Raw genomic sequence first — 57671 nt, 5'->3', positions numbered from 1 at the left:
ATTGGTGAAGTCCTGAGCCGCAGAACCTGACAGCGCCCACGGTCCTTGTAGCAGCTGCCGAGCCTGCGAGCCTGCGAGGCTGCGTTCGAGGACGAAGTCCTCGCAAACCCGGTGCACACGGTTTGTCTGACATACCGAGTTGGCTGGTTTCACGACGGCTCCGCCGCCGAACGCAGCCTCGCAGGCTCGGCAGCTGCTACGGATCGCGTTATGGCAAAGAATTGATCAGGCTGCTGACAATTGCCGTACCGGCACTGCCAGGCTCACCGCGCGCACCGATGCCCCTGCACTCAAGCCCAGCGTTTTGGCAGTCTGCGCATCGACAATCAACGTCCCTGCAGCCACCCGCGCCGGAGCCGCGGTAATCCGGCATTCGGCAAACTGGCGGTTATGAATCAGGTAAGTCGCCGCCTGCTCCCCCGGTGTGCCAATGCTCAGTTGCAGCACCTGACTGTCGCGCACTGCGCGGATGTCGCCGGTGGCGCATTCGATCAGCGGGCCGCCGTCGAAGATGTCGATGTAATCGCGGTGCTCGAACCCTTCAGCCTTGAGCATCCCCAGCGCTGGTTCGGTGTTGGGGTGGACGCGACCGATGACCGTTCGCGCCGCTTCCGGCAACAGGCAGGTCGGCAGCGGAAACTTGGGCATCAGCTCGGCGATGAACGTCTTGTTACCCAGCCCGGTCAGGTAGTCGGCATCGGCAAAATCCATTTTAAAGAAGTGCCGCCCCAGACCTTCCCAGAACGGTGAAACGCCCTCTGCGTCCGAGTATCCGCGCATCTCGGCGATGACCTTCTCCCCGAAATGCTGACGAAATTCCGCCAGAAACAGGAACCGTGCCTTGGACAGCAAACGCCCGTTCAGACCGCTGCGGTGATCGGCATGCAGAAACAGCGAACACAATTCCGAATGGCCGGTCATGTCGTTACCGAGGAACAATGTCGGCAGCTGCTGATTGATCCCGAGGTTTTTCGAGGCCGCGACAAACAGGCCCAGTCGATAGTTGTACCAGGGCTCGCGCAGGCCGACAGCACCGGCCAGTGCGCAAATGCCGATGGCTTCGTGCTGGTCATTCTCGAGCACAAACAGGTAATCGGCATCGGCGCGTTCGGCCTCGCCGGCGAAGGTTTTCGCCGCCCATTCCAGACGCTGACGCAGACGCCCCGCGTCGGCGGGCAAGGTGGTCAAACCGGTTCCGGCGCTATGGGCCAGGGCTAACAGTGCCGGCAGGTCTGCCGGTGTGGCTGGACGAACGATCATTGCAGTTGCTCCCGGGTAACCCGATGTTTGGACAGAAAGACCTCGGCCAACATGCAGCGCGCGCTGCCGCCGCCGATGCGCTCGATGGTGTCGATATTGACGGGGAGTGGCGTGGTGTGGGCTTCGATCAAACGACGTTGCGCGGCATCCAGCGATTGCCAGGCCGTGCGCGACATCACCAGCAAAGGTTCGCCCGCAGCGTTGTGGACCTCCAGCATGTTGCCGGCGAAGGATTCCAGCTGCTCCCAACTCAGGGCGATGACCTTTTTACCGCTGTCTTCCAGTCGCGTGCGCAGGGCCAGGCGTTCGGTCGGTTGCGTGACCGACGCCAGGCAAGCCACAGCCAGGCGCGTGCCGACACTCATCATTACGTTAGTGTGGTAAATCGCGACGCCTTGGCGGTCCACTGCATTGAATGCGCACAGCTCGTAGCCCAAATGGCTGACCACCTGATCCAGGGCACGGGCATGGGTACGGGTGGAGTAACCGGCGTAGCAAATCCGCTGCTGACGATCCAGCACCATGCTGCCGGTGCCTTCGAGGAACACTTCCTGCTGTTCGAGGCTGGAAAGGTCCAGCAACTGTTCCACCCGGAACTCGTCCCGCAACCAGTCGAGTACGCCTTTGTCCCGCTCCAGACGCCGGTTGTGGCCCTGCATCGGGTACAGCACCAAGGTGCCGTCGGGATGGCTGCTCCACCAATTGTTAGGGAAGATCGAATCCGGGGTATGCGGCGCTTCGCGGTCGTTGTGCACCATGACTTCGACGCCATGGTTGCGCAGCGCGGCAACGTAGCCATCGAACTCTTGTAGGGCCTTTTGCTGAACGTCTTCGCTGACGTCGGCCGGCTGCTGGAATCGGTTGTTCGCCGCCGTGTCCTGATTGAAGGAGAAGCGTGTCGGGCGAATCATCAAAACAGTATTGGTGGTTTGCATGGGCACAGATTCAATGAGGGTTAAGAGGTACTCATTGTCTGTGTCACAGGCTAAAAAACCCGGTTGATAAGTGGCTGCGGCGTGATGGAAACGGCTGAAAAACGTGTGTGGCCCAGCCGATTCGGCGGCGACCAGACAAAAAAAATCGCAGCCCGAAGCTGCGATTTTTTTGCTCTGCCAAACCTATTCCATCGTGGTCTTGACCATCGCCAGTTCCGGATGGCTGACCAACTTGTCGATGTGCAAATCCGGATCATCGAACCATACTTCGGTCAGCACCCGATAATGCTCCATGTCCCGGCAACGCATGCGCAAGCTGTAGTCGAACGCACCGCTGATCAACCGACATTCCAGCACCTGCGGACAGGCGCGGACCTTGGCTTCGAACGCCTTTTGCGCCGCCCGCCCACTCTGGTTGGACAACGCAACCAACACCAGTAACGACAAGCCTGGTGTCAGTTTCTTTTCATCGAGAATCGCGCCATACCCACGAATGACCCCGAGCTGTTCGAGCTTGCGCACCCGTTCCAGGCACGGCCTGGGCGTGAGGTGCACGCGCTCGGAAAGCTTTTGATAAGTGATGCGCCCTTCGTGGCGCAGCACTTCGATGATTGCCTGATCGATACGATCAAGCACGATCGACAGATCGCGGATATCCGCCATGTACGTCTTGCCTCACTTCAAACGACCCGATAGAAATTGCTGCAAACGTTCACTTTTTGGCTGGTCGAGGATCGTAGCGTCACCCTGCTCCTCGACCTTGCCCTGATGCAAGAACAACACCTGGCTGGAAACCTGCCGGGCAAACCCCATTTCGTGGGTCACCATCAACATGGTACGGCCTTCTTCGGCCAGTGCCTGAATTACCTTCAGCACCTCACCCACCAGTTCCGGATCGAGTGCCGAGGTCGGCTCGTCGAACAACAGAATCTCCGGTTCCACTGCCAGGGCACGCGCGATTGCCACCCGCTGTTGCTGTCCGCCGGACAGAAACGCCGGGTATTGATCGGCCACTCGTTGCGGCAGACCGACCTTGTCCAGATAGGCCCGCGCACTTTCTTCGGCGGCCTTGCGGCTGATTCCCAGCACCCGACACGGCGCCAGCACGATGTTCTCCAGCACCGTCAGGTGGCTCCACAAATTGAAATGCTGGAACACCATCGCCAGGCGCGTGCGCAAACGCTGCAATTGCGCCGGATGAGCGACGCGCATGCCACCGGCACCCGGGCGCGTAATGACGCGCTCGCCGTCCAGTTCAATGGCGCCTTCGTCCGCGCGCTCCAGAAAATTGATGCAGCGCAGCATCGTGCTTTTACCCGAACCGCTGGCGCCGATCATGCTCACCACATCGCCTGCCCGTGCATTCAACGAGACGCCCTTGAGCACTTCGTTGTCACCAAAACGTTTATACAGATTTTCAACCGTGAGTTTGTACATGTCAGCACTCCTGGAGCGGCGCGCCTGGCGGCACCGCTCTGGATAGAAAATGGGATTCAGTGAGTCGGACCGAGAAAACTCAGCCAGCGCTTCTCTGCCAACCGGAAGGCTCCGACCAGGCCGAACGACAGCGCGAGGTACAGCAGGCCGGCAATGCCGAAGGCCTGGAAAGTCATGAAGGTCGCGGCGTTGGCGTCCCGGGCGATTTTGAGGATGTCCGGAATGGTGGCGGTGAACGCCACTGAAGTCGCGTGCAACATCAGGATCACTTCGTTGCTGTAATACGGCAGTGCCCGGCGCAACGCCGAAGGCAGAATCAGCCGCAGGTACAGGCGCCAGCCACTCAAGCCATACGCATGGGCGGCCTCGATTTCACCGTAGGGAATGCTGCGAATCGCCCCGGCAAAGATTTCCACGGTGTACGCGCAAGTGTTGAGCGTGAACGCGAGCAAGGTGCAATTCATCGCATCGCGAAAAAATGCTTCGAGCAGCGGTTGCGAGCGCACCACCGCGATGCCGTAGATCCCGCTGTAGCAAATCAGCAACTGGATATACAGCGGCGTACCGCGAAATACATAGGTGAACAGCTGAACCGGCCAGCGCAACAGGCCCCAGCGCGAGGTGCGCATGATCGCCAATGGCAACGACAGGAAGAACCCCATCACAATGCTCGCCACCAGCAGCCACAACGTCATGGCCAACCCGGTGAGGCTGTAGCCGTCGCTGAACAGAAAGGGTTTCCAGTATTCGGCAATCAACTCGATCATCGTGCCATCCCCCGCACACCGTGGTTATAGCGCCGTTCCAGCACGCGCAAAACGTAGTTCGAAGCGCTGGTGATCAGCAAATACAGCGCCGCAGCCAGCAGCAGAAAATCGAGCATGTTGAAGGTGCTTTTACCCGCTTCCTGCGCAACCTTGACCAAGTCCGACAAACCGATGATCGACACCAGCGCCGTGGCCTTGAGCAGCACCAGCCAGTTATTGCCGAGGCTCGGCAAGGCGAAACGCATCATTTGCGGGAACACGACAAAGCGAAATCGCTGCCAGCGGTTCAGACCAAAGCACGCGGCGGCTTCCTGTTGGCCGCGCGGCACACTCAGAATCGCCCCGCGAAAGGTCTCGGTGAAATACGCGCCGTAGATAAAACCGAGGGTGATGACGCCGGCCACGAACGGGTCGATTTCCATGTAGGGCCAGTCCATGGCCTCGGTCAGGCTGCTCAGCCAGCCTTGCAGGCTGTAGAAAATCAGCAGCATCAGTACCAGGTCCGGCACACCGCGAATCAGCGTTGTGTAGAAGGTCGCCGGCAGGTTCAACAGCTTCAGCGGCGACAGTTTCGCCGCCGCGCCGAGCAGGCCCAGCGCCATGCTCACCAGCAGCGAGAGCGCTGACAATTTCAGCGTGACCCAGGTGCCGTGCAGCAACAAAGGGCCATAGCCTTGCAGGGCCGAGAGATCGACCCCGATCAGATTCAGGAAGGAGTTCACGTCAGTCACCTGTCTTGAGGCGCCCGCGCTCAAGCGCTGCGCCTGTTACCAGGACGCAGCCTTCGGGGCGCGAGGATCAGTAGTTGTAGAGGTCCAGATCGCCGAAGTGTTTCTGCTGGATCTGCGCGTAGATACCCTTGTCATGCAGGGTTTTGATGGCGGCATTGAGCATGCCTTTGAGTTCTTCGTTGTCCTTGCGCACGCCGATGGCGATGTCGGATGGGACCAACGGGTCACTGATGCCTTCACTGTTCTTGAAGTCAGCGCCTTGGGGGGAAGTCAAAAAGCTCATTTGCGCCTGCATCTTGTCCTGGATGGAGGCGTCGAGACGGCCAAATACCAGGTCAGCGTAGACCTGATCCTGATTCTGATAAGCCCGCAGTTTCACGCCGCCGGGTGCCAGTTTGGCCTTGGCGTAGGTTTCCTGAATCGTGCCCTGCATGTAACCGATGGTCTTGCCCTGCAGCGACTCGGCGGTGGGCAACAGCCCGGAATCCTTGCGAGTGACGATGGCGGTCGGCCCTGCATACAGGCGATCGGTGAAGTCGATCTGTTTTTTACGTGCATCGGTCACCGTCATCGACGATTCGATGGCATCGAATTTACCTGCCTTGAGCGCCGGGATCAGCCCGTCGAAGTCATTGCTGACCCACACGCATTTCACCTTCAATTCGGCGCAGATCGCGTTGCCCAAATCCACGCCAAAGCCCTGCACGCCGCCATCGGCGGTGGTGGACTCAAAAGGCGGGTAACTCGGGTTGACGCCGAATCGCAGCTCTTTCCATTCCTTGGCACTGGCGCCAGTGGTGCAGCACAGCAACGCGATTGCCGGCAAAGTCAGCCATTTGATGTTGATCATCTTCTTGAGTCCCGGATTATTTGGATTTATCGCGGTCTGGCGCCTGCGCCTGACCACACTTTTTGACAGGGGCAGAGAGTCGATGCGGTATTCACCGCAGCCGTATTTGTTGTTGTTTTCGACCGGCCCGAGCCAGTCGTCGGAGTGCAGTCCGCTTCAGGCGCATCGTCGCAAGCGCTTGAAATGGACCGTCAGAATGCCAATTGCCAGGCTGATGCAGGTGTCGAAAGCCCCTGTTCTGACAGCCCAACTGCGCTGAACGAGTGGCATGCACAGCCGATTCTGTCGTTGGTCGCCCAAGATCAAGAGATCGCAGCCTTCGGCAGCTCCTACAGAGCCGTGTCTCACCGCGATATTGCGGATGAACATCGATTGCGTAGGAGCTGCCGCAGGCTGCGATCTTTTGATCTTGCCTTAAGGCAAAAACGCAAACTGACCCTGCACATATGCCGGTTGTACATCACAAATTTGCACTGGTACGATCCAGCATCGCTCGCGCGCGAGCTTCTCTATAAAGAACAATAAAAGCAGGGAGTTAGTGATGACTGCTCAGGTTTCATCGAAGGGGACTTCGTCCTTGGATGCCATGCAGAACGAAGTGCTGGCCGAGGTTCGCAACCACATCGGCCACCTGACCCTCAATCGCCCCGCCGGACTCAACGCCATTACCCTGGACATGGTGCGCAATCTGCAGCGTCAGCTCGACGCCTGGGCACTGGATCCGCACGTACACGCAGTGGTATTGCGCGGTGCTGGCGAGAAGGCTTTCTGTGCCGGCGGCGATATTCGCTCGCTGTATGACAGCTTCAAAAACGGCGACACGCTGCACGAAGATTTCTTCGTCGAGGAATACGCCCTCGACCTCGCGATTCACCATTACCGCAAACCTGTGCTCGCCTTGATGGACGGCTTTGTCCTGGGCGGCGGCATGGGTCTGGTGCAGGGTGCTGACTTGCGGGTGGTCACCGAGAAAAGCCGTCTGGCGATGCCGGAAGTGGCGATCGGTTATTTCCCGGATGTCGGTGGCAGCCATTTCCTGCCGCGCGTTCCCGGTGAACTGGGGATTTACCTCGGCGTCAGCGGCGTGCAAATCCGTGCGGCCGATGCGCTCTATTGCGGCCTGGCCGACTGGTACCTGGAAAGCGACAGGCTGGGCACCCTGGACGAGCAACTCGATCAACTCGAATGGCACGAAACACCGTTGAAGGACCTTCAAGGTCTGCTGGCGAAACTGGCCGTGCAACAGTTGCCCGACGCGCCATTGAGCGCATTGCGCCCGGCCATCGATCACTTCTTCGCCCTGCCCGATGTGCCGAGTATTGTTGAGCAACTGCGTGAAGTAACGGTCGCCGACAGCCACGAGTGGGCCAGGACCACCGCCGACCTGCTGGAAAGCCGTTCACCGCTGGCCATGGGCGTGACCCTGGAAATGCTTCGTCGTGGTCGGCACTTGAGTCTGGAAGACTGCTTCGCCCTTGAGCTGCACCTGGACCGTCAGTGGTTCGAGCGCGGCGACCTGATCGAAGGCGTACGCGCCTTGCTGATCGACAAAGACAAGAAACCGCGCTGGAATCCGCCGACCTTGCAGGCGCTGGACGCCGAGCACGTCGCGAGTTTCTTCACGGGTTTTGACCAAAGCGGGAGCTGAGCCATGCACGATATCGAATTGAGCGAAGAGCAAGTCATGATCCGCGACATGGCCCGGGACTTTGCCCGCGGCGAAATCGCGCCCCACGCCCAGGCCTGGGAAAAGGCCGGCTGGATCGACGACGGTCTGGTGGCGAAGATGGGCGAACTGGGTCTGCTGGGCATGGTGGTGCCCGAGGAATGGGGCGGCACCTATGTCGACTACGTCGCTTACGCATTGGCCGTGGAAGAGATTTCGGCTGGCGACGGCGCCACTGGCGCGCTGATGAGCATTCACAACTCCGTGGGCTGCGGTCCGGTCCTCAACTACGGCACTGAAGAACAGAAACAGACGTGGCTACCGGATCTCGCCAGCGGTCAGGCCATCGGCTGCTTCTGCCTGACCGAACCCCAGGCCGGGTCCGAAGCCCACAACCTGCGCACCCGCGCCGAACTGCGCGACGGCCAGTGGGTAATCAACGGCGCCAAGCAATTCGTCAGCAACGGCAAACGGGCGAAACTGGCCATCGTATTCGCGGTGACCGATCCGGACCTGGGCAAGCGTGGCATCTCGGCGTTCCTGGTGCCGACCGATACCGCAGGTTTCATCGTTGATCGCAGCGAACACAAAATGGGTATTCGCGCGTCCGATACCTGCGCGGTGACCCTGAGCAACTGCACGATTCCCGAAGCCAACCTGTTGGGTGAGCGCGGCAAAGGACTGGCGATTGCCCTGTCGAACCTTGAAGGCGGCCGCATCGGCATCGCGGCGCAGGCGCTGGGCATTGCCCGCGCGGCATTTGAAGCGGCGCTGGCCTACTCGCGGGATCGGGTGCAGTTCAATAAGCCGATCATCGAGCACCAGAGCATCGCCAACATGCTGGCCGACATGCACACCCGGTTGAACGCGGCACGACTGCTGATCCTGCATGCCGCGCGGTTGCGCAGCGCTGGTAAGCCGTGTCTGTCGGAGGCTTCACAGGCGAAGTTGTTTGCGTCGGAGATGGCCGAGAAAGTGTGTTCGTCGGCGATGCAGATTCATGGCGGGTATGGGTATCTGGAGGATTACCCGGTGGAGCGTTACTACCGGGATGCGCGGATTACGCAGATATATGAAGGGTCGAGCGAGATACAGCGGATGGTGATTGCCCGGGAGCTTAAGAACTATTTGGTGTGATGTTTGGGAATGGGGTGGCCTTTAGATCCACCCCTCACCCTAACCCTCTCCCCAGAGGGGCGAGGGGACTGACCGAGTTGTTTTGTAGAAATTCTGCGACCTCAAATACCGAGTCGAACTCAGGATTTGAAAAGCATGGAGATGTGCTCCCTTTCCCCCCTCTCCCCTATGGGGAGAGGGCTGGGGTGAGGGGTGGATCTAAAGGCCACCCCGCAATATCACTTCCCCTTAAACTCCGCCTCACGCTTGGCAATAAACGCCGCCATCCCCTCTTTCTGATCCTGCGTCGCAAACGCCGCATGGAACACCCGACGCTCAAAGCGCACACCTTCCGACAGGCTCACTTCAAACGCGCGGTTGACGCTTTCCTTGATCATCATTGCAATCGGCAGCGACTTCCTGGCAATCAGCGCCGCGACTTTCAACGCTTCTTCCAGCAACTCATCTGCCGGAACAATCCGCGCGACAATCCCGCAACGCTCCGCTTCCACCGCATCGATCAAGCGACCGCTGAGGCACATTTCCATGGCCTTGGCCTTGCCCACCGCGCGGGTCAGGCGCTGGGTGCCGCCCATGCCCGGCAGTACGCCGAGGTTGATTTCCGGCTGACCGAATTTGGCATTGTCGCCGGCCAGGATGAAGTCGCACATCAGCGCCAGTTCACAACCACCGCCCAAGGCGAAACCATTGACGGCGGCAATGATCGGCTTGCGGCGGTTAGCCACGCGATCGCTGTCGCTGAACAGGTCGTCAAGGTAGATCTGCGGATAGGTCAGCTCGGCCATTTCCTTGATGTCGGCGCCGGCCGCGAAGGCTTTTTTCGAGCCGGTCAGCACGATGCAACCGATGTTCGAATCGGCTTCCAGGCCATCGAGTGCGCTGTTCAGCTCGCTGACAATTTGCGCGTTCAACGCGTTCAGCGCTTGCGGACGGTTGAGAGTAATCAGGCCAACGCGACCGTGGGTTTCCAACAAAATCGTTTCGTAGCTCACAAGTGTTTTCCTTCTCAAAGATTGCGCGAAATGACCATGCGCTGAATATCGCTGGTGCCTTCGTAGATCTGGCAAACCCGCACGTCGCGGTAGATCCGCTCCAGCGGGAAATCGTTCAAGTAACCGTAACCGCCGAGGGTTTGCAACGCCGAGGAACAGACTTTCTCGGCCATTTCCGAGGCGAACAGTTTGGCCATGGACGCTTCGACCAAGGCCGGTTTGCCGCTGTCACGCAGCGCCGCCGCGTAATGCACCATTTGCCGGGCGACGGCGATTTGGGTCGCCATGTCCGCCAGGCGGAACGCGACCGCTTGATGCTCGATGATCGGTTTGCCGAAGCTTTCACGCTCGCGGGCGTAGTCGCGGGCCGCTTCGAACGCGGCGCGGGCCATGCCCACCGATTGCGAAGCGATGCCGACACGGCCGCCCTCGAGGTTAGCCAGGGCGATTCGGTAGCCTTCGCCCTCCTCGCCCAATCGGTTGGCGACTGGCACCTTCACGTCCTCAAACAGAATTTGGCAGGTGTCGGACGCGTGCTGACCGAGCTTGTCTTCGACCCGCGCGACTTTGTAGCCCGGCGAATCGGTGGGCACGATCAGCGCCGTGATGCCACGCTTGCCGGCACTTGGGTCGGTCACGGCAAACACGATCACCACTCCGGCATTCTGCCCGGACGTGATGAACTGCTTGCAGCCATTCAACACGTAATGATCGCCTTCAAGACGCGCGCGGGTTTTCAGGCCGCTGGCGTCGGAGCCGGCCTGCGGTTCGGTCAAGGCAAAAGCCCCGAGCATCGAGCCGCTGGCCAAAGGTTTGAGGAATCGCTCTTTCTGGTCGTCGTTGCCGTACTTGAGAATCGGCACGCAACCCACCGAGTTGTGCACGCTCATGATGGTCGAGCAGGCGCCGTCGCCGGCCGCGATTTCTTCCAGGGCCATGGCGTAGGCCAGGTAACCGGTGTCGCAACCGCCCCACTCTTCCGGCACCAACATGCCGAAGAAGCCCAGTTCCGCCATCTCGCCGATGGCTTCCTTGGGGAAGCGATGCTCGCGGTCCCACTCGGCGGCGAACGGTTTCAGCCGTTCCTGGGCAAACTGCCGGGCCGCTTCGCTGATCTGAAGTTGTTCGTCATTGGGAATCATGACTAGTCCTTAATTGGGTTGAACGCAAAACCTGTGGGAGCTTTGTGGCGAGGGGGCTTGCCCCCGTTGGGCCGCGCAGCGGCCCCAAGAATCTGCGAGCGCTGCGCACTCGAACGGGGGCAAGCCCCCTCGCCACAAAACCCGCTCCCACAGGGATTGGTGGCAGCCTTAGTAGAGGCATTCAACGGCCATGGCCGTGGCTTCACCGCCGCCGATGCAGATCGCTGCAACGCCGCGTTTCAGGCCTTTCTGGCGCAGGGCCGAGAGCAAGGTCACGAGGATCCGCGCGCCGGACGCACCAATCGGGTGGCCGAGGGCGCAAGCGCCGCCGTGAACGTTGATCTTCTCATGGGGGATTTCCAGTTTGGTCATGGTCACCAGACTGACCACGGCGAACGCTTCGTTGACTTCGACCAGATCGACTTCGTCCAGCGACCAGCCGGTTTTCTTCATCAGCTTCTCGATCGCACCCACCGGTGCTACCGGGAACAGGCCCGGGGTGTCGGCAAACGCCGCGTGGCCGTGAATCACTGCCAGCGGTTTCAGGCCGCGCTTTTCAGCTTCGGAACGGCGCATCAACACCAGAGCCGCAGCGCCATCGGAGATCGAGCTGGAGTTCGCCGCCGTGACCGTGCCGCCTTCGCGGAACGCCGGTTTCAAGGAAGCGATCTTGTCCAGTTTGGCTTTCGGTGGCTGTTCGTCGTTGCTGATCAGCACCTGCTCTTTACCCACGGTCACGGTGAGCGGCACGATCTCGTCTTTGAAGCTGCCGTCCTTGATCGCCTGCTGCGCGCGGGTGGTCGAGGCAATGGCAAACGCGTCCTGGGCTTCACGGGTGAAACCGTTGGTTTCAGCGCAATCCTCGGCGTAGGTGCCCATCAAGCGGCCCTTGTCGTAGGCGTCTTCCAGGCCGTCGAGGAACATATGGTCAAGTACCCGACCGTGGCCCATGCGGTAGCCGCTACGGGCGCGGTCCTGCAGATACGGCGCGTTGGACATGCTTTCCATGCCGCCAGCGACAACCACATCGGCGCTGCCGGCCACCAGCATGTCGTGGGCCAGAATGGCCGCTTCCATGCCCGAACCGCACATCTTGTTCAGGGTGGTGCAGCGGGTTGATTTATCCAGCCCGGCGCCCAATGCGGCCTGGCGCGCCGGGGCCTGGCCGAGGCCGGCGGAAAGGACGCAACCGAACAGCACTTCTTCAACCGAGTCTGACGCCACACCGGCACGCTCAACGGCAGCGCGAATCGCCGCAGCACCGAGTTGCGGCGCGGTCAGGCTTTTCAGTTCGCCCTGGAAACCACCCATCGGGGTGCGGACGGCGCTGACGATAACAATGGGATCGTTGGAAATAGTCATGACAAATCCTCCTTACTTGGCGGCCATGCGCAAGGCACCGTCGAGACGGATCACCTCGCCATTGAGCATGCTGTTTTCAATGATATGCCTGACCAGCCCGGCATACTCGCCTGGTTTGCCCAGACGCGGCGGAAACGGCACGCCAGCCGCCAGGGACGCGCGGACTTCCGGGGTCATGCCGGCCATCATCGGGGTTTCGAAAATGCCCGGGGCGATGGTCATCACGCGGATGCCGAAGCGCGCCAGTTCACGGGCGGCGGGCAAGGTCAGGCTGACGATCGCGCCTTTGGAGGCGGCATACGCGGCCTGGCCGATCTGGCCGTCATAGGCTGCAGCCGAGGCGGTGTTGATGATCACACCGCGCTCGCCGTCAGCATCTGCTTCGGTTTCGGCAATCGCCGCAGCGGCCAGGCGCAGCATGTTGAAACTGCCGATCAGGTTGACGTTGATCACCTGGCTGAAATTGGCCAACACGTGTGGGCCGTTCTTGCCGAGGATCTTCTCACCGCGCACGATACCGGCGCAGTTGACCAGACCATTCAGGCCACCGAAGGCTTTGACCGTCGCCTGCACAGCGGCTTCCGCCGCCGCTTCGTTGCTGATGTCCGCCACCACGCTTTGCGCGCCGAGACGTTCAGCCTGGGCCGCAACGGCTTCGGCGTTCATATCCACCAACATAACTTTGGCGCCCGCCGCGACCAGCATTTCAGCCGTGGCCGCACCGAGGCCCGACGCACCGCCGGTGACGAGAAAAACCTTGTTTTCGATCTGCATCATTGTTTCCTTGGATTCAAGCTGAAACGTTCTTCGCGGCGGCCTCTTGAGCCTTGGCGATTTCCTGATTGCGCAAGATAAAGCGCTGCAATTTGCCGCTAGGGGTTTTCGGCAATTCGCTGACAAATTCGATTTCGCGGGGGTACGAGTGCGCGGCCAGTCGTTTGCGCACGTGTTGGCGCAATTCTTCGGCCAGTTCCGGTGCAGCGCGGTATTGCGCGCTGAGCACGACAAAGGCTTTGACCAGTTCAGTGCGTTCCGGATCGGGCTTGCCGACCACGGCCGCTTCGACCACGGCAGGGTGTTCGATCAACGCGCTTTCCACGTCGAACGGACCGACGCGATAACCGGAGGTGGTGATCACGTCGTCGCTGCGGCCGACGAAGCTGATGCTGCCGTCCGGGTTCCACTCGACGGTGTCGCCGCTCAGGTAATAGTTGCCGACGAAGGCCTTGGTCGGTGCGCCTTCGTAACCGGCGAACCAGCACATCGGCGACTGGGTACGATCGATGGCCAGAATGCCCGGCTGGCCGACGCCGAGTTCTTTGTACTCGTCATCCAGCACCACGATGCGGTGGCCCGGCGAGGCGAAACCGGCGGCGCCCATGTGGATCGGATGCTCGAGGCCATGGTGATTGCACAGGACCATGCCCAGTTCGGTCTGGCCGTAATGGTCGTGAATGACAACGCCGAGGTTGTCGGCGAACCAGCGAATCACTTCCGGATTCAGCGGCTCGCCGGCGCTGCTGACGATGCGCAGTTTGCCCTTGATCGACTTGGCGAATTCGTCGCCACCCGCGATCAACAGACGATAGGCCGTCGGCGAACCGGTGAGGTTGGTGATCCCGTATTTGTTGATCACCCGGCAGGTGCTTTCGAGGGTGAACGGGCCATCGTAAAAGGTGATCGGATGCCCCATGGCCATGGGACCTGTGACACCGAAATAGATGCCATAGGCCCAACCCGGATCGGCGACGTTCCAGAAGGCGTCTTCGGGGCGCAAGTCCACGGCGTCACGGGTGTAACTCTGGAAGGCGACGATGGCCTTGAGCGGTACGGACAGCGCTTTCGACGGACCGGTGGTGCCCGAGGTGAACATCAGCAGGAACGGGTCTTCACCGGTCAGCAGGACCGGTTCGCACACAGGAGAATAATTGGCCAGTTCGGCCCAGAAGCTGTAATCGCCGCGGACGATGCCTTGGCCTTTGGGGCCGGTGACGGTGACGATGGTCGGGCAGTCGGCGACTTCAGAGAGTTTAGAGCGATTGCCGGCGTCGGTGACCACCACTTTGGCGCCAGAGGAGCTGAGGCGGTGTTCGATGGCTTTCGGGCCGAATGCCGTGAACAGCGGCTGGTAGACCGCGCCGATGCGCCAGGTGGCGAAGACGGTAATCAGCAATTCGATGTTACGTGGCAGGAGACCGGCAACCTTGTCGCCTTTTTTCACGCCCTGGGCCAGGAGGAAATTGGCGAAACGCGCGGCTTTGTCCTGCAAGTCGCTGAAGGTGTAGGTCGCGCTGGCGCCGTCGCGGCCTTCCCAGAACAGCGCGATGCGCCCCGGCAAGGCATGCCGGTCGCAACACTCGACACAGGCGTTGAGGGCAGTCAAATCGCCCGCGAGTGCGGCGTCGACGGTGTGCTGATAATTGAACTGTGATGTAGCAGACAAATAATCGCGCATTGCCAGAATCCCTTTGTATTTTTATTAGGCTGGGGGAACCTTGAATAACAGGGAAATACTCGCTCTGCGCGGGGCGCGGGACAATGGTCAAAGCTATCAAGTTGCGTGACTGGTTTGGCCAAGATCCGAGAGGTGTGTCGTCAGGAATGGCCTCTTCGCGAGCAAGTCGAATCGTCGCACCGCCGCTCCCACAGGGGAATGCATTCCAAATGTGGGAGCGGGCTTGCTCGCGAAGGCGTCAAACCAATCAATACAAGGTCTGGATCAGCTCGCCTCATTCAGAATCAGGCTGCGGTAGTGCCCGGGATTTGACCCCGACCACTTGCGAAACGCCTTGTAGAACGAACTGGCGTCGGCAAAACCCAAACGCGTGGCGATCTCGGCAAAGCTGATAGAGGGTTCTGCCAGCCAGACAATCGCCAATTCCTTGCGCACGCTGTCCTTGAGCCCCTGGTAAGTCTGGCCCTCTTCGGCCAGGCGCCGACGCAGGGTGGAAGCCGACATGCACAGCTGTTGTGCCAGGGGTTCGGTTTCCGGCCAGTGTTCGGCGGGCAGTTTCCGCAAATCGTGTTTGATCCGGCTGGCCAGGCTCTCTGGATCACGGTACTTGACCAGAATATTGGCCGGCGCATGGGCGAGGAAACGCTTGAGTTCTTCCGGGCTGCGCTTGATCGGCAAATCCAGGCACTCGGCGGAGAAAATCATCCGCGTACGCGGCCGGTCGAAACGCAGGTTCTCGGAGAACATCACCTGATAGTCATCGCAGAAGTCCGGTGTCGGGCAGCGCAACTCGATGGCCAGGATTGGAATACGCCGCCCCGCCAGCCAGCAGGCGACGCCGTGAACGATCATCCAGTAAGTGAAATACGTGAAGGCGCGGCGCGGGTCCTGGTCGTCTTCGAGCAGGACGATTTCCGCCAGGCTTTGCTGACGAACCAACTGTGCAGGCAGGTGTTCGAGCATCAACGACAGAAAGCTCAAACCCGAGGTCAGGCCGGCAGCCAAACTCGGCTGGACCATGGAGCAGCGACAGAGAAACTCCAGGCTGCCTGATTTGAGTTTGCGCGGGTCCATGCCAAAAAACTCATCGTCCCGGCGCCGGGCCAACAAGCGCCACAGCCTTGCGTAAGCAGTGGCTGGTACGCGGGCGGTGGTGGTTTCCAGCAGCGCCGGATCGATGCCGACCTTGTTCAACACCTCATCGGTGGTCGCTCCGGGGGCGCAACTTTGCAACAGCGCTTCACGCACCAGTTGAATGGAGATGGTGTCTTTTTCCGACATTGACCGAGGCAAGCCTTGTTCTTGTTTGAGTGCCGGCATCTTAGCGCAGAACCCTGTGGGAGCGGGCTTGCTCGCGAATGCTGTGTGTCATTCAACATCAATGCTGACTGACACGGCCCCTTCGCGAGCAAGCCCGCTCCCACAGGGGATGGTGTGATGTGCAAAGTTGTTCAGGTTAGGTTCAGGTAAATGCCAATGATTGCCATTTGGTAATGAGTGTCATTATGTTACAAATTAGCACCCTATCGAATGACGCCACGGTGCTGAATGCTCGTTCCTTTTCTGATCATGTTGCGCGAAGGCATTGAAGCCGCGCTGATCGTTGGCATCATCGCCAGCTACCTCAAGCAGACCGGCCGCGGCCAATGGATGCCGGCGGTGTGGATTGGCGTTTTCCTCGCCGCGGCCCTGGCCCTGCTGGTGGGCGGTGGCCTGGAACTGGTCAGTGCCGAGTTCCCGCAAAAACAACAGGAACTGTTTGAAGGCGTGGTCGGCCTGGTCGCCGTGGGCATTCTCAGCTCCATGGTGTTCTGGATGCGCAAAGTCGCGCGTTCGATCAAACATTCACTGCACGCTTCTCTCGATCACGCACTGACCGGTTCCAGGCACCAGGTCACGGCGCTGATCGCCATGGTGTTTTTCGCCGTGGCCCGAGAAGGTCTGGAAACGGTGTTCTTCCTGCTCGCGGTGTTCCAGCAGAGCGAGGGCCCGGCAGCACCGATTGGTGCCCTGCTCGGCCTGATCCTGGCGATCATTGTCGGCTTCCTGATCTACACCGGCAGCATGCGCCTGAACCTGGGGGCGTTCTTCCGCTGGACCGGGTTGTTCATTCTGGTGGTCGCCGCCGGGATCCTCGCCAACTCGGTGCAAGCGCTGCATGAAGCCGGAGTCTGGAATCACCTGCAAACCGTGCTATTCGACTTCAGCGCAACGCTGCCGATGGATGGCCCGCTGGGCGCAGTGCTGGCCGGCATGTTCGGTTACCAGGACGCGCCGACCGTCAGCACCCTCGGGGCGTATCTGATTTATCTGGTGGTGGCGCTGGTTGTGTTTTTTCTCCCGGCACCGGCACCGGCACCGGCACCGGCACCGGCACCGGCTAAACAACCTTCTTCCGTATCCAGTCAGTAAGGGCACCCATGCCAAATCAAGCCTCTCCTCAGGCATCCCCTCCCCGTGCCTTGCGCTGGGCGGTGGCCGGTTCGGTGATCGTGATGATCGCCGCCGGTGGCCTGTTCTACTACGCCTCGAAAGTGGCCGCCGCCAAGCGTCAGGCCAACCAAAACGAAGTGCTGGTGACTATCCACCCGCACAGCTGCGAGCCGAATGCACTGAGCGTCCCGGCCGGCCGCGCCAGCTTCCGCATCGTCAATCGCTCGGACCGAGCCGTCGAATGGGAGATTCTCGACGGTGTGCTAGTGGTCGAAGAACGGGAAAACATCGCCCCCGGCCTGAGCCAGGTGATCAATGCCAACCTGTTGCCCGGTGACTATGCGATCACGTGCGGGCTGCTGAGCAATCCGCGCGGCACCCTGCACGTCAGCCCGACGGCCGCTTCAGACGCTGCGGCCAAAGCCAAACCGTCGATGGTGGCCTTTGTTGGCCCACTGTCTGAATTCCGCGTTTACCTGAGCACTCAGAGCAGCGCGCTGATCAAAGCCGTCACCGCCCTTGAACACGCTATCGAAGCCGGCGACCTCACTCAGGCGCAAGCCTTGTATGTGCCAGCCCGCGCCGCGTATCAACGGATCGCCCCGGCCGCCCAGCGTCTGGCCGATCTGGACAACACGATCAATGCCCGTGCCGATTACTTCGAGAAACGCGAGCAGGATCCGGGCTTCACCGGTTTCCACCGGATCGAATACGCACTGTTCCAGCAACGCAATCTCGACGGTCTGACGCCCGTTGCCCAGCGTCTGATCACCGACGTCACCACGCTCAAACAACAATTGCTGGCCCATTCGCTACCGCCTGAACAACTGGTGAGCATTCTCAACAGCATGGCCGACGTACGCGCCAGCAGTGGTGAAGAAGAACGCTACAGCCACACCGACCTGAACGGGTTTGCCGCCAACCTCGACGCCACCCGCAAAGTCGTCGACCTGTTGCGTCCGTTGCTGAACAAATCCGCCGCCGAACTGCTGCCGAAGATCGACAGCGCCGTCACTGCCCTCGACGCCGAGTTCAATGGCTTCAAGGTCAATGACGGCTATGCGAGCTACGACAGCGTCAGTGCCGAGCAGCGCCAACAGATCGCCGACAAGGCCAAGGCTCTGGCCGATGCACTCGATGGAATCGATCCCGCCCTTGGCCTTTCCGGCCTGTAAGCAGAAGAACAAACCGATGAACGATTCAGAGCAATTCAACCTTCAGCGTCGCCGGGTATTGATGGGCATGGGCGCCGCTGGCGTGGCATTGGCCGGCACCGCACTCAGTTGCCCGGCCATGGCCGCCAGCCCGGCACAAGTGACCGAAGCGCCGAGCAGCGACAAGACCGAAGACCGCCACGCGTTCCACGGCAAGCACCAGACCGGCATCGTCACCTTGCGCCCGGCCTGCGGCATGTTGGTGTCGTTTGATGTATTGGCCAGCGACCGCGAAGACCTGGAGCGGTTGTTTCGCACCCTCAACGAGCGCATCGCCTTCCTGATGAAGGGCGGCCCGGTCACGCAGGTCAATCCGAAACTGCCGCCGGTGGATTCGGGAATTCTTGGCCCGGTAGTCACACCGGACAACTTGACCATCACCGTGTCGGTGGGCGAGTCGTTGTTCGATGAGCGCTTCGGCCTGGCCGCCGCCAAACCCAAGCGGCTGATCCGCATGGTCGGTTTCCCCAACGATGCCCTGGAAGCCGATTGCTGCCACGGCGACCTCAGTTTGCAGTTCTGCTCCAACACCACCGACACCAACATCCACGCCCTGCGCGACATCGTGAAAAACCTGCCGGACTTGCTCCTGGTGCGCTGGAAACAGGAAGGCAGCGTGCCGCCGCAAGCCCCGGCCAAACCCGGTGTGCCAGCGCAAAGTGCACGCAACTTTCTCGGTTTTCGTGACGGCTCAGCCAACCCGAATTCCAACGATGCCAAGGCCATGGACAGCATCGTCTGGGTCCAGTCCGGCACTGACGAACCGGCCTGGGCGGCCAATGGCAGCTATCAAGCGGTGCGGATCATCCGCAACTTCGTCGAGCGTTGGGACCGCACGCCGCTGCAAGAACAGGAAAGCATTCTCGGCCGGGTCAAGAGCACCGGCGCGCCGATGGGCGGCGAGCACGAAACCCAGGTCCCGGACTATGCCAAGGACCCTGAAGGCAAGCTGACCAAGCTTGACGCGCATATCCGCCTGGCCAACCCGCGCACCGCCGCGACCCAGGCCAACCTGATCCTGCGCCGGCCGTTCAACTACTCCAACGGCGTGAACAAGAACGGTCAGCTGGACATGGGTCTGCTGTTCATCTGCTATCAGGCGGATCTGCAAAAAGGCTTCATCACCGTGCAAACCCGACTCAACGGCGAGCCGCTGGAGGAATACCTCAAACCGGTCGGCGGCGGGTATTTCTTCACCCTGCCCGGCGTGACGGGCGACAAGGATTTTATCGGCCGTTCCCTGCTTGACGCCACGCAACCAACTCTTCCGCCAAAAGCAACCGCATAACCCATCCCCACCACGGAACCGCCCTATGAAAAAGTCGCCCCTCGCGTTACTGCTGACCCTTGGTTTGCTCAACACCCCGCTTTCGGCTTTCGCGGCGCCGGCGCCGGCGCCGCTGGAGTTGGTGGGGCCGATCTCGGACTACAAGATTTATGTGACGGAACAGCTCGATGAGCTGGCCAGCCACACCCAACAGTTCACCGACGCCGTGAAAAAAGGCGACCTGGCGACCGCCAAAAAGCTCTACGCCCCGACCCGCGTCTATTACGAGTCGATCGAGCCGATTGCCGAGTTGTTCAGTGACCTGGATGCGTCCATCGACTCTCGCGTCGATGACCACGAAAAAGGCGTGGGCGCCTCCGACTTCACCGGTTTCCACCGTATCGAATACTCACTGTTTTCGGAAAACAGCACCCAGGGCCTTGGCGAACTGGCCGATGGCTTGAACAAAGACGTGAAAGACCTGCAAACCCGCGTCGCCGGCCTGACCTTCCCGCCAGAAAAAGTGGTGGGCGGCGCTGCGGCGCTGCTTGAAGAAGTTGCTGCGACCAAGATCTCCGGTGAAGAAGATCGCTACAGCCACACCGACCTTTATGACTTCCAGGGCAACATCGACGGCGCGAAGAAAATCGTCGATTTGTTCCGTCCGCAGATCGAAAAGCAGGACGCGGCCTTCATTGCCAAAGTCGACAAGAACTTCGCTACGGTGAACAAGACGCTGGCCAAGTACAAAACCAAGGACGGTGGTTTCGAGACGTATGACAAGGTGAGGGAAAACGACCGCAAGGCACTGGTCGGGCCGGTGAATACACTGGCAGAGGATTTGTCGACGTTGCGTGGGAAGTTGGGGTTGAACTGAGATTTGTAGTGTTTGAGCTGGCCCTTTCGCGAGCAAGCCCGCTCCCACAGTTGACCGCGTTGTTCAGACGAATGCGGGGCTTGCTCGCGAAGGCGTTTTGAAAGGCAACACATTTGCCCTGGCGTGCTACAGAATCCGGTACAACAACCGCTCGATCCGCACACGACTCACGCGCTTGAGAAACTTGGCCACCCCCGCCGGGTATTCCAGCAGCGTTTCCAGTTCCTGATAACGCTCGATCCGTCGGGTATTCTCGAAAATCTCTGCCAGCTCTTTACGACGCGGCTCCAGCAGTTCGCCTTTCGGATCATCAATCAGCAAGGCGTTTTCCAGGTCGAGTCGGAATGCCCGCGGGTTGAGGTTGTTGCCGGTCAGCAAGGTGTAGCGCTGATCGATCCACATCCCCTTGAGGTGATAGGTGTTGTCGCCGTCACGCCACAGATGCAGGTTCAACTGGCCGCTGTCGACGCTGCGATGATGACGCTTGGCGAAACGCCGCAGGCTGATCTCGTAAAGATAAGGCAGCGCCGAAATCACCTTGAACGGTTCGCTCGGCGGGATGTAGAAGTCGTTGGCCGTCTTGTCGCCGACGATGATGTCGATCTTCACGCCTCGCGCCAGTGCCCGGTTGATTTCCCGGGTCACAGGCAGCGGCAGGTTGAAGTACGGCGTGCAGATGGTCAGTTGATGCTGAGCGCTGGCGATTAACTCGCAGATCACCCGGCTCAACGGGTTGTTCTTGCCGACACCGAGCAATGGGCTGACCGACAAACCACCCTTTTGCGTGGTGCCTGTCGTGGTGTCGTACGCCGCGTGCTTGAGGCGGCTGCGCAGGTCGCCGATGTCGTTGCGCAGGCTGCGGGTGGTCGGCAGGTTCGGCAAATCGAGACGATGCACCGCTTTTGAGGCGATCAGGCCGTGCTGGACCAGGTGTTGCATCGAATCGGCCAGGGCGCTGTTCTGCAGCACGTGATAACGGTCGTAGCGGTATTTGTCGAACTTGTGCAAATAGACGTTGTTCAGACTCGCGCCGCTGTAGATCACACAATCATCGATCACGAAGCCTTTCAAATGCAGCACACCGAACAGCTCACGGGTCTGCACGGGAACGCCATACACCGGCACTTCACTGGCATGAGTCCGCGTGGTTTCCTGATACCAGGCCGAGTTGCCCGGCTGCTTGCCGGCGCCGATCAAGCCGCGCTGAGCGCGCAGCCAGTCAACGACCACCACCACGTCCAGTTCCGGACGCGCCAGTTTGGCCGCGTGCAAGGCATCGAGAATTTCCTGGCCGGCTTCATCCTGTTGCAGATAGAGCGCGACGATATAGATGCGCCGGGTGGCGCTGGCGATCTTTTCCAGCAGGCACCGGCGAAACTCGGCAGCGCCGGAAAGAATGGTGACGGCATCGGCGGTCAGCGGAAAACTGCGCAGTTTGGGCAGCAGAGAGCGTTTGAAAAGCGACGGCATAGGGCTCGCAAAAAGGTCGAATCCGAAGAACCCGAGAGCTTACACCATGGATCGGTTCGGGTCTTGTTACTGACTGTAATAGCCCTATCGCGAGCAAGCCCACTCCCACATTTGAAATGCATTCCCCTGTGGGAGCGGGCTTGCTCGCGAAGGCGATTTTTCAGACGACAAAAATATTCGCTTGACCAAGGAGAACGATCGTTCTACTGTTTGCCACATGAACGAAATAACCAGCAACGACACACGCGACATCATTCTGGATGTCACCGAAAAGTTGATCTACAAAAGTGGCATCGCTGCCACCGGGATGGATCTTCTGGTGAAAACCGCCGGCGTCTCCAGAAAGAGTATTTACCGCTACTTCGCCAACAAGGAGGAGCTCACCGTCGCGGCCCTGCAACGCCGCGATGTGCGCTGGATGCATTGGTACAGAAGCGAAGTCGACCAGGCTGAAACGCCGGCCGACCGCCTGCTTAACCTGTTTACCGTACTCAAGGCCTGGTTCGCCTCCGAAGGCTTCCGTGGCTGCGCATTCATCAATACCAGCGGCGAAACCGGCGACCCGCAAGACCCGGTTCGGCTTGTTGCCAAAGACCACAAACAGAAGCTGCTCGACTACGTGCGCGAGCTCTGCACCGAACATGGCGCCACAGACCCGGAGACGCTGGCCAAACAGCTGCTGATCCTGATCGACGGCGCCATTACCGTGGCGCTTGTCATGGGTGATCACAGTGCCGCCGATAATGCGCAATGCATGGCGCGAAAGTTATTGGACCTGTAACACTTTAACCAAGCCCGACAACTTGCTAGAACTTTACTTTGATAGGGAGACTATTAATGTCTAATGCCGAAGTTCGTCCGCCATTGCCGCCATTCACCCGTGAATCGGCCATTGAAAAAGTACGCCTGGCCGAAGACGGCTGGAACTCCCGCGACCCGGAACGCGTGTCGCTGGCCTACACCCTGGACACCAAATGGCGTAACCGCGCCGAGTTTGCCTACAACCGCGAAGAAGCCAAAGGTTTCCTGACGCGCAAATGGGCCAAGGAACTGGATTACCGCCTGATCAAAGAACTTTGGGCCTTTACCGGCAACCGCATCGCCGTGCGTTATGCCTACGAATGGCACGACGACTCGGGCAACTGGTTTCGCTCGTACGGCAACGAAAACTGGGAGTTCGACGAGAACGGTTTGATGGCCAATCGGTTTGCCTGCATCAACGACATGCCGATCAAGGAAAGCGACCGCAAGTTCCACTGGCCGCTGGGCCGCCGTCCTGACGACCATCCAAGTCTGTCCGACCTGGGCCTGTAACTTCACATAGACCAAATGTGGGAGCGGGCTTGCTCGCGAAAGCGGTGTGTCAGTCAACATAGATGTTGAATCTGATGGACCCTTCGCGAGCAAGCCCGCTCCCACATTGTTTTTGTGGTGATCAGGCGACCGCAGCTTGCGGCTTCACACCTGTCTTGGCTTCCAGCTCACGCACCAACGGCAATACCCGCTTGCCGAAATATTCCACTTCTTCCTGAAAGTGCAGAAACCCCGCCAACACCAGATCCACGCCCACCGCTTTCAGCGCAACGATCCGCTCGGCAATCTGCTGCGGCGTACCGATCAGGTTGGTCTTGAAACCGTCGTTGTACTGCACCAGATCCTCGAACGTCGACTTGGCCCAGTTGCCCTCGCCCTCAGGTGACGCCCTGCCCGCCTGCTTCGCCGCATCGCCAAACGCATTCACCGCCTCCGGGTCCGCCTGATCGATAATCTGCGCCAGCACGGCTCGCGCTTCTTCTTCAGTGTCGCGAGCAATGACAAACGCGTTCACGCCCACTTTCACCGAATGATTGTTGGCCGCCGCCTTGGCGCGGATGTCATCGACCTGGGCCTTGATGCCTTCCGGGGTGTTGCCGTTGGTGAAGTACCAGTCCGAAACCCGTGCCGCCATGTCCCGAGCCGCGCGGGAACTGCCACCCTGGAAGATTTCCGGCTGACCCAGCGGTTTGGGTTTGAGGCTGTAGTTGTCGAAGCGGTAGAAGTCACCGCGAAAAGTAAAGTTGTCCTGGCTCCAGATACCCTTCAGCGAGCGGATGAATTCTTCGGAGCGGCGATAACGCTCGTCGTGTTCCAGCCAGTGTTCGCCAATCGCCTGGAATTCACCCTTGAACCAGCCACTGACAATGTTCACCGCCACCCGGCCGTTAGTCAGTTGGTCGATGGTTGCCAATTGCTTGGCCGCCAGCGCCGGTTGCCAAGGGCCGGGCAGGATCGCGGCGATCACTTTCAGTTGGGTGGTGGCGGCCAGCAACGCGTGGCTGAAGGCGACGGATTCGTGTTGATACTCAGCGCCGTAACCGGCCGTGAAGCGGATCTGCGTCAGGGCGTATTCAAACCCCGCCTCTTCGGCCAGTTGCGCCAGTTTGCGGTTGTAGTCGATGCCCCAGTGGGTGCGTTGCTCGATCTTGCTGACCACCAGCCCGCCGCTGACGTTCGGCACCCAGTAGGCAAATTTGACGGCTTGCTGACTCATTGGCATGTCCTCGGGACTTTAGGGAAGTCCTGAGGCAAGAGCAGCAACCGTGCCAGCGCTGAAATCTTGGAGTGGGCGAACACTGTGGCGAGGGGGTTTACCCCCGTTGGGTCGCGAAGCGGCCCCAAAAAATGGGACTGCTGCGCAGTCCAACGGGGGGTAAACCCCCTCGCCACAAAGTGTGGTGTGCCTGAGACAGATTGCTGATGCACTGTTGGTACAGCAACAATTCACTGCGTGCCGACATCCCATTCCTCCCGTAAATCCTGCCCCGCGAGCTTCGGCATGGACCATGCAATTGCCCCTGGCAGACGCAACACTTTCTACTGCCGATCCAAGGAGCCGTCCCATGACCGAACACCAGGTAATCAATCCGCTGTCCACTGGCACCGACTACGAAGCGCTGGCCGCCAGGTTCCGGCCAATTTTCCAACGCATCGCCGCCGGTGCCGTTGAGCGTGAACAGTCCCGCAGCCTGCCGCACGAACCGATTCAGTGGCTCAAGGACGCCGGTTTCGGCGCCGTACGGATTCCGGTTGAATACGGCGGTGGCGGCGCCTCTGTGCCACAACTGTTTGAGCTGCTGATCGAATTGGCCGAAGCCGATTCCAACGTGCCTCAAGCCCTGCGTGGGCATTTCGCCTTTGCCGAGGATCGTTTGAACTCGGCGCCCGGGCCGGCGCGGGATCTGTGGTTCAAACGCTTCGTCGACGGTGACATCGCCGGCAATGCCTGGACCGAAATCGGCAGCGTGGCAATTGGCGATGTCATCACTAAAGTCTCACCTCACGGTGATCAGTGGCGGCTCAACGGTGAGAAGTTCTACAGCACCGGCAGCCTGTTTTCCGACTGGATCGATGTGTATGCGCAACGCAGCGACACCGGCGGCGACGTGATTGCCGCCGTCCGAACCCGCCAACCCGGCATCGTGCAGAGCGACGACTGGGACGGTTTCGGCCAGCGCACCACAGGCAGCGGTACTTCACGGTTTATCGATGCTGACGTGGAGGCCGAGAACATCATCGACTTCGCCACCCGCTTCAAATACCAGACCGCTTTTTATCAGCTGGTGCTGCTGGCGACCCTGGCGGGGATTGGTCGTGCGGCGTTGCGCGATGTGGCTCATCAGGTGCGTAAACGCAAACGCATCTACAGCCATGGCAATGCGCAGCATGTCAGCCAGGATTCGCAGGTGCAGCAAGTGGTCGGTGAGATTGCAGCACTGGTGTATGCGGCTGAGGCCAGCGCCTTGAGGGCTGCACAACCGGCGCAGCGGGCTTATCTGGCGCGATTCTCGGGTGATGACGCCTTGGAACAAGAGGCAAATGTCGCGGCGGAAATCGAATCGGCCAAGGCTCAGGTGGTGGTGTCGGAGCTGATACAGCGAGCGACCACAGAGCTGTTCAATGCACTGGGGGCTTCGGATACTCGGGTGGGTAAATCGCTGGACCGGCACTGGCGCAATGCGCGGACGGTGTCGTCGCACAATCCGGTGATCTACAAGGCCCGGATAGTCGGGGATTGGGCGATCAACGGGACCGAGCCGCCGTTTGTGTGGCAGATCGGCAATGGGCCAAAGGCAGACTGATGTAGCGCCTGGGAGGACACCTTCGCGAGCAAGCCCGCTCCCACATTTAACCGTGTTCCCATAGAAGAATGAGGTTAAATGTGGGAGCGGGCTTGCTCGCGAAGGGGCCGGACGGGTCGCCGCAAAGGGTGGATATGCGTAAGATATCGGCCCTTCCCCGCAGCCCTGTCCTGCACCCCGCCGAATAAGCCGATTCCATGCCTTTCGAACTCAGTGTTGACCTCACCACCCTGGCCATTCTGGCCCTTGTCGCTTTCATTGCCGGTTTCATCGACGCCATTGCCGGCGGCGGTGGTTTGTTGACCACCCCGGCGCTGCTGACCGCAGGCCTGCCGCCGCATCTGGTGCTGGGCACCAACAAACTCAGTTCGACGTTCGGCTCGGCCACCGCCAGTTTCACCTTCTACCGACGCAAGCTGTTCCATCCAAGGCAGTGGATGCACGCCATTGTCGGCACGCTGGTGGGCGCGTTGACCGGTGCCGTGGTCGCTCACTACCTGCCCGCCGAATGGTTGAACAAGATGCTCCCGGTGATCGTTTTCGGCTGCGGCGTCTATCTGTTGTTTGGCGGAACGCCGAAAGCACCGCTGGACAGCGACGCACCGATCAAGAAAAAGTGGCAATCGACCCAAGGATTCGGGCTGGGCTTTTACGACGGCGTGGCCGGTCCCGGAACGGGCGCGTTCTGGACCGTCAGCACGATGCTGATGTACCCCATCGACCTGGTGAAGGCCAGCGGCGTGGCGCGCAGCATGAACTTCGTCAGCAACATTGCGGCACTGTCGGTGTTCGTGTTTTCCGGGCAGGTGGACTGGATCATCGGCCTGAGCATGGGCCTGTCGGTGATGGTCGGGGCGTTCTTCGGGGCTCGCACCGCCATCAGCGGCGGTGCGAAGTTCATTCGCCCGGTGTTCATCACCGTGGTGCTCGGCTTGACCGTGCGGTTAGCCTGGCAACACTGGTTCAGCGTGGCCTAAGCGCCGCGCCACATAGACGTCGATCAAGTAACGGGCAATCGAGCGTGACGCCGGCAACGGCGGCAGCTCATGAACGTTGAACCACTGGGCGTCTTCGATCTCGTCTTCCTGACACACAATCTCGCCGCCGGCGTATTCGGCATGGAAACCCAGCATCATCGAATGCGGGAACGGCCAGCACTGGCTGCCCATGTACTGGATGTTCTTGACCTCGATCTGCACTTCTTCGCGGACTTCGCGAATCAGGCAGTCTTCGGCCGATTCACCCGGTTCGGCAAACCCCGCCAACGTGCTGTAGACCCCGGTGACAAAGCGCGGCGAACGCGCCAGCAGGACCTCATCGCCCCGGGTCACCAGCACGATCATGCTCGGCGAAATGCGCGGGTAGCTGCGTATATCACACGGTTCGCAATACATCGCCCGTTCCCGGGTCACTTGGGTCATCGCCTGTCCGCAGTTACCGCAAAAGCGGTGTTCGCGGGCCCAGGTGCCGATTTGTGCGGCATAACCGAGCACCTTGTAAACCGTATGGTCGCCTTCGAGCATGAACGCCCGCAGGCCTTTCCAGTTGCAGCCCGGCACGTCGCTGTGACTGCGCAGCTCCAGTAAATAGACCGGGTCGCCGTCCAGATGACCGATGCCATGTTCAGCAAGGATCGACAGGTCCTGGCGCTTGAGCCATTCGCGGGGGAACAGCGCGCCATTGTCATCGAACAGAAAGCCTTCGGGGCTGCGCGCCACGGCCCAACCGCCGGGTTGATCGGTGTCCAGTACTGCAGTGGTCCAGCGTGAAGTCATTTTTAATCAGTCCAGAAATTCGGGTTTCTGTTTGCTCATATGGGCGGCCATGGCCACGCGCAAATCGTTGGATTGCAGCATGGCGGCGTTCCAGGTGGCGACGTATTCGAGGCCGTCGTCGATACGATGGTCGCGCATGTAGCTGATCATTTCTTTGGTGCCGGTAATCGCAATCGGCGACTTGCCGGCGATCTCACGGGCAATGCCCATGACACCGTCGAGCAGGCTGGCGGTGTCGCTGTAAACGCGATTGACCAGGCCCATGCCACGCGCTTCTTCGGCACCGAACGTGCGACCAGTGTAAGCCAGTTCACGCAGCATGCCGTCACCAATGATCCGCGGCAAGCGTTGCAAAGTGCCAACGTCGGCCGCCATGCCGATGTCGATTTCCTTGATCGAGAATTGCGCGTCTTCGGCGGCGTAACGCATGTCGCAAGCCGCAATCAAATCTATGGCGCCGCCCAGGCAATAACCCTGAACCGCCGCCAGTACCGGCTTGCGGCAATTGTCGACGGCATTGAAAGACGCTTGCAGGGCGAGGATCTTGCGGCGCAGCAGGCGCGCGTTGCGCCCCACGTCCTTGCCCAGTTCATTGGCCACGCCAGCCAGCATCATCAGGTCGATGCCAGAAGAAAAATGCTTGCCCGCACCACTGAGCACCACCACCCGGACTTCGTCGGTGTCGTCGACCCACTGGAAAATCTCGATGATCTCGCTCCAGAACGCGGCATTCATCGAATTGATCTTTTCTGGCCGGTTGATCTGCACATGGGCGATTTTATCGGCCAGTTCGACGGTGAATGCAGTGTACTGAGACATGGCAGTGATCCTTTTACCGGGCAGAAAATGAGGCCCGGACTATAACAAGGCATCAAGGCGGACCGTAAGGCAGCGGTTCGGCCAAAGACGGGACTTAGCCTGCGCACCACAACGGTGCGTGAGCCTTGCCGCGCTTCGCACATTCATGTGACATCTCGACTTTTTTTTGAGGCAAAAAGGTAAAAAAACATGCCCTTCGTCGGTGCGTTTCTCCCTCAAGGCGGTACGTCCGTACCTCTTTGAACCGATTGTCGAACAATTTTGCCATCTGGCCTCGCCCGCTCTAAGTTCTGGCCTAGACTCAGTTCCGCGGGGCGAAACCGGTCGGTCACAAAGCGGAAAGAAAGTCGAAACTTTTGCCGGTCGTGACGGGTCAGCTGAAAAGGAGGTGCGTTGCGACTGGTGCAATCCTTGCAACGATCTCTACAGCCATTCTGCTTCATCGTATTGGCAGCGCTTGCTCACCGATGCGTAGCGCGTTTGCGCCCGGCCACAGGAATTGGCCACGAAACACCGTTTGTGCCAGACCTAAGAATTAGATCAACAACACGGGAGATTCATATGATCAGTGCGGCTTTAGATATTCAGGGAGAACGTGCTCATCAGCAGGTCGGCGAAACGAGCGCCGTGAGCGCCGCCAGTCACCAATCGATCAGCGTCCCCGGCACCAAGACGCTGGCACCGGTGGCCAGTCAGAATCCCAACAAGAAGAAAGTCCTGTTCGTCACCTCGGAGATCGCCGATCTGGTGAAAACCGGTGGTCTGGGCGACGTTTCCGCAGCGCTGCCGCGAGCCATGGCTCACTTGCACGATGTGCGCGTGTTGATCCCCGGTTACCCGCAAGTGCTGCACAGCGAAAACCCGATTCATATCATTGGTGAGCTCGGTGGTCACGCCGCGTTGCCCCCCTGCAAGATCGGGCGCATGGACATGCCCGACGGTCTGGTCATTTACGTGTTGATCTGCCCCGAGCTCTACGAGCGCGAGGGTTCGCCTTACGGTGCCAACAACGGTCGCGACTGGCCGGACAACCACATTCGTTTCGCCCGTCTGGGCCTGGCCGCTGCCGATATCGCCGCCAACCTCGCACAAATCCACTGGTGCCCGGACCTGGTGCACGCCCATGACTGGCCTGCCGGTCTGGCGCCCGCTTACATGCACTGGCGTGGACAGCGCACCCCGACGCTGTTCACCATTCATAACCTCGCCTATCAGGGCGTGACCAGCCTTGGCTCGTGCCCGGAACTGGGTATTCCCATGCATGCCTTGCAACAGGAAGGCATGGAGTTCTACGGCAAGATGTCGTTCCTCAAGGCCGGCATGGCTTATTCGAGCCACATCACCACCGTCAGCGCCACCTATGCCCAGGAAATCACCACTCCGGCCTTCGGCTGCGGTCTCGACGGTTTTCTTGCCGCCAAGACCCAGCAAGGTCTGCTCAGTGGTATTCCCAATGGCATCGATGAAAGCTGGGACGCCGCCACCGACCCGCACCTGTTCCGCCCCTTCAAAATTGGCGACTGGGAAGGCAAAGCGGTCAACGCCGACCACGTGCGCAAGCTGTTTGGCCTGGACGATAGCGAAGGTCCGCTGTTCGCCGTGGTTTCGCGACTGGTCTATCAGAAAGGCCTGGACCTGACTGAGGCCGTCTCCGAGTACATCGTCAAATCTGGCGGGCAAATCGCGATCATCGGTCGTGGCGAACCGGAAGAAGAACAAGCCATGCGCGAGTTGGCTGTGCGTTTTCCAGGTCAGATCGGCGTGCGCATCGGTTTCAACGAGACCGACGCCCGTCGCATGTTCGCCGGCAGTGATTTCCTGCTGATGCCTTCGCGTTACGAGCCTTGCGGCCTGAGCCAGATGTACGCCCAGCGCTTCGGTTCGTTGCCGGTGGCACGCAACACCGGTGGTTTGGCCGACACCATTGAAAACGGCGTGACCGGTTTCCTGTTCGACGAATCCACGGTAGAGAGTTACGAGGAAGCCCTGAGCCGGGCCTTCAAGGTTTTTGCCTTCCCCGACCTGCTCCATGCCATGCGCTGCCGGGCCATGGCGGCGCCTTTCAACTGGTGCAAGGCGGTTGAACCGTACGCCGAACTCTACGAACAGCTTGTCGCCAAGGCATTGGGTAAATCGGGCAAACATTAAGAGGTTTTCATAGATGCCGTTACGGACCCTTGAGACCTGGCCCCACGGCGCAATCATGCTGGACGCAGAGCACACGCGTTTTGCCTTGTGGGCGCCAGATGCGTTTTACGTCAGTGTCGAACTGGAAGATGGACAGTCCTTGCCACTCCTGCCCCAGGCAGATGGCTGGTTCGTGATCAACACCCGCTGCCCCGCCGGCACACGTTACCGCTACAACATCGACGGTGAGCTGGAGGTGCCCGACCCGGCCTCCCGCGCGCAGGCCGGTGATATCGACCGCCACAGCGTGGTGGTCGATCCACTTGCGTATCAATGGCAACACAGCGCCTGGCTCGGGCGGCCGTGGAATGAGGCGGTAATCTACGAATTGCACGTCGGTGCGCTCGGCGGCTTCAGCGAAGTCGAGCAGCACCTGGCGCGCCTCGTGGAGCTGGGCATCAGTGCAATCGAATTGATGCCGCTGGCGCAGTTCCCCGGCGATCGCAATTGGGGCTACGACGGGGTGTTGCCCTACGCGCCCCAAGCCTCCTACGGCACTCCCGAACAACTCAAACACCTGATCGACACCGCCCACGGACATGGCCTGGCGGTGATTCTCGACGTGGTCTACAACCACTTCGGCCCGGACGGCAATTATCTGCATCGCTACGCCAAGGGCTTCTTCCGCGAAGACAAGCACACCCCGTGGGGTGCAGCCATCGACTTCCGGCGGCGCGAGGTGCGGGACTTCTTCATCGACAATGCGCTGATGTGGTTGCTTGAGTACCGCTTCGATGGCTTGCGCCTGGACGCGGTACACGCCATCGAAGACCCTGACTTTCTTCAGGAACTGGCGCAAAAGGTTCGCCAGCAAACCGATCCGGCCAGGCATGTCTGGCTGACCGTTGAAAACGAACACAACCAGGCCAGCCTGCTGGAAGAAGGCTTCGACGCGCAGTGGAACGACGACGGCCACAATGCCTTGCACGTGCTGCTGACCGGCGAAACCGACGCCTATTACGCCGACTATGCGCAAAACCCCACTGAACAACTGGCCCGCTGCCTGAGCCAGGGCTTCGTGTTTCAAGGCCACGTGACCCGTCACGGTACAACCCGTGGCGAGCCCAGCGGTCACTTGCCGCCCAGTGCTTTCGTGCTGTTTCTGCAAAACCACGACCAGATCGGTAATCGCGCCTTGGGCGAACGGCTGCATCAACTGGCCAACCCCGATGCGCTCAAGGCAGCCACGGCATTACTGCTGTTGTCACCGATGATCCCGCTGATGTTCATGGGCGACGAGTTCGCCGCCGAGCAACCGTTCCTGTTCTTCACCAGCCATCACGGTGAGCTGGCGGAGCGGGTCCGCGAGGGACGACGTAACGAGTTTGCAGCGTTCAGCGCGTTTGCTGATCCGCACAAACGCGAGCAGATTTCCGACCCCAATGCGCGCCAGACCTTTGAGGCTTCACGCCCCGAGCTGACATCAACCCGACAATCCGCCATGCACGATCTGTATCGCCAACTGCTGCAGATCCGCCATCAGCAGATCATTCCTCGCCTGCCCGGCGCTCAAGCACTGGGCGCCGAGGTGCTGGGAACAGGCGCAGTAACGGCGCGCTGGCGACTGGGCGATGGCAGTCAGCTGCGCATTGACCTGAACCTCAGCGACACGCCTGTGGTCCACACCCCACAGGCCGACGCTTCGTTGTTGTTGTTCGAATACCCGCCACAGTCAGCCGGTCTGTTGGATCAGGGCACCCTCGCCCCGTATTGCGCGCTAGTCAGTCTCACGGCCGCAGCCCCTTTGCTACCCCCGGATGGAGAGCGCCCATGAGCGATGCGCAATTGGAAATACTGGCCAGCCGAGCTGGCCTGGCTGTCGACTGGATAGACGCCAACGGCCGCCCACAGAAAGTCGCTCCATCGGTGTTGCGTAACGTCCTCACCGGACTCGGCCACCCGGCCGGCAGCGCCCAGGAAATCGACGCCAGCCTGCAGGAACTGCAGCAGGTGCAACAGACCCGACACCTGCCGCCGCTGCTGACTGCAGACTTCGGTGTCGGCCTCAGCCTGGGGCATTACTTTGAGCCCGAAACACCGTGCGAAATCCATCTTGAAGATGGCTCGCGACTCAACCTGAAACTGGATGCCGAGGCGATACTGCCTGGCCTGATCCCGGTCGGTTATCAGCACGTCAGCATCGACGGACAGCAATTCACCTTAGCCGTGGCACCGACACGCTGCTACAGCGTCGGCGATGCCGTCGACAGCCCGATCCCGCGCGTCTGGGGCCTGAGCGTGCAGCTGTACTCGCTGCGTCGTCCGGGCGACGGCGGTTTTGGCGATACCCAGGCGCTGGAAGACCTGGCCCGAGTGGCCGGCGAACGCGGCGCTGAAGCGCTGGCAATCAGTCCACTGCATGCGATGTTCGGCAGCGACACCCAACGTTACAGTCCGTATTCGCCGTCCAGCCGCTTGTTTCTCAACAGCCTGTACGCCGCTCCGGGTGCCATCCTCGGTGATCGAGCGATGCGCACCGCGATTGATGCAACCGGCCTGGCGGCAGAACTCAAGCACCTCGAAGCCTTGCCGTTGATTGATTGGCCCGTGGCAGCCGAAGCCAAACATCGCCTGTTGCAGGCGTTGTACGAAGGGTTTGTGCAGGGCGAACACCCGTTGCATGCCGACTTCAGCAGCTTCCGCCACGCTGCTGGCGAAGCCCTGGAAAACCACTGCCGCTTTGAAGCCATTCAAGAAACCCGCGCTGCCAAGGGTGAAAGCCTCGACTGGCGGCAGTGGCCCGAGCAATGGCAAAACCCGCGTAGCGCGGCCCTGGCCGAATTCGCCGAAGAGAACGCCGGGCGCATCGGCTTCTTTGCCTTCTGCCAATGGCTGATCACCCGCTGCCTGGAACGCGCACAAACCGCCGCCCGCAGCGCCGGCATGAGCATTGGCCTGATCGCCGATCTGGCGGTGGGTGCCGATGGCGGTGGGAGTCAGGCCTGGAGTCGTCAGGACGAATTGCTCGCCTCGCTGACCGTGGGCGCACCACCGGACATTCTCAACCGCACCGGTCAGGGCTGGGGGATTTCCGCGTTCTCGCCCGAAGGTCTGGTACGCAACGGCTTTCGTGCCTTCATCGAAATGCTCCGCGCCAATTTTGCCCACGCTGGTGGTCTGCGCATCGATCACGTCATGGGCCTGCAACGGCTGTGGGTGATCCCCAATGGCGCATCACCCGCCGACGGTGCCTACCTCTATTACCCGGTGGACGACCTGCTGCGTTTGCTGACCCTCGAGTCCCATCGCCATCAGGCCATCGTCCTCGGTGAAGACCTTGGCACTGTGGCTGACGGTCTGCGAGAAAAGCTCATCGCCCGTTCGATCCTCGGCATGCGCGTGCTGCTGTTCGAACAGGACAACGCGCACTTCAAACCGATTCTCGACTGGCCGGACAACGCCCTCGCGACCACCAGCACCCATGACCTGCCAACGCTCAATGGCTGGTGGCATGGCCGTGATATTGACTGGAACGCCCGACTGGGGCTGGTCGACGCCCCGGGTGAAATCGAATGGCGCCACCACCGCGAACGCGAGCGTGAAGGCCTGCGCCGGGTGTTGAGCGAGGACCCGCAGAACTTTCGCGAAGAGTCCCATGAAACCGATCAGGTGCTCGACGCCGCGATACGTTTCCTCGGTCATACCCGTGCGCCGCTGGTGTTGCTGCCGCTGGAAGATGCCCTGGGCATCGAGCAGCAGGCCAACTTGCCCGGCACCACCGACACGCACCCCAACTGGTCCCGACGCTTGCCCGGCGACAGTGAAGCCTTGCTCGATGACCCGGATGCCGCCCGACGCTTGGAACTGCTCGCCTGTGCACGGCTTCAGGCGGCCGAGCGTGACCAATGAAGCAAACGCTTATCCAACCGCTGCGGGCCACCCTGCGGCTGCAGTTCCATAAAGACTTCACGCTGGACGATGCGGTGCCGCTGGTGCCGTACTTCGCCAGCCTCGGCATCAGCCATGTCTATGCGTCACCGCTACTGAGTGCCCGCGCCGGGTCCATGCATGGCTACGACGTCGTGGACCCGACCACGGTCAACCCGGAGTTGGGCGGCGAAGCGGCGCTGCGGCGTTTGGTCAGCGCATTGCGCGAGCTGAACATGGGGCTGATCCTCGACATCGTCTCCAACCACATGGCCGTCGGCGGTGGCGATAATCCCTGGTGGCAGGATTTGCTGGAATGGGGACGCCTGAGTCCTTACGGCGAATTCTTCGATATCCAGTGGCATTCACCCGACCCGTTGATGGAAGGCCAGTTGCTGCTGCCCTTCCTCGGCAGCGACTACGGCATCGCCTTGCAGGACGGCACCCTGCCCCTGCGCTTCGATGCGCAAAAGGGTGCGTTTTATGTTGAGCACTATGAGCATCACTTCCCGATCTGCCCGACGAATTACGGCGAACTGCTCAGGACCGATGACCCACTGAGCGCCGAATCGCTCAAGTCGCTGGCAGATCGTTTCAGCACCTTGAGCTACCAGACCGACGCCCACAGTCTGGCGATACCGCTGAAAACAGAGCTGCGTGAACTGGCCGGCGATCCGGCGATTCTGCAGGCCATCCAGCACAACCTCAGCGCTTACGACTCACTCACCGCCGAAGGTTTCCAGCGCCTGCACCTGTTGCTTGAACGCCAAAGCTATCGCCTGGCCAGTTGGCGCACGGCGGCGGATGACATCAACTGGCGGCGTTTTTTCGATATCAACGAACTGGGCGGCCTGCGGGTCGAACGTCCTGCCGTGTTCGAAGCCACCCACGCGAAAATCTTCGAACTGGTGGCTGAAGGGCTGGTTGACGGTCTGCGCATCGACCACATCGACGGCCTCGCCGACCCTCGGGGTTACTGCCGCAAATTGCGGCGGCGGGTCGACAGCCTATCGCCGGATCGGCACCTGCCGATCTACGTCGAGAAGATCCTCGGCGAAGGTGAAACCCTGCACCGTGACTGGTCGGTGGATGGCACCACCGGTTACGAGTTCATGAATCAGCTGTCGCTGCTGCAACACGCGCCCGAAGGCGCCGACACCTTGGGCGAACTGTGGAATCGCTACAGCGAACGGCCCGCCGATTTCCGTCAGGAAGCGCAACTGGCCCGCCAGCAGATCCTCAACGGCTCCCTCGCCGGCGACTTTGAAAGCGTCGCCCAGGCGCTGTTGCAAGTGGCCCGGGATGACCTGATGACCCGCGACCTGACCCTCGGTGCGATTCGTCGGGCGTTGCAGGAACTGATCGTGCATTTCCCGGTGTACCGCACCTATGTCAGCCCGCGTGGACGTTCGACTGAAGACGATGTGTTTTTCCAGCAAGCCATGGACGGTGCCAGGCAAACCCTCGGCGAGGCCGACTGGCCGGTGCTCGATTGCCTGGCCCGCTGGCTGGGCGGTGAATCATGGCGCAAACGCCCGTTGGGCCGGCCGCGCAAGGTGCTCAAGCATGCCTGTGTACGTTTTCAGCAACTGACGTCACCGGCGGCGGCGAAGGCTGTGGAAGACACCGCGTTCTATCGTTCAGCGACGTTGCTGTCGCGCAATGACGTGGGCTTCAGCACCGAGCAGTTCAGCGCGCCGGTGGCCGATTTCCATGCGGCTTGCATCAACCGTCTCGAAGCCTTCCCCGACAATTTGCTGGCCACCGCGACCCACGACCACAAACGCGGCGAAGACACTCGCGCGCGCCTGGCGGTGCTAAGCGAGCGCAGTGCCTGGTACGCCGAGGAAGTCCCGTTCTGGCGAACCCTCGCCCGCCCCCTGCGCGACGACGACCAGGTGCCGACTGCGGGCGATGAGTTGATCCTCTATCAAGCGATCCTCGGCAGCTGGCCGCTCGATATGCGCAGTGACGATCAAGCAGCCTTGGAGAACTACACTCAACGCCTGTGGCAGTGGCAACAGAAAGCCTTGCGCGAAGCCAAGTTGCAAAGCAGCTGGAGCGCGCCAAACGAAGCTTACGAACAAGCGGTTCAGCAATTCTTGCGACGTCTGCTTCTGAGCCCCGAAGGTGAATTGTTACGGGCGGCCCTCGGCAAAGCAGCCAAGAGCATCGCCGTCCCCGGCGCCCTCAATGGGTTGGCGCAAACCTTGCTGCGAATGACCGTGCCGGGGGTGCCGGACCTGTATCAGGGCAACGAGTACTGGGACTTCTCGCTGGTCGATCCTGACAACCGCCGGCCGGTGGATTACACCAGCCGACAGCAGTCGATCCAGACGTCATTGGAACTGCCCGAATTGTTGGCTAATTGGCGGGACGGGCGCATTAAACAAGCGCTGATCGCACAAGTATTGAACCTACGGCTCGAGCACACCGAGCTGTTTCGGCGAGGGACGTATCAAGCCCTTGAAGTCGTCGGCAGCCAGGCTCACCGGGTGCTCGCATTTGCTCGCTCGCTGGAAGGAAAACGCGCCATCGTGATCGTACCGATACGCTGCGCCGAACTGCTGAAAAACAGTGCCGATCCCCGGATTGACGCGCCGCTGTGGGGCGATACACGGGTCAAATTACCGTTCACCGCCCCTGATGAAAATTTGAAGGGACTTTTTTCAAGCACAACAGTCACACACCAAAGGGAGCTGAACATCAGCGACGCGCTAGTGGATTTCCCGATCAATCTTTTTATCCAAACTACCCACACTTGAGTTCAGTTCAGGAGCATTGCGATGAGCACAAACGATAAACGCATCCGCGAATTCGCCTATCAGATCTGGGAATCGGAAGGAAAACCCGAGGGTCAGGAAGCCCGCCACTGGGAGATGGCTCGCAAACTGGCTGAAGCCGAAGCCCTGGCACCGAGTAAATCGCCCAAAGCCGCTGGCAGCAAAGCCGCCGCCAAGGCCCCGGCCAGCAAAGCCAATGGCAAGGCAGCGGAGCCAAAAACCAAAGCCAAGCCCGCCGCTGCCTCCAAGGTCATCCCGCCGGGCGAAAAAGCCAACGAGAAAAAGCCTCGAGCAGCGCGTAAACCGCCCGCTGTCTGACGCCTCTCACCTGTGTCCTGATTGACCTCGTGGCGAGTTTTCTCGCCACCGAGGGCTCGCTCGCCCTCAAAAAAAACCAGAGCCAAGAACTGTCCCCCCTTTGCAGGAGCACCTATGACCAGTCCGAAGAAAGCCGCGCCAGAACCTCAGGTCGAGGCCTCGCGAATCCGTGAAGGCTTGCCCTTCCCGCTGGGCGCGACCTGGGATGGCCTGGGGGTCAACTTCGCCTTGTTTTCCGCCAACGCCACGAAGGTCGAGCTGTGCATTTTCGATGATGCCGGCGAGGTCGAACTGGAACGCATCGAACTGCCGGAATACACCGACGAGATCTACCACGGCTACCTGCCCGACGCGCATCCTGGGATGATCTACGGCTACCGTGTCTATGGCCCGTACGACCCGGCGAACGGTCATCGCTTCAACCACAACAAACTGCTGATCGACCCCTACGCCAAACAACTGGTCGGCCAGTTGAAATGGTCAGAAGCCCTGTTCGGCTACACCATCGGCCACCCCGAGGCCGACCTCAGTTTCGATAAACGCGACAGCGCGCCGTTCGTGCCCAAGTGCAAGGTGATCGACCCGGCCCACACCTGGGGACACGACCATCGGGTCAGCGTGCCGTGGGACAAGACCATCATTTATGAGACTCACGTGCGTGGTTTCAGCATGCGTCACCCCTCCGTCCCCGATAACGTGCGCGGCACCTTCGCCGGGTTGATGGTCGATGACGTGCTTGAACACATCCGCAAGCTTGGGGTGTCGACGGTGGAATTGCTGCCGATTCATGCCTTCGTCAACGACCAGCATCTGTTGCACAAAGGCATGACCAATTACTGGGGCTACAACAGCCTCGCGTTCTTCGCCCCCGACCCGCGTTACCTGGCCAGCGGCAAGATCGCCGAGTTCAAGGAGATGGTTGCGCACCTGCACGAAGCCAATCTTGAAGTGATCCTCGACGTGGTCTACAACCACACCGCCGAGGGCAATGAACAAGGCCCGACCCTGTCCATGCGCGGCATCGACAACGCCTCCTACTACCGTTTGATGCCCGACGACAAGCGCTTCTACATCAACGATTCCGGCACCGGCAACACCCTGGACCTGAGTCACCCGTGCGTGCTGCAAATGGTCACCGACTCCCTGCGATACTGGGCCTCGGAAATGCACGTCGACGGTTTCCGCTTCGACCTGGCGACCATTCTCGGGCGTTACCACGATGGCTTCGACGAACGTCACAGCTTCCTGGTGGCCTGCCGTCAGGACCCGGTGCTGCGTCAGGTGAAGATGATTGCAGAAGCCTGGGATTGCGGCCCCGGTGGTTATCAGGTCGGTAACTTTCCGCCCGGCTGGGTCGAGTGGAATGACAAGTTCCGCGACACCGTGCGTGCGTTCTGGAAAGGCGACGACGGCCAACTGGCGGACTTCGCCAGTCGCATGACCGCCTCCGGCGAGATGTTCAATCAGCGTGGCCGGCGGCCGTATGCCTCGGTGAATTTCGTCACCGCCCACGACGGTTTCACCCTTAACGACCTGGTGTCGTACAACGACAAACACAACGAAGCCAACGACGAGAACAATCAGGACGGCAGCAACAACAACCTGTCCTGGAACCACGGCGTCGAAGGCCCGACCGACGATCCCGAGATCAATGCGCTGCGTCAGCGGCAGATGCGCAATTTCTTCGCCACGCTGCTGCTGTCCCAAGGCACGCCGATGCTGGTGGCCGGCGACGAATTCGCCCGCACCCAGGAAGGCAACAACAACGCCTATTGCCAGGACAGCGAGATCGGCTGGGTCAATTGGGACCTGAGCGAAGACGGCAAAGCCCTGCTCAAGTTCGTTAAACGCCTGATCAAGTTACGCCTGGCCTACCCGATCCTGCGTCGCGGTCGGTTCCTGGTGGGCAATTACAACGAGGACATTGGCGTCAAGGACGTCACCTGGCTGGCGCCGGATGGCAGCGAAATGTCCAACGAACAATGGGAGGAAGGCCATGGCCGCTGCCTCGGCATGCTGATGGATGGCCGCGCCCAGGAAACCGGTATTCGCCGCAAGGGCGCGGACGCCACCCTGCTGCTGGTGGTCAACGCGCATCACGACATCGTCAATTTCCTGCTTCCAGAAGTGCCTGACGGCGGTTTCTGGACCTGCATGATCGATACCAATCAACCGTCGATTCGGGGTCAGGAACGCTTCGAGTTCGGTCACGAATATTCGGTCACGGGCCGTTCGCTGCTGCTGTTCGAATTGCAGCGTGAGGAAGAAGAGTGAAATGAACCTTGAGGGATTCCAGCCCTAAAACGTAACGAATGGAACATCGAGGCGACGAATAGCGTGACATGAGCAATACTCTGCTCGCGGCAATCCAGGGTTTGGAGCGCCGCACATTGCTATCAACGTGAACAAGGACGTAGCCATGAAATCAGTCTCCATCAGTGAAAGCAGCCCGCCCGTACAAATCTGGAACAGCGCCCCGCAACTGGACAACATTCCTGTCATCAGCACTCAGACCCTGGTTCCTGCCGGCGCACGCGCTGTGTTGATTGCCCCCCATCCCGGCGATGAAGTCGTGACCTGCGGCGGCCTGCTGCAGCTGCTCAGCGCCCTGGGTCATCCCCTGCAATTGATCTCGATTACCGACGGCAGCGCCAGCCATCCGGGCTCGCAACAATGGTCGGAGAAACGCTTGAGCGTGTTCCGCCCCCAGGAAAGCCTAGAAGCCTTGCGCCGGCTCGGATTGCCGATGCACAGCCTCAAATGGATTCGTGGCGGCTTCACCGACAACGCCCTGGCCGAACGGGAATTTCAGATGACTCAATTCATTGCCCGTTATTTACGTCCCGGGGATGTGGTGTTCAGCACCTGGCGCGAGGATGGCATTGTTGACCATGACGCCGTTGGTCGGGCCAGCGCCAAGGCTGCAGCAATGGTCGGGGCGGCGTTCAACGAAATACCGGTCTGGGCCTGGCACTGGCCAACGCGTGATCGAGGGCTCATCCCTTGGCATCGCGCGCGCAAGGTGCGCCTGGACACCTGGACCGTCGCGCGCAAAAGCCACGCCACCCACGCCTATGCCAGCCAGCTCGACGGCGAACCGGCCATCGGCCTCGCCCCGCTGCTGCCCCCGGTGCTTCTGGAGCGGATACGGTTGCCCTACGAAATTGTATTCGTCTGACGTAGCGCTGGTAGCAGCCCGTAGCAGCTGTCGAGCCTGCGAGGCTGCGTTCGGCTGCGAAGCAGCCGTCTATCCAGAGCATGGAGTTTGCCTGACACACCGCGTTGCCGGGTTTTACGACTGCTTCGCAGCCGAACGCAGCCTCGCAGGCTCGACAGCTGCTACAGGCTGCTACATTTTGGTGTGAGGGCTGCTTGCGACGAATCACTCTGAACTGCCCGCCACTGCATCAGTCGCATACATAACCAGTCCAGATTCAGAGGAGTGAACGTGACCAGTGATTCCAAGTGGCAGGCCGTCGAATCATCTCCATTGAACACGCCCCCGGCGATTCATCGACTGAGAGTGCTGACGGTCAACACCCACAAGGGTTTTACCGCACTCAACCGACGTTTCATTCTCCCGGAACTGCGTGAAGCGGTACGCAGTACGTCGGCGGACCTGGTGTTCCTGCAGGAAGTCGTCGGTGAACACGACCGCCATTCCACTCGCTACAACGATTGGCCGCTGACCTCACAGTACGAGTTCCTGGCCGACAGCATGTGGAGCGACTTCGCCTACGGCCGTAACGCGGTCTACCCCAACGGTCACCACGGCAACGCCCTGTTATCGAAATACCCGATCCGCGAACACCGCAACCTCGACGTCTCGATCACCGGCCCCGAACGCCGCGGCCTGCTGCATTGCGTTCTGGATGTACCGGGCCACACTGAAGTTCACGCGATCTGCGTGCACTTGAGTCTGCTGGAAAGCCATCGCCAGTTGCAGCTCCAGCTACTCTGCCTACTGCTCGAATCCTTGCCCGACGATGCGCCGGTGATCATCGCCGGCGACTTCAACGACTGGCAGCTGCAAGGCAACACCGCCCTCGCCCGTCGTGACTACCTGCATGAAGCCTTCGAGCGCCACCACGGTCGCCCGGCGAAAACCTATCCGGCGCGCTTCCCGCTGCTGCGTCTGGACCGGATTTATCTGCGCAATGCCAGCAGTCATGAACCGCGAATATTGGGGCACAAACCCTGGACGCATTTGTCGGATCATTTGCCGTTGGCGGTGGAAGTGCACCTGTAGCGGTTCAACCACGAGCCGAAACGAATGTTCGGTTTCAGCCTCATTATTGACAGTAACAAACAGCGAGAATCAGTCAGCCACTGCTTGAACAGAGGCGGCCAGAAGACCGACTGTCGGCTGACTAACGCCTCTGATTCGCGGGTTTCGCGATGATTTTTCGTACAAACAAGAACTTAGATAAACGCCAAAAAACAATTAGTTGCATCGACCAAATTAGCCATACCGCTCATCGTTCATTTTCTTGACGCAGTGGCATCGGTCTTCTTAGCTACACATTACTACCCCCGGAAATACACTAGGGGCAAACCCCAAGACACCCGCAAAATCGGGCGGCCAGCGGCTTGCCCCACTACATTCGGTCGCCCCTCATTCGGGGTAGGAGAGACGCCAGAGCGAGATTCGGCATGCGATTGCAAGGTAGACCTCCATGAAAACTTCATTCACCCCACAAGAGATCAAAGTCACTTTTTGTGCTGTCTCGAGTTCACTCCTTCTGTGCTCGTCCATGGAGGTACAGGCAGGGCCGGCAGAGGATGCAACCACGCCTTGGTACCGTCAGGATGTTCCGCTCATGACCTTACCCGCCGTCACTTTCACCACCCCCGGCCACTTCAGCACTGCATCGGATACACGAAGTTCACACCTGACCATCGAGGACGCTGCGCCTTCGGCTTGGGATCAGATGTATGGACAGGCTTCGCGGCAGGCGCAAACCGATGTTCTGGCTCAGGGGTTTGCTATCCCTGGCAGTAGCGAATTCAAAGGTCCGGCGATCCTGACTCTGCAAAGCGGTAGCGGTCATACCCAGCGGGTCGGACTGGTCGGCGGAATGACTCAGTTACAAGGCGACAGCAACGGGCTGCTGACCGGTCGCGCCCTTGCTGACCCCAGCCACGACACCCTCAACCTCGAAGGCCAGAGCCTCGGCGCTTACTGGAGCCTGACCGGGCCCCAGGGCTGGCACGTGGACTTGACGGCCAGCGGCGGCCGGGTCAACGGCTTTAGCCGCAATGACCAGGGCGCCCGACAAGTGACCGAGGGCAGCGCGGTGACGCTGTCGGTAGAAGGTGGTTTTCCCATTGGTCTGAGCGATAACTGGGTAGTTGAACCCCAGGCGCAATTAATCAATCAACGCATTACCCTGGACACCCCGTATGCAGGCTCAGGCAATGCCTCGTCCAGCGATCTGACGTCCTGGAGCGGCCGGGTCGGTGCACGGTTGAAAGGTAGTTACGACATCAACGGCATGGGGGTCGAACCCTATGTGCGAACCAACGTGTGGCACACGGTGTACACCAGCGATACCGTGAACCTCGATCAGGTCGAGAAGATCAGCAGCAGCCGCTATTCATCGACCGTCGAAGTGGGTTTGGGCTTGGTTGCCAGAGTGACACCCGCCGTGAGTTTTTACGTCAGCGCCGACTACAGCAGCAGTGTGGATGAAAATGATTTGAACGGGTTGATTGGGAGTTTGGGTGTGCGGATGCGGTGGTGAGTGTTTCAGTTCAAGAAATTGATTGTTCGGGCTGGCCCCTTCGCGAGCAAGCCCGCTCCCACATTGGTTTTGTGTACGACATCAATCCAAATGTGGGAGCGGCGGTGCGACGATTCGACTTGCTCGCGAAAGGAGCGACTCGGTGTTAGATCAACCCTCCGGACGCAGCATCAACACCGCCAGCGGCGGCAGGTTCAATACCAACGAGAGTGCCTGGCCATGGCTCGGCTCTTCCTCGGTAAATGCCCCGCCGCTGTTGCCATAGTTCGAACCGGCGTAAGTGGCCGCATCGCTGTTGATCACCTCGGTCCAGCGCCCTTCAAACGGTACGCCGATGCGATAACCCTCACGCGGCACCGGCGTGAAGTTAGCCACCACCAACACCGGCCGACCCTCCCTGCTCCAGCGCATGAAGGCGTAGACGCTGTTGATTGCATCATCACCAATCAACCACTGGAAGCCTTGCGGCGCGTCGTCCTGATCATGCAGCGCCGGCTCTTCGCGATACAGCCGATTGAGATCGCCGACGAGTTTCTGCACACCTTTGTGTTCCGAGTACTGCAGCAAGTACCAGTCGAGTTGCTGATCGTGGTTCCACTCACGCCACTGACCAAACTCGCAGCCCATGAACAACAGCTTCTTGCCCGGATGTGCCCACATGAAACTGAGGTAGGCGCGCAGATTGGCGAACTTCTGCCAGCGATCGCCGGGCATCTTGTCGATCAGCGAGTGCTTGCCGTGTACCACTTCATCGTGGGAGATCGGCAGGATAAAGCGCTCGGACCAGGCATACACCAGGCCGAAACTCAGTTCGTTGTGATGATGAGCGCGGTACACCGGGTCCTGCTGGATGTAATGCAGCGAATCGTGCATCCAGCCCATGTTCCACTTGTAGTCGAAGCCCAGCCCGCCCTGTTGCGTGCCCTGACTGACACCCGGCCATGCGGTGGACTCTTCGGCAATCACCAGCGCGCCGGGGGCTTCGAGATCGATCACGTCGTTGAGATGGCGCAGGAAGTCGATGGCTTCGAGGTTTTCCCGACCACCGTGACGGTTTGGCACCCATTCGCCGGCCTTGCGCGAGTAATCGCGATACAGCATCGAAGCCACGGCATCGACCCGCAGGCCGTCGACGTGGAAATGTTTGAGCCAGTGCAGCGCCGAGGCCAGCATGTAGCCATGCACTTCGGTGCGACCCAGGTTGTAGATCAGCGTGTCCCAGTCCTGATGGAAGCCTTCCTGCGGGTTACCGTATTCGTACAGCGCGGTGCCATCGAATTGCGCCAGGCCGTGAATATCGGTCGGGAAATGTGCCGGCACCCAATCGAGGATCACGCCGATATCAGCCTGGTGACAGGCATTGACGAACGCGGCGAAGTCATCCGGCGACCCGTAGCGGGCGCTCGGGGCGAATTGCGACAGCAGCTGATAACCCCAGGATCCACCGAACGGGTGTTCCATGATCGGCATCAACTCGATGTGGGTAAAACCCAGATCCTTCACGTAAGGAATCAGCCGCTCGGCCAACTCATGCCAGGTGTACAGGCGCGCAACTTCTCCCAAATCGTCCAACTCACATTGCCAGGACCCGGCATGCAATTCGTAGATCGACAGCGGCGCACTCACCCGATGACGGTCACCCCGCGATTGCATCCACTCCTGATCCTGCCAATCGATGTTCAGCGGCGAAGCGACTTTTGACGCGGTATCCGGCGGCAGCGAGGTGGCCAGCGCCATCGGGTCGGCCTTGAGCGGCAGAATGCCGTGGGTGCCGAGGATTTCGTACTTGTACGTTTCCCCCGCTTGCATGCGCGGGACGAAGATTTCCCATACACCGGTCGGATGACGCAGGCGCATCGGGTGCCGGCGACCGTCCCAGTTGTTGAAGTCACCCACCACCGACACCCTTTTGGCGTTCGGTGCCCACACGGCGAAACGCACGCCATCGACACCGTCGACCGTTTTCAGCTGCGCGCCCAGGCAAGCGCTGAGATCGCGGTGATTGCCTTCGGCGAACAGGTACAAGTCCATCTCGCCGAGCAACGGACCAAAGCTGTAAGGGTCTTCGGAAACCTGTTCGCCGCCGGCCCACCGGGTCCGCAGCAGATAAGGCTGCGCCCGATCGAAGTGCCCGACGAACAGGCCCGGTGTCTGGGTGGCCTCAAGGTTGCCGAGTTCCTCCCCGGAGTCCTTGGCCAGTACCTGCACGCTCAAGGCGTCCGGCAAATAGGCCCGAATGAATTGCCCACCATGACCATCGCCGTGGGGGCCAAGAATTGCAAAGGGGTCGTGATGTTCGGCGCGTACCAATGCGTCGATGTCCCGCGATCTGGGCAGCAACGCTTCTTTAGCGTGACCCTGTTCCTTGTTCGAGAAACTCATGACTACTCTCCACCAAGATCGGAAAAGGGTTTAAGCCCACTCAATAACCCATACAAACCGTGCAACGGCACGGGCAACCATGTGGGGCGATTTTCTGCCTCATAGGCTACTTCATACGCTGCCTTCTCCAGGCCGAACAACGCCAATGCGGCGTCCTCGCCTTCCGGATCTTGCCATGCATGAGCAAGACTAGCTGCCGCCAGCCGATAAGCGTCGACAAATGCTTGTCTTGCTTCATTTAAATAGCGATCAGCGACACGTTGACGAGCGGCTCGGGCATCGGCCGTGTTATCGACGTTGTGTACGTTAATCGCCATCGCCGCAGCGTAGTCAAAAGAACGCAATACGCCACTGACGTCTTTGTACGGGCTGTGTTTGCCCCGTCGTTCGTGCAGCGGCCGCGCCGGCTCGCCTTCGAAGTCGATCAGGTAGGCGTCGCCCTTGATCACCAGCACCTGGCCCAGGTGCAAGTCGCCGTGGACGCGAATGCGCAGACCACCAACGGCTTTTTTACCCAGCTCCTGAACATGACTGAGGATGGCTTTTTTGTTGTCCAGTAAACGAGTGACCAAGGCTTTGTCTGCCGGGTTCAATTCGCTTTGATGCTGTTTGAGCAACTTCAGCGCGTATTCCAATTGCGCCGCCACGTCCTTGGCGCAGGCCAGGGCATCTTTCTGGGTGGTGATCTTCGGGGTGAAGTCCGGGTTGTCGCTGGGCGCCGCCAGCACCTGATGCATTTCGCCCAGACGTTGACCGAGCATGCCGGCGAAGTCTCTCAGTTCGCCCAAGGCGTTGTAGTGTTGCTCCTGCTCGGACATGGCATCGGCCAGCTCGTCGCGCAGTGCCCGTTCGAGGTTGTTCTGGGTCCATTCCCAGGCGTCGCCCTGATTGCTCAAATAGCCTTGGGCAATCATCAACAGACTTTCCTCACCCGCCGGATCACGGCGAACCACCGAACCCAGCAGCGGCGAGATATTGCGGAAACCGGCGTGAGTCAGGAACGCGCTCATTTCCAGTTCCGGGTGCACGCCAGACGCAACCTTGCGGATCAGTTTGAGCACCAGGCTGTTGCCGATCACCACCGAACTGTTGGACTGTTCGGCGGACAGGTAACGCACTTCCGATTCCCCGGTCAGCCCGAGTTTCGCCAGTTCCCATGTCGGCTCAAAGCAGATATCGCCCGCACTGGATGGCAATACGGTATTACTTTGCATGCCCTGCAATACCGCATGCACAAAGGTGTCGAGGCTGAAGGCATCGGTGATCAAGCCGACCTGACGCACGCGCCGGACCCGAGACAAGGCCAGTTGCTGAGGCAACGCGGCACCGACCTGATCTTCAGAGATAAAACCGAACGGCAACTGATAGCGACTGGTCTGGCCGCCACTGGTGACGTCGATTTCACTCAACAGCACGGGGTGCAGCGGATCGCCAAAGCGCACGCCGTAAGCGATGTTGACCTGTTCGATGGCCCCGTCCTTGCCGGCGAACCAGCGGCGATTCTGTAGCCAGCTCGGCAAGATCCCCTGCTCCAGCGTGCCGCGGGAGGGCGCTTCGAGCAGTTCTTCCATGCGTTTTTTCAGCACCAGCGTGGTGAAGTCCGGCAGGCTTTGCGCCGGTTCCACGTGCCAGCTCGGCATCTGGTTTTCCGCCGCCAGGACGAACCAATAGAAGCCGTAAGGCGCCAGGGTCAGCAGGAAACTCAACTGACCAATAGGCGGGAAGGCGTTACCGCCGAGCATCTCCACCGGCACCATGCCGACGTAGGCCGACAGGTCCAGTTCCGCTGCTTGCGCGCTACGGGACACGTTGGCCACGCACAAGATGATTTCGTGCTTGCCGTCCGGCCCGGTGAATTCCCGGGTGTAGGCCAGAATCCGCCGGTTAGTCGGCGAGAGCATTTTCAGCGTGCCGCGACCGAAGGCCTTGGATTGCTTACGCACGGCGAGCATGCGCCGGGTCCAGTTCAGCAGCGAATGTGGGTCGCCGGCCTGGGTTTCAACGTTGACCGACAGGTAACCGTATTGCGGGTCCATGATCGGCGGCAGCACCAGGCTGGCAGGGTCGGCGCGGGAGAAACCGCCGTTACGGTCAATCGACCACTGCATCGGCGTGCGCACACCGTCACGGTCTCCGAGGTAGATGTTGTCGCCCATGCCGATTTCATCGCCGTAATACAGGGTCGGCGTGCCGGGCATCGACAGCAGCAAACTGTTGAGCAGTTCCACGCGACGACGATCGCGCTCCATTAACGGCGCCAAGCGGCGGCGAATCCCCAGGTTTATCCGCGCCCGACGGTCGGCCGCGTAGTAATTCCACAGGTAATCGCGTTCCTTGTCAGTGACCATTTCAAGGGTCAGCTCATCGTGGTTGCGCAGGAAAATCGCCCACTGACAGTTGGCCGGGATCTCCGGGGTCTGACGCAGAATGTCGGTGATCGGGAAACGGTCTTCCTGGGCCAGCGCCATGTACATGCGCGGCATCAGCGGGAAGTGGAACGCCATGTGGCATTCGTCGCCGTTCAGGCCTTTGGCATCGGTGTCACCGAAGTACAGCTGGGTGTCTTCCGGCCATTGGTTGGCCTCGGCCAGCAGCATGCGGTCCGGATAATTGGCGTCGATTTCGGCACGGATCTGCTTGAGGACGTCGTGGGTCTCGGGCAGGTTTTCGTTGTTGGTGCCGTCGCGTTCGATCAGGTACGGAATCGCGTCCAGACGCAGACCGTCGATGCCCATGTCCAGCCAGTAGCGCATCACCGACAGCACGGCTTTCATGACTTGCGGGTTATCGAAATTCAGGTCTGGCTGGTGAGAATAGAAGCGATGCCAGAAGTATTGGCCGGCCACCGGGTCCCAGGTCCAGTTGGATTTTTCGGTGTCGAGAAAGATGATGCGGGTGCCGTCGTATTTTTGATCGTCATCAGACCAGACGTAAAAGTCCCGCGCCGCCGAACCGGGTTTGGCCTTGCGCGCACGCTGGAACCAGGCGTGCTGGTCAGAGGTATGGTTGATGACCAGTTCAGTAATCACCCGCAGGCCACGTTTGTGGGCTTCAGAGATGAACCGCTTGGCGTCGGCCATGGTGCCGTAGTCGGAATGCACGCCACGGTATTCGGCAATGTCGTAGCCGTCATCGCGCCGTGGCGAGGGATAGAACGGCAATAGCCAGATGGTGTTGACGCCCAGATCGGCAATGTAATCGAGTTTGGCGATAAGACCGGGAAAGTCGCCGATCCCGTCATTGTTGGAGTCGAAAAAAGACTTAACGTGAACCTGGTAGATCACTGCATCCTTGTACCAGAGCGGGTCCTTGATAAAGGTGGCTGCCTTGGGTTTCTTCGCCATTTGAAACTCCTGTTGAATTCGGTAAAGCCCCTGAGCCGAACGCCTACCTGTGGCGAGGGAGCTTGCTCCCGCTCGGCTGCGAAGCAGTCGTAATCTGCTAGCGAGGTGTGACTGACAAACTGTCTTGGGGCCGCTACGCGCCCCAGCGGGAGCAAGCTCCCTCGCCACAAAAGCTGTCTCAGGAAATGGTGATCCGCCAGATCCCGAACGGTTGATGCGCCGGGTCGATCCGCATGAATTGGTACTTGCCGTGCCAGGTCCAGCGATGACCGCTCATCAAGTCTTCGCCCTGGGTGCTGGCGTCGTCGGGGAGGCCCATTTCCCACAGCGGCAATTCGAAATTCGCTTCCTGGACGTTATGCGGATCAAGACTGACGGCCACCAGAATGAAATTGCTGCCATCCGCGCTGCGTTTGCCAAAATACAGAATGTTGTCGTTCCAGGCGTTGTAGACCTTCAAGCCAAGATGCGTCTGCAGCGCCGGGTTCTGCCGGCGAATGCGGTTGAGCTGGGCGATCTCGGCGATGATGTTGCCCGGCGCGTTGAAGTCCCGTGGGCGGATTTCGTATTTCTCGGAATTGAGGTATTCCTCCTTGCCCGGCACCGGTGCCGCTTCGCACAGTTCGAAGCCTGAATACATGCCCCACAGACCGGAGCCCATGGTCGCCAGCGCGGCGCGGATCAGAAATCCGGCACGCCCCGACTCATGCAAAAACGCCGGGTTGATGTCGGGCGTGTTAACGAAGAAGTTCGGCCGGAAGCATTCGCTCCACGGCGATTCGTTGAGTTCGGTGAAGTAAGTGGCCAGCTCGGACTTGTTGTTGCGCCAGGTGAAGTAGGTGTAGCTCTGGGAGTAACCGACCTTGCCCAACCGCGCCATCATCGCCGGGGTGGTGAACGCTTCGGCCAGGAAGATCACCTCGGGGTACAGCGCCCGCACATCAGCGATCAGCCACTGCCAGAACGGCAGCGGTTTGGTGTGAGGGTTGTCGACGCGAAACAGCTTCACGCCCTCCTCGACCCAACCCACCACGACGTCGCGCAACTCGACCCACAGACTCGGAATCGCATCGGTGGCATAGAAATCGACGTTGACGATGTCCTGGTATTTCTTCGGCGGGTTCTCGGCGTATTTGATCGTGCCGTCCGGCCGCCAGTTGAACCAGCCCGGATGCTGCTGCAGCCACGGGTGGTCCTGGGAACACTGAATCGCGAAGTCGAGGGCGATTTCCAGCCCATGGTCAGCGGCGGCTGCGACAAGACGCCGGAAGTCTTCACGAGTGCCCAGCTCCGCATGAATGGCTTCATGCCCGCCCTCTTCGCTGCCGATGGCATACGGACTGCCCGGATCGTCCGGCCCGGCGGTCAGGGAGTTGTTCGGGCCCTTGCGGTAACTGCGGCCGATCGGGTGGATCGGTGGGAAGTACAGCACATCGAAGCCCATGTCCTGAATCATCGGCAGCCGCGAATGCACATCCTTGAAGGTGCCGTGACGGGCCGGATCGTCAGTGATCGAACGCGGAAACAATTCATACCAACTGGCGAACTGCGCCAGGTCCCGTTCGACGTCGAGTGGGTATTCGGGGCTGATGCTCAAATAGGCACGATGATCGGCTTGCGTCATCAGCTCGGCGCTACGCTGGTGCAGAAACAGCTCGACCTGCTCGATTTCGAGCAGACCCGACAATTCATGGTGCAGCGCTGCCAGTTGCTCGCTCAGCTGTCCTTCCGTGCGTTCGGCGGCTTGCTGGACTTGAGTCCGCCCTTCCTGCAGTTCCAGGCTGATCGGCACTCTGGCTGCGTGTTTTTTCTCCAGGTCATAACAGAAGCTGGCGAACTGATCGATCCAGGCTTCGATGCAAAACACATAACGGCCCTGGCGCGCGACCCGGAACTGACCCTGCCAACCGTTATTGCCCAGGTCGGCCATGACTTCGCTTTGCCAGGTTTCCTCACCCTCGGCGTGCCAGCGCACTCGCACGGCCAATTTGTCGTGACCGTCGGCAAACACTTTGCTGGTCACCACCACGTCCTGACCCACCACGGCTTTGACGGCGAACTGCCCGCCATCGAGGGTCGGCATGGTGTTTTCGATGGCGATGCGCGGTAGCAGTAAAGCCTGCGACAGCGGCATATGAGGGTTGTAGTTCAGCTCTGTGGGTTTTTCAGCAGTCATCGAGCATCTCTCCTTTACGCCCCATGGACGCTCTTGTGTCTGTGGCTTGTAACAGGATAGCCATCCCGCAGGATCGTCCGCCCCGGAATGAACTCACTTAGGTTCCGAGCGACAGGCGCCGGTAAAAGTTCACGAGAAATTGCCTGGGCCTTCGGCGGAATCAATTCCTTTACACAGTGGTCAACACACTTAAGCACGACTTACGCCATGTGCCACTGGAGGCTGAAGTTATGAGCATTCCGATCCCTGCCGAAACACCTGATCCAAACATCGACAGCCCGACCATTCCGCCGACCGAGCCTGAACCTATGCCTGAGCAAGAGCCGCCCGGAACTACCCCGCCACCGCGCGAAGACCCGCCGAGTACCATGCCGCCGGTGGTTGTCACACCTACGGCGGATCGCGTTCAAGCATTTTCACGATCTTGGGCATCACACTGAGAATCGCCAACGCCAGCAACGTACTGAGTACCGCCGTCGCTTCTCGCCCCAACCCGGCCGAGACGCCAATGGCGGCGGTCATCCACAACCCGGCGGCGGTGGTCAGGCCTTTGACGTGCCCCTCGTCGCCCTCGTTGTTTTTCAGAATAGTCCCCGCGCCAAGAAAGCCGATCCCCGCGATCACACCCTGCACCACCCGGCTCATGGCATCGGCCTGTGAGCCGGACATTTGCGGCACCAGCACGAACAGCGCGGCGCCGAGGGCTACCAGCATGTGGGTGCGCACCCCGGCGGCCTTGCCCTTGTGCTCGCGTTCGAAGCCGAGAATCCCGCCCAACACTGCTGCCATCAGCAAACGCACGGTAATGCGCGTCAGTTGTGAAGCGTCGCCAATGTCGGCGAACTCCGCTTGCAGGGTCACCCAAACCTCATGCCACCAGGCGTTCATGGTGTTGTCCTTGTTAAGGGTCGTTTCAGGGTGGACAGCGCCGACCATTAATCGGTTGCACAGAACGATGATCCTCGGCTGCGCCCTAACACTTTAGAACCCGCAGAAAAAAGGACACCTCCATGACTGTGCGCATCGAAAACCAGACCTGCTTCTTCATTACCGAGAACGGCGAAGAAATTCGTTTGTGTCCCGACGTCACCATCATTACCGACTCGGAAAAAGCCATGTCGGCGGTGGAGCTCGATGGCCAGCGCTTCTACATTACCGAAGCAGAAGCCGACGCATTGACCGTAGCAGGCGCAGTCGACGGGCGTAAGCATTTGAAGGCCACCGACAGTGATTCGGTGATTTGACTGACCCGGATCAACAACACCCGCAGACGCTTGATATAGGCGTCTGCGTCCCGCTGCTGCGGGTGCATCAACTTGTCGCAGGCAGCAGATCAAGGCCAATCTGATCCGCTTTTTATTGCATTAGGTGAGTCTGTTATGCAAACAGATCGCCGCTCATAGTGCTCAGGCCTGATGGAGGCTGATGAGCGAAAGACCATGAGCGATAGAATCCCCGTCCGAACCGTAGAAACCGCCCCTTTAGTACAGAACCCTTCAGTGCAGAGCTATGAGCCTTCGCGTCCAAAGATGAAGGCCAAGTCCAGCGACAACCTGATCCACACCCGCAGCTTCACCGGTTTATTCCGCACCCTGCGCATGAGCGGCGCGGGGTTTCTGTTTTTGCTGTTCTTCGGCACGGTGTGGTTGAACTGGGGCGGCCGCCAGGCGGTGCTCTGGGACCTTTCCGAAAGCAAATTCCACATCTTCGGCGCAACCTTCTGGCCGCAGGATTTCATCCTGCTGTCGGCGCTGCTGATCATTGCTGCGTTCGGCCTGTTCGCGATCACCGTGTTCGCCGGGCGAGTCTGGTGCGGTTACACCTGCCCACAGAGTTCCTGGACCTGGATCTTCATGTGGTGCGAGAAGCTCACCGAAGGCGAACGCAACCAGCGGATCAAGCTGCAAGCCGCACCCTGGGGCCTGAACAAACTGATCCGCCGCTCGGCCAAGCACACCTTGTGGCTGGCCATCAGTTTGTTGACCGGCCTGACCTTTGTCGGCTATTTCACCCCGATCCGGCCGCTTGCAGAAGAACTGCTCACTTGGCAGATGGGCGGCGTCAGCCTGTTCTGGGTACTGTTCTTTACCGGCGCGACTTACATCAACGCCGGTTGGCTGCGTGAAGCGGTGTGCATGCACATGTGTCCGTATGCAAGGTTCCAGAGCGTCATGTTCGACAAAGACACCCTGACCATCTCCTACGACGTGGCCCGTGGCGAAAACCGTGGCCCGCGCAAACGTGACGTGGCACCGGCTGACGTCGGCCTCGGTGATTGCATCGACTGCCAGGTGTGCGTGCAGGTCTGCCCGACCGGCATCGACATCCGCGACGGCTTGCAGATGGAATGCATCGGTTGCGCCGCGTGTATCGACGCCTGTGATTCGATCATGGACAAAATGGGCTACGCCCGCGGGTTGATCAGCTACACCTCGGAGCATCAATTGCAGGGTGGCAAGACTCATTTGTTGCGGCCGCGTTTGATCGGCTACACCGCGGTGTTGCTGGTGATGATCAGTGCGCTTGCCCTGGCGCTGGTTGAGCGGCCGATGGTGTCGCTGGACGTGAGCAAGGACCGTGGCCTGTTCCGCGAGAACAGTCAGGGACAGATCGAAAACATCTACAGCCTGAAAGTCATCAACAAAACCCAGCAACGGCAGGACTACCGTTTGACCCTGGTCGATGGCGAAGGCTTCCAGTTGCAAGGCAAGACCGAACTGAGTCTGGCTCCCGGTGAGATTGTGGATGTGCCGGTGTCTGTGGCGATGACCACGGAACGGCCAAGCAGCAGTTCGCAGACGATCAGCTTCAAGATTGTCGACAGTGATGAGCCAGAGATTTATAGCGTGGCGAAGAGCCGGTTTGTTGCGCCGATGAACCGTTGAGGCTTTAGAATCCACCCCTCACCCCAGCCCTCTCCCCACGGGGGAGAGGGGGGAAAGGGAGCAGATCTTCAAGCCTTTCAAAACCTGAGTTCGACTAGATATTTCAGGTCGCAGTATTTTGAACAAACACCTCGGTCAGTCCCCTCGCCCCCTGGGGAGAGGGTTAGGGTGAGGGGGTGGATATCCCTGACACCCAACAAAAACCCCAGGCGACAAGGCCACCCGATGAAACGCTACGAAAAATTCGCCGACGACATCGCTGAACTGATCCGCTCCGGTGTCCTCGGCCCCGGCCAGCGCGTCCCTTCCGTGCGCTATGCCAGTCAGACCTACGGGGTCAGTCCGTCCACGGTGTTCCAGGCCTACTACCTGCTCGAACGCCGCGGCCTGATCCGCGCTCGCCCGCGTTCTGGCTACTTCGTCAACGCACACGCGCCGAGCCCGTTCTCGGAGCCGGTGATCAGCAGTCAGGTCAACGAGTCCACCGAAGTCGATGTCAGCGAGTTGGTGTTCTCGGTTCTCGATTCGATCAAGGACCCGAACACCGTGCCCTTCGGCTCGGCCTTCCCCAGCCCGACCTTGTTCCCGCTGCAGCGCCTGTCCCGCTCTCTGGCCAGCGCCGCCCGCGAGATGGACCCGCGCATGGTCGTCACCGACATGTCGCCGGGCAACCCGCAACTGCGTCGACAAATCGCCCTGCGCTACATGGTCGGCGGGCTGATGCTGCCCATGGAAGAACTGCTGATCACCAACGGCGCGCTGGAAGCGTTGAACCTGTGCCTGCAAGCGGTCACCGAGCCCGGCGATCTGGTGGCCATCGAAGCCCCGGCGTTCTACGCCTGCCTGCAAATCCTGGAGCGGCTGAAGCTCAAAGCCGTGGAAATCCCTGTGCATCCGCGCGATGGCATCGACCTTGGCGTACTCGCGCAAACCCTGGCACGGCACCCGATCAAGGCTGTCTGGTGCATGACCAGTTTCCAGAACCCGATGGGCGCGACGATGCCCGAGGCGAAGAAACAGGAACTGGTTGAGCTATTACGCAGCCATCAGGTGCCGTTGATCGAGGACGATGTCTACGCAGAGCTGTATTACGGCCAACAGGCGCCGAAACCGGCCAAGGCTTTTGATACCGAAGGGCTGGTGATGCATTGCGGCTCGTTCGCCAAAAGCCTGGCCCCCGGCTACCGCATCGGTTGGGTCGCCGCCGGGCGCTATGCGCAGAAGATCGAGCGGCTGAAACTCATGACGTCGCTATGCGCGTCGATGCCGGCCCAGGCGGCCATTGCCGATTACCTGCAACACGGCGGCTATGACCGGCACTTGCGAAAACTGCGGTACGCCCTGGAAGAACAGCAAAGCGCCATGCTCGCCGCTATCGCGCGCTACTTCCCGGCGCAGACTCGCGTCAGCCAACCAGCCGGCGGTTACTTCCTGTGGCTGGAACTGCCACCGCAGATGGATTCACTGAAGTTGTTTCAGATGGCGTTGGCGCAAGGGATCAGCATTGCGCCTGGACCGATCTTTTCACCGACCCAGCGCTTCAGGAATTGCATTCGGCTGAATTACGGCAGCCCCTGGGATGAGACTGCCGAGAAGGCAATGGAGACGTTGGGGCGGATTGTGCGGTCGTTCTGAATGATCGTTCCCACGCTCGCGTGGGAACGATCAGTGTTAACGCCCGCCGCCGAGGTCAACAAACGTCCCGGTCGCATAGGAAGCCTTGTCCGACAGCAACCACACAATCGCCTCAGCCACTTCATCCGGCCGCCCGCCCCGAGCCATCGGAATCGCCGACTCTAGCTTACTGACCCGATCCGGGTCGCCGCTCAACGCGTGGAAATCGGTATAAATGTAACCGGGGCGCACGGCGTTGACGCGGATGCCTTCGCCGGCCACTTCCTTGGACAGGCCGATGGTGAACGTATCCAGCGCACCTTTGGAGGCGGCGTAGTCGACGTACTCGCCGGGCGCGCCCAAGCGTGAGGCCACCGAGGACACGTTAACGATGCTGCCACCCTGCCCGCCATGCTTGGGCGACATGCGCAGGATCGCGTGTTTGGCGCAGAGAATCGGCGCCAGGACGTTGGTTCTGAGGATTTTGAGAATACGGAATTCAGACATTTCATCGATCCGCGACTTGTGCCCGACGGTGCCGGCGTTATTCACCAGTGCCGTGACCCGGCCCAACTCAGTGTCCACGCGGTGGAACAGCGCGATCACTTCATCTTCGATGCTGACGTCAGCGCGCACCGCGATGGCTTGGGCGCCGAGGGCGCGGACTTGCTCCAGGACACGTTGCGCAGCCGATTCGTCGGCCAGGTAGTTGATGCAGATCCGATAGCCTTGTTCGGCGGCCAACACGGCTGTGGCGGCGCCGATACCGCGGCTGCCGCCAGTGATGACAATGACTTTGTCCATGCGAAATTTCCCCCATTCCAAGCGTTAGCAGTCGGGGCCAAGAATAACCGTCATCGCTGGCTTTTGCATGGGCTCACATCAATCACATTGTTCTCAACTCACCGCCAATTGCTCTGCACGCAGAATATCCACCATGAAGCGTTCGGCCGGCAGCGGGTGCCCGAGCAGATAGCCCTGCAGCGAATCACAACCGAGTTGCGTCAGGAAGTCTTGCTGTGAGTCGGTCTCCACCCCTTCGGCGACGATCCGCAACCCCAGTGCCTGGCCGAGGGCGACGATGGCGGAAACGATGGCGGCGTCATCGCTGTCACGCTCCAGATCGCGGACAAAACCCCGGTCGATCTTCAGTTCGTTGGCCGGCAAGCGCTTGAGGTACATCAAGCTCGAATAGCCGGTGCCAAAGTCGTCGATCGACAGGTCGACACCCATTGTCGAAAGCTCCTGAAGCACCGTCATGCTCGCATCGGCATCGCTCATGGCGGTGGTTTCCGTGATCTCGAGGGTCAGGCTGTTGGCCGGCAAATGGTGAGTGGCCAAGGCTGTGGCGACGCTCTGGACCAGTCCCGCGTGGCAGAACTGCAGAGCTGAAAGGTTCACCGCGATGCGCCAGTCGGTGTACCCGAGCACGTACCACTCGCGCATCTGACGGCAGGCTTCATTGAGCACCCATTCGCCAATCGGAATGATCAGCCCGGTCTTTTCCGCCAGTTCGATGAATTTGTCCGGCAGCAACATGCCCTGGGTCGGATGCACCCAGCGCAACAACGCCTCGGCACCGACCGGCCGGCCATTGTTGGCATCGAACTTGGGTTGGTAATAAAGACTGAATTGCTGCTGATCAATGGCGATACGCAAGTCCT

At 60.1% G+C, this 57671-nt stretch carries 48 protein-coding genes (2 of these 48 cut by a window edge); 25 read left to right on the top strand and 23 right to left on the bottom strand.

Annotated elements, in window-relative coordinates; translation table 11 throughout:
• Window positions 1-30, top strand: the end of a protein-coding gene (locus KGB23_RS06730) for an HPP family protein (protein WP_223430390.1). 678 nt of this gene lie to the left of the window's left edge; 30 of the gene's 708 nt are visible here — the last part of the coding sequence; its start codon lies beyond the left edge, outside the window; it ends in the stop codon at window positions 28-30.
• A 195-nt stretch (window positions 31-225) separates the two neighbouring features.
• Here KGB23_RS06730 and astA read toward each other — a convergent pair whose 3' ends face one another.
• The 7 genes from astA to KGB23_RS06695 all read right to left on the bottom strand — a co-directional run bounded on the left by astA (window position 226) and on the right by KGB23_RS06695 (window position 5980).
• Window positions 226-1260 carry an arginine N-succinyltransferase gene (gene astA / locus KGB23_RS06725; RefSeq protein WP_223430389.1) on the bottom strand — a complete coding sequence of 345 codons (1035 nt, stop codon included), beginning with the start codon at window positions 1258-1260 and terminating at the stop codon, window positions 226-228.
• Window positions 1257-2195, bottom strand: coding sequence for a citrulline utilization hydrolase CtlX (gene ctlX, locus KGB23_RS06720; protein ID WP_223430388.1), 939 nt, complete (start codon window positions 2193-2195; stop codon window positions 1257-1259). Before ctlX ends, astA begins: the two co-directional genes overlap by 4 nt.
• 183 nt (window positions 2196-2378) lie before the next feature.
• Window positions 2379-2858, bottom strand: coding sequence for an Lrp/AsnC family transcriptional regulator (locus KGB23_RS06715; RefSeq protein ID WP_007974731.1), 480 nt, complete (start codon window positions 2856-2858; stop codon window positions 2379-2381).
• Between the two features lie 12 nt (window positions 2859-2870).
• A complete protein-coding gene (locus KGB23_RS06710; RefSeq protein ID WP_008155281.1) occupies window positions 2871-3632 on the bottom strand; it encodes an ABC transporter ATP-binding protein in 762 nt (253 codons plus the stop codon).
• Between the two features lie 56 nt (window positions 3633-3688).
• The gene (locus KGB23_RS06705) at window positions 3689-4399 is read right to left on the bottom strand and encodes an ABC transporter permease (RefSeq protein WP_008155279.1); all 711 of its coding nucleotides are present in this window, start codon (window positions 4397-4399) and stop codon (window positions 3689-3691) included.
• The gene (locus KGB23_RS06700) at window positions 4396-5121 is read right to left on the bottom strand and encodes an ABC transporter permease (protein WP_223430387.1); all 726 of its coding nucleotides are present in this window, start codon (window positions 5119-5121) and stop codon (window positions 4396-4398) included. Before KGB23_RS06700 ends, KGB23_RS06705 begins: the two co-directional genes overlap by 4 nt.
• A gap of 76 nt (window positions 5122-5197) precedes the next feature.
• A complete protein-coding gene (locus tag KGB23_RS06695) occupies window positions 5198-5980 on the bottom strand; it encodes a transporter substrate-binding domain-containing protein (protein WP_223430386.1) in 783 nt (260 codons plus the stop codon).
• A gap of 183 nt (window positions 5981-6163) precedes the next feature.
• Between KGB23_RS06695 and KGB23_RS06690 the strand changes: the two genes are divergently transcribed.
• From KGB23_RS06690 to KGB23_RS06680, 3 genes are read left to right on the top strand one after another with little or no spacing between them, the layout of a single operon-like run.
• A complete protein-coding gene (locus KGB23_RS06690; RefSeq protein WP_223430385.1) occupies window positions 6164-6505 on the top strand; it encodes a hypothetical protein in 342 nt (113 codons plus the stop codon).
• A 16-nt stretch (window positions 6506-6521) separates the two neighbouring features.
• Window positions 6522-7628 (top strand): enoyl-CoA hydratase/isomerase family protein, encoded by a 1107-nt coding sequence (locus KGB23_RS06685; RefSeq protein WP_223430384.1) that lies wholly within the window; start codon window positions 6522-6524, stop codon window positions 7626-7628.
• Between the two features lie 3 nt (window positions 7629-7631).
• Window positions 7632-8783, top strand: coding sequence for an acyl-CoA dehydrogenase family protein (locus tag KGB23_RS06680; RefSeq protein WP_008152689.1), 1152 nt, complete (start codon window positions 7632-7634; stop codon window positions 8781-8783).
• Window positions 8784-9001: 218 nt separating this feature from the next.
• On the opposite strand, the gene KGB23_RS06675 is transcribed toward KGB23_RS06680, so the two are convergent.
• The 6 genes from KGB23_RS06675 to KGB23_RS06650 form a co-directional block, all read right to left on the bottom strand.
• Window positions 9002-9775, bottom strand: coding sequence for an enoyl-CoA hydratase (locus KGB23_RS06675; RefSeq protein ID WP_223430383.1), 774 nt, complete (start codon window positions 9773-9775; stop codon window positions 9002-9004).
• Window positions 9776-9789: 14 nt separating this feature from the next.
• Window positions 9790-10917 (bottom strand): acyl-CoA dehydrogenase, encoded by a 1128-nt coding sequence (locus tag KGB23_RS06670; protein ID WP_046046988.1) that lies wholly within the window; start codon window positions 10915-10917, stop codon window positions 9790-9792.
• A gap of 168 nt (window positions 10918-11085) precedes the next feature.
• Window positions 11086-12279 (bottom strand): acetyl-CoA C-acyltransferase, encoded by a 1194-nt coding sequence (locus tag KGB23_RS06665; protein WP_223430382.1) that lies wholly within the window; start codon window positions 12277-12279, stop codon window positions 11086-11088.
• Window positions 12280-12291: 12 nt separating this feature from the next.
• Complete coding sequence (locus KGB23_RS06660; protein WP_033054749.1) at window positions 12292-13053, bottom strand: SDR family NAD(P)-dependent oxidoreductase; 762 nt, start codon at window positions 13051-13053, stop codon at window positions 12292-12294.
• Between the two features lie 16 nt (window positions 13054-13069).
• Window positions 13070-14734 (bottom strand): AMP-binding protein, encoded by a 1665-nt coding sequence (locus KGB23_RS06655; RefSeq protein WP_223430381.1) that lies wholly within the window; start codon window positions 14732-14734, stop codon window positions 13070-13072.
• A gap of 264 nt (window positions 14735-14998) precedes the next feature.
• Window positions 14999-16015 (bottom strand): AraC family transcriptional regulator, encoded by a 1017-nt coding sequence (locus KGB23_RS06650; RefSeq protein WP_223430380.1) that lies wholly within the window; start codon window positions 16013-16015, stop codon window positions 14999-15001.
• A 267-nt stretch (window positions 16016-16282) separates the two neighbouring features.
• Here KGB23_RS06650 and efeU point away from each other — a divergent pair, with 267 nt between their 5' ends.
• The 4 genes from efeU to efeO (KGB23_RS06630) are packed head-to-tail and all read left to right on the top strand — an operon-like array spanning window position 16283 to window position 20525.
• The gene (gene efeU, locus KGB23_RS06645; RefSeq protein WP_223430379.1) at window positions 16283-17146 is read left to right on the top strand and encodes an iron uptake transporter permease EfeU; all 864 of its coding nucleotides are present in this window, start codon (window positions 16283-16285) and stop codon (window positions 17144-17146) included.
• Between the two features lie 8 nt (window positions 17147-17154).
• Window positions 17155-18342 (top strand): iron uptake system protein EfeO, encoded by a 1188-nt coding sequence (gene efeO, locus KGB23_RS06640; protein ID WP_223430378.1) that lies wholly within the window; start codon window positions 17155-17157, stop codon window positions 18340-18342.
• Window positions 18343-18358: 16 nt separating this feature from the next.
• Entirely contained in the window at window positions 18359-19669 is a 1311-nt protein-coding gene (gene efeB, locus KGB23_RS06635; protein ID WP_223430377.1) for an iron uptake transporter deferrochelatase/peroxidase subunit, read from the top strand.
• Between the two features lie 25 nt (window positions 19670-19694).
• Complete coding sequence (efeO, locus tag KGB23_RS06630) at window positions 19695-20525, top strand: iron uptake system protein EfeO (protein WP_223430376.1); 831 nt, start codon at window positions 19695-19697, stop codon at window positions 20523-20525.
• Between the two features lie 126 nt (window positions 20526-20651).
• Here the strand turns inward: efeO (KGB23_RS06630) and pssA are convergent, their stop codons facing one another.
• The gene (gene pssA / locus KGB23_RS06625) at window positions 20652-21995 is read right to left on the bottom strand and encodes a CDP-diacylglycerol--serine O-phosphatidyltransferase (protein ID WP_223430375.1); all 1344 of its coding nucleotides are present in this window, start codon (window positions 21993-21995) and stop codon (window positions 20652-20654) included.
• A 217-nt stretch (window positions 21996-22212) separates the two neighbouring features.
• Between pssA and KGB23_RS06620 the strand changes: the two genes are divergently transcribed.
• Together KGB23_RS06620 and KGB23_RS06615 are read left to right on the top strand one after the other, a co-directional pair.
• Window positions 22213-22776, top strand: a complete 564-nt coding sequence (locus tag KGB23_RS06620) for a TetR/AcrR family transcriptional regulator (protein ID WP_008152706.1) — start codon at window positions 22213-22215, stop codon at window positions 22774-22776.
• A 56-nt stretch (window positions 22777-22832) separates the two neighbouring features.
• On the top strand, window positions 22833-23309 hold the full coding sequence (locus KGB23_RS06615) for a DUF1348 family protein (RefSeq protein ID WP_010460010.1): 477 nt from the start codon (window positions 22833-22835) through the stop codon (window positions 23307-23309).
• Window positions 23310-23430: 121 nt separating this feature from the next.
• Here the strand turns inward: KGB23_RS06615 and sfnG are convergent, their stop codons facing one another.
• Window positions 23431-24525 carry a dimethylsulfone monooxygenase SfnG gene (gene sfnG / locus KGB23_RS06610; RefSeq protein WP_411741487.1) on the bottom strand — a complete coding sequence of 365 codons (1095 nt, stop codon included), beginning with the start codon at window positions 24523-24525 and terminating at the stop codon, window positions 23431-23433.
• Between the two features lie 349 nt (window positions 24526-24874).
• Here sfnG and KGB23_RS06605 point away from each other — a divergent pair, with 349 nt between their 5' ends.
• Both KGB23_RS06605 and KGB23_RS06600 read left to right on the top strand, forming a co-directional pair.
• Complete coding sequence (locus KGB23_RS06605; RefSeq protein WP_223430373.1) at window positions 24875-26113, top strand: acyl-CoA dehydrogenase family protein; 1239 nt, start codon at window positions 24875-24877, stop codon at window positions 26111-26113.
• Window positions 26114-26310: 197 nt separating this feature from the next.
• Window positions 26311-27090: a TSUP family transporter gene (locus KGB23_RS06600; protein ID WP_046046975.1), complete on the top strand. Its 780-nt coding sequence runs from the start codon at window positions 26311-26313 to the stop codon at window positions 27088-27090.
• Here the strand turns inward: KGB23_RS06600 and nudC are convergent.
• Together nudC and KGB23_RS06590 are read right to left on the bottom strand one after the other, a co-directional pair.
• Window positions 27058-27888 carry an NAD(+) diphosphatase gene (gene nudC, locus KGB23_RS06595; RefSeq protein ID WP_223430372.1) on the bottom strand — a complete coding sequence of 277 codons (831 nt, stop codon included), beginning with the start codon at window positions 27886-27888 and terminating at the stop codon, window positions 27058-27060. The two genes, KGB23_RS06600 and nudC, sit on opposite strands and share 33 nt — an antisense overlap.
• 6 nt (window positions 27889-27894) lie before the next feature.
• The gene (locus tag KGB23_RS06590; protein WP_223430371.1) at window positions 27895-28707 is read right to left on the bottom strand and encodes a crotonase/enoyl-CoA hydratase family protein; all 813 of its coding nucleotides are present in this window, start codon (window positions 28705-28707) and stop codon (window positions 27895-27897) included.
• A gap of 561 nt (window positions 28708-29268) precedes the next feature.
• On the opposite strand from KGB23_RS06590, the gene glgA reads away from it, so the two are divergent.
• From glgA to KGB23_RS06545, 9 genes are all read left to right on the top strand, one after another.
• A complete protein-coding gene (gene glgA / locus KGB23_RS06585; RefSeq protein ID WP_223430370.1) occupies window positions 29269-30855 on the top strand; it encodes a glycogen synthase GlgA in 1587 nt (528 codons plus the stop codon).
• A gap of 13 nt (window positions 30856-30868) precedes the next feature.
• Window positions 30869-32668, top strand: a complete 1800-nt coding sequence (gene treZ / locus KGB23_RS06580; protein WP_223430369.1) for a malto-oligosyltrehalose trehalohydrolase — start codon at window positions 30869-30871, stop codon at window positions 32666-32668.
• The gene (malQ, locus tag KGB23_RS06575) at window positions 32665-34743 is read left to right on the top strand and encodes a 4-alpha-glucanotransferase (protein ID WP_223430368.1); all 2079 of its coding nucleotides are present in this window, start codon (window positions 32665-32667) and stop codon (window positions 34741-34743) included. The genes treZ and malQ overlap by 4 nt, the downstream gene beginning before the upstream one ends.
• Window positions 34740-37526: a malto-oligosyltrehalose synthase gene (locus tag KGB23_RS06570; RefSeq protein WP_223430367.1), complete on the top strand. Its 2787-nt coding sequence runs from the start codon at window positions 34740-34742 to the stop codon at window positions 37524-37526. Before malQ ends, KGB23_RS06570 begins: the two co-directional genes overlap by 4 nt.
• A gap of 21 nt (window positions 37527-37547) precedes the next feature.
• A complete protein-coding gene (locus KGB23_RS06565; protein WP_223430366.1) occupies window positions 37548-37862 on the top strand; it encodes a DUF2934 domain-containing protein in 315 nt (104 codons plus the stop codon).
• Window positions 37863-37976: 114 nt separating this feature from the next.
• Entirely contained in the window at window positions 37977-40136 is a 2160-nt protein-coding gene (glgX, locus tag KGB23_RS06560; RefSeq protein ID WP_223430365.1) for a glycogen debranching protein GlgX, read from the top strand.
• A 145-nt stretch (window positions 40137-40281) separates the two neighbouring features.
• Window positions 40282-41040, top strand: a complete 759-nt coding sequence (locus KGB23_RS06555) for a PIG-L deacetylase family protein (protein WP_223430364.1) — start codon at window positions 40282-40284, stop codon at window positions 41038-41040.
• A gap of 270 nt (window positions 41041-41310) precedes the next feature.
• Window positions 41311-42111 (top strand): endonuclease/exonuclease/phosphatase family protein, encoded by an 801-nt coding sequence (locus KGB23_RS06550; protein WP_223430363.1) that lies wholly within the window; start codon window positions 41311-41313, stop codon window positions 42109-42111.
• A gap of 427 nt (window positions 42112-42538) precedes the next feature.
• Window positions 42539-43606 carry an autotransporter outer membrane beta-barrel domain-containing protein gene (locus KGB23_RS06545; RefSeq protein WP_223430362.1) on the top strand — a complete coding sequence of 356 codons (1068 nt, stop codon included), beginning with the start codon at window positions 42539-42541 and terminating at the stop codon, window positions 43604-43606.
• Window positions 43607-43756: 150 nt separating this feature from the next.
• Here KGB23_RS06545 and glgB read toward each other — a convergent pair whose 3' ends face one another.
• The 3 genes from glgB to KGB23_RS06530 all read right to left on the bottom strand — a co-directional run bounded on the left by glgB (window position 43757) and on the right by KGB23_RS06530 (window position 51508).
• The gene (gene glgB / locus KGB23_RS06540) at window positions 43757-45988 is read right to left on the bottom strand and encodes a 1,4-alpha-glucan branching protein GlgB (protein WP_223430361.1); all 2232 of its coding nucleotides are present in this window, start codon (window positions 45986-45988) and stop codon (window positions 43757-43759) included.
• Window positions 45989-45990: 2 nt separating this feature from the next.
• The gene (gene treS, locus KGB23_RS06535; protein ID WP_223430360.1) at window positions 45991-49332 is read right to left on the bottom strand and encodes a maltose alpha-D-glucosyltransferase; all 3342 of its coding nucleotides are present in this window, start codon (window positions 49330-49332) and stop codon (window positions 45991-45993) included.
• A gap of 178 nt (window positions 49333-49510) precedes the next feature.
• The gene (locus KGB23_RS06530; RefSeq protein ID WP_223430359.1) at window positions 49511-51508 is read right to left on the bottom strand and encodes an alpha-1,4-glucan--maltose-1-phosphate maltosyltransferase; all 1998 of its coding nucleotides are present in this window, start codon (window positions 51506-51508) and stop codon (window positions 49511-49513) included.
• A 230-nt stretch (window positions 51509-51738) separates the two neighbouring features.
• On the opposite strand from KGB23_RS06530, the gene KGB23_RS06525 reads away from it, so the two are divergent.
• Complete coding sequence (locus KGB23_RS06525; protein WP_223430358.1) at window positions 51739-51948, top strand: hypothetical protein; 210 nt, start codon at window positions 51739-51741, stop codon at window positions 51946-51948.
• On the opposite strand, the gene KGB23_RS06520 is transcribed toward KGB23_RS06525, so the two are convergent.
• Window positions 51899-52396, bottom strand: a complete 498-nt coding sequence (locus KGB23_RS06520; RefSeq protein ID WP_223430357.1) for an MgtC/SapB family protein — start codon at window positions 52394-52396, stop codon at window positions 51899-51901. The genes KGB23_RS06525 and KGB23_RS06520 overlap by 50 nt on opposite strands.
• Window positions 52397-52518: 122 nt before the next feature.
• On the opposite strand from KGB23_RS06520, the gene KGB23_RS06515 reads away from it, so the two are divergent.
• From KGB23_RS06515 to mapR, 3 genes are all read left to right on the top strand, one after another.
• Window positions 52519-52752 carry a DUF3203 family protein gene (locus KGB23_RS06515; protein ID WP_149627920.1) on the top strand — a complete coding sequence of 78 codons (234 nt, stop codon included), beginning with the start codon at window positions 52519-52521 and terminating at the stop codon, window positions 52750-52752.
• A gap of 195 nt (window positions 52753-52947) precedes the next feature.
• Entirely contained in the window at window positions 52948-54393 is a 1446-nt protein-coding gene (gene ccoG, locus KGB23_RS06510) for a cytochrome c oxidase accessory protein CcoG (protein WP_223430356.1), read from the top strand.
• Window positions 54394-54618: 225 nt separating this feature from the next.
• On the top strand, window positions 54619-56028 hold the full coding sequence (gene mapR / locus KGB23_RS06505; RefSeq protein ID WP_076031034.1) for a GntR family transcriptional regulator MpaR: 1410 nt from the start codon (window positions 54619-54621) through the stop codon (window positions 56026-56028).
• Window positions 56029-56064: 36 nt separating this feature from the next.
• Here the strand turns inward: mapR and KGB23_RS06500 are convergent, their stop codons facing one another.
• Both KGB23_RS06500 and KGB23_RS06495 read right to left on the bottom strand, forming a co-directional pair.
• A complete protein-coding gene (locus tag KGB23_RS06500; protein ID WP_150657905.1) occupies window positions 56065-56811 on the bottom strand; it encodes an SDR family oxidoreductase in 747 nt (248 codons plus the stop codon).
• 93 nt (window positions 56812-56904) lie between these two features.
• Window positions 56905-57671, bottom strand: the 3' portion of a protein-coding gene (locus tag KGB23_RS06495) for an EAL domain-containing protein (RefSeq protein ID WP_223430355.1). The gene runs 1315 nt beyond the window's last position; 767 of the gene's 2082 nt are visible here — the last part of the coding sequence; its start codon lies beyond the right edge, outside the window; it ends in the stop codon at window positions 56905-56907.

The organism is Pseudomonas sp. GL-B-26 (assembly GCF_019947405.1).
Lineage (GTDB): Bacteria > Pseudomonadota > Gammaproteobacteria > Pseudomonadales > Pseudomonadaceae > Aquipseudomonas.
Note: the sequence above shows the minus strand (reverse complement) of the source record. Positions and strands in the feature narration are given on the sequence as shown.

Bases quoted from the DNA above. Each gene is read 5' to 3' on its own strand.
- glgA (WP_223430370.1), top strand. From the start codon at position 29,269: ATGATCAGTGCGGCTTTAGATATTCAGGGAGAACGTGCTCATCAGCAG.
- KGB23_RS06670 (WP_046046988.1), bottom strand. From the start codon at position 10,917: ATGATTCCCAATGACGAACAACTTCAGATCAGCGAAGCGGCCCGGCAG.
- KGB23_RS06530 (WP_223430359.1), bottom strand. From the start codon at position 51,508: ATGACTGCTGAAAAACCCACAGAGCTGAACTACAACCCTCATATGCCG.
- KGB23_RS06515 (WP_149627920.1), top strand. From the start codon at position 52,519: ATGACTGTGCGCATCGAAAACCAGACCTGCTTCTTCATTACCGAGAAC.
- KGB23_RS06525 (WP_223430358.1), top strand. From the start codon at position 51,739: ATGAGCATTCCGATCCCTGCCGAAACACCTGATCCAAACATCGACAGC.
- glgX (WP_223430365.1), top strand. From the start codon at position 37,977: ATGACCAGTCCGAAGAAAGCCGCGCCAGAACCTCAGGTCGAGGCCTCG.
- KGB23_RS06615 (WP_010460010.1), top strand. From the start codon at position 22,833: ATGTCTAATGCCGAAGTTCGTCCGCCATTGCCGCCATTCACCCGTGAA.
- treZ (WP_223430369.1), top strand. From the start codon at position 30,869: ATGCCGTTACGGACCCTTGAGACCTGGCCCCACGGCGCAATCATGCTG.
- KGB23_RS06600 (WP_046046975.1), top strand. From the start codon at position 26,311: ATGCCTTTCGAACTCAGTGTTGACCTCACCACCCTGGCCATTCTGGCC.
- KGB23_RS06685 (WP_223430384.1), top strand. From the start codon at position 6,522: ATGACTGCTCAGGTTTCATCGAAGGGGACTTCGTCCTTGGATGCCATG.
- KGB23_RS06705 (WP_008155279.1), bottom strand. From the start codon at position 4,399: ATGATCGAGTTGATTGCCGAATACTGGAAACCCTTTCTGTTCAGCGAC.
- KGB23_RS06565 (WP_223430366.1), top strand. From the start codon at position 37,548: ATGAGCACAAACGATAAACGCATCCGCGAATTCGCCTATCAGATCTGG.
- efeB (WP_223430377.1), top strand. From the start codon at position 18,359: ATGAACGATTCAGAGCAATTCAACCTTCAGCGTCGCCGGGTATTGATG.
- ctlX (WP_223430388.1), bottom strand. From the start codon at position 2,195: ATGCAAACCACCAATACTGTTTTGATGATTCGCCCGACACGCTTCTCC.
- KGB23_RS06650 (WP_223430380.1), bottom strand. From the start codon at position 16,015: ATGTCGGAAAAAGACACCATCTCCATTCAACTGGTGCGTGAAGCGCTG.
- pssA (WP_223430375.1), bottom strand. From the start codon at position 21,995: ATGCCGTCGCTTTTCAAACGCTCTCTGCTGCCCAAACTGCGCAGTTTT.
- KGB23_RS06570 (WP_223430367.1), top strand. From the start codon at position 34,740: ATGAAGCAAACGCTTATCCAACCGCTGCGGGCCACCCTGCGGCTGCAG.
- KGB23_RS06500 (WP_150657905.1), bottom strand. From the start codon at position 56,811: ATGGACAAAGTCATTGTCATCACTGGCGGCAGCCGCGGTATCGGCGCC.
- KGB23_RS06605 (WP_223430373.1), top strand. From the start codon at position 24,875: ATGACCGAACACCAGGTAATCAATCCGCTGTCCACTGGCACCGACTAC.
- KGB23_RS06680 (WP_008152689.1), top strand. From the start codon at position 7,632: ATGCACGATATCGAATTGAGCGAAGAGCAAGTCATGATCCGCGACATG.
- ccoG (WP_223430356.1), top strand. From the start codon at position 52,948: ATGAGCGATAGAATCCCCGTCCGAACCGTAGAAACCGCCCCTTTAGTA.
- mapR (WP_076031034.1), top strand. From the start codon at position 54,619: ATGAAACGCTACGAAAAATTCGCCGACGACATCGCTGAACTGATCCGC.
- KGB23_RS06695 (WP_223430386.1), bottom strand. From the start codon at position 5,980: ATGATCAACATCAAATGGCTGACTTTGCCGGCAATCGCGTTGCTGTGC.
- KGB23_RS06545 (WP_223430362.1), top strand. From the start codon at position 42,539: ATGAAAACTTCATTCACCCCACAAGAGATCAAAGTCACTTTTTGTGCT.
- KGB23_RS06715 (WP_007974731.1), bottom strand. From the start codon at position 2,858: ATGGCGGATATCCGCGATCTGTCGATCGTGCTTGATCGTATCGATCAG.
- sfnG (WP_411741487.1), bottom strand. From the start codon at position 24,525: ATGAGTCAGCAAGCCGTCAAATTTGCCTACTGGGTGCCGAACGTCAGC.
- glgB (WP_223430361.1), bottom strand. From the start codon at position 45,988: ATGAGTTTCTCGAACAAGGAACAGGGTCACGCTAAAGAAGCGTTGCTG.
- KGB23_RS06520 (WP_223430357.1), bottom strand. From the start codon at position 52,396: ATGAACGCCTGGTGGCATGAGGTTTGGGTGACCCTGCAAGCGGAGTTC.
- KGB23_RS06555 (WP_223430364.1), top strand. From the start codon at position 40,282: ATGAAATCAGTCTCCATCAGTGAAAGCAGCCCGCCCGTACAAATCTGG.
- KGB23_RS06710 (WP_008155281.1), bottom strand. From the start codon at position 3,632: ATGTACAAACTCACGGTTGAAAATCTGTATAAACGTTTTGGTGACAAC.
- KGB23_RS06690 (WP_223430385.1), top strand. From the start codon at position 6,164: ATGGACCGTCAGAATGCCAATTGCCAGGCTGATGCAGGTGTCGAAAGC.
- efeU (WP_223430379.1), top strand. From the start codon at position 16,283: ATGCTCGTTCCTTTTCTGATCATGTTGCGCGAAGGCATTGAAGCCGCG.
- KGB23_RS06590 (WP_223430371.1), bottom strand. From the start codon at position 28,707: ATGTCTCAGTACACTGCATTCACCGTCGAACTGGCCGATAAAATCGCC.
- efeO (WP_223430376.1), top strand. From the start codon at position 19,695: ATGAAAAAGTCGCCCCTCGCGTTACTGCTGACCCTTGGTTTGCTCAAC.
- efeO (WP_223430378.1), top strand. From the start codon at position 17,155: ATGCCAAATCAAGCCTCTCCTCAGGCATCCCCTCCCCGTGCCTTGCGC.
- malQ (WP_223430368.1), top strand. From the start codon at position 32,665: ATGAGCGATGCGCAATTGGAAATACTGGCCAGCCGAGCTGGCCTGGCT.
- astA (WP_223430389.1), bottom strand. From the start codon at position 1,260: ATGATCGTTCGTCCAGCCACACCGGCAGACCTGCCGGCACTGTTAGCC.
- nudC (WP_223430372.1), bottom strand. From the start codon at position 27,888: ATGACTTCACGCTGGACCACTGCAGTACTGGACACCGATCAACCCGGC.
- KGB23_RS06620 (WP_008152706.1), top strand. From the start codon at position 22,213: ATGAACGAAATAACCAGCAACGACACACGCGACATCATTCTGGATGTC.
- KGB23_RS06665 (WP_223430382.1), bottom strand. From the start codon at position 12,279: ATGACTATTTCCAACGATCCCATTGTTATCGTCAGCGCCGTCCGCACC.
- KGB23_RS06655 (WP_223430381.1), bottom strand. From the start codon at position 14,734: ATGCGCGATTATTTGTCTGCTACATCACAGTTCAATTATCAGCACACC.
- KGB23_RS06660 (WP_033054749.1), bottom strand. From the start codon at position 13,053: ATGCAGATCGAAAACAAGGTTTTTCTCGTCACCGGCGGTGCGTCGGGC.
- treS (WP_223430360.1), bottom strand. From the start codon at position 49,332: ATGGCGAAGAAACCCAAGGCAGCCACCTTTATCAAGGACCCGCTCTGG.